General features: G+C 43.4%; 34 protein-coding genes (1 of these 34 running past the window's edge). 30 read left to right on the top strand and 4 right to left on the bottom strand.

The features are described from left to right. Window positions 1-14: 14 nt before the first annotated feature. The 19 genes from OKW21_RS08075 (at window position 15) to OKW21_RS08165 (ending at window position 32,419) form a co-directional block, all read left to right on the top strand. Complete coding sequence (locus OKW21_RS08075; protein ID WP_277478905.1) at window positions 15-3,380, top strand: tetratricopeptide repeat protein; 3,366 nt, start codon at window positions 15-17, stop codon at window positions 3,378-3,380. 38 nt (window positions 3,381-3,418) lie between these two features. Continuing rightward, on the top strand, window positions 3,419-6,241 hold the full coding sequence (locus OKW21_RS08080) for a sugar-binding domain-containing protein (protein ID WP_277478906.1): 2,823 nt from the start codon (window positions 3,419-3,421) through the stop codon (window positions 6,239-6,241). A gap of 90 nt (window positions 6,242-6,331) precedes the next feature. Further along, on the top strand, window positions 6,332-9,073 hold the full coding sequence (locus OKW21_RS08085; protein WP_277478907.1) for a DUF1553 domain-containing protein: 2,742 nt from the start codon (window positions 6,332-6,334) through the stop codon (window positions 9,071-9,073). 5 nt (window positions 9,074-9,078) lie between these two features. Further along, window positions 9,079-10,563, top strand: coding sequence for a DUF1501 domain-containing protein (locus OKW21_RS08090; RefSeq protein WP_277478908.1), 1,485 nt, complete (start codon window positions 9,079-9,081; stop codon window positions 10,561-10,563). A 28-nt stretch (window positions 10,564-10,591) separates the two neighbouring features. Next, complete coding sequence (locus tag OKW21_RS08095) at window positions 10,592-11,515, top strand: sugar phosphate isomerase/epimerase family protein (protein ID WP_277478909.1); 924 nt, start codon at window positions 10,592-10,594, stop codon at window positions 11,513-11,515. A gap of 559 nt (window positions 11,516-12,074) precedes the next feature. Further along, window positions 12,075-14,870, top strand: a complete 2,796-nt coding sequence (locus OKW21_RS08100; RefSeq protein WP_277478910.1) for a DUF1553 domain-containing protein — start codon at window positions 12,075-12,077, stop codon at window positions 14,868-14,870. Between the two features lie 5 nt (window positions 14,871-14,875). Next, entirely contained in the window at window positions 14,876-16,351 is a 1,476-nt protein-coding gene (locus OKW21_RS08105) for a DUF1501 domain-containing protein (RefSeq protein ID WP_277478911.1), read from the top strand. A gap of 5 nt (window positions 16,352-16,356) precedes the next feature. Continuing rightward, complete coding sequence (locus tag OKW21_RS08110; protein WP_277478912.1) at window positions 16,357-17,817, top strand: c-type cytochrome domain-containing protein; 1,461 nt, start codon at window positions 16,357-16,359, stop codon at window positions 17,815-17,817. Between the two features lie 2 nt (window positions 17,818-17,819). Further along, the gene (locus OKW21_RS08115; protein WP_277478913.1) at window positions 17,820-18,941 is read left to right on the top strand and encodes an NHL repeat-containing protein; all 1,122 of its coding nucleotides are present in this window, start codon (window positions 17,820-17,822) and stop codon (window positions 18,939-18,941) included. Between the two features lie 445 nt (window positions 18,942-19,386). Then, window positions 19,387-19,872: a cupin domain-containing protein gene (locus OKW21_RS08120; protein WP_277478914.1), complete on the top strand. Its 486-nt coding sequence runs from the start codon at window positions 19,387-19,389 to the stop codon at window positions 19,870-19,872. Between the two features lie 184 nt (window positions 19,873-20,056). Continuing rightward, complete coding sequence (locus tag OKW21_RS08125; RefSeq protein ID WP_277478915.1) at window positions 20,057-20,632, top strand: RNA polymerase sigma-70 factor; 576 nt, start codon at window positions 20,057-20,059, stop codon at window positions 20,630-20,632. A 202-nt stretch (window positions 20,633-20,834) separates the two neighbouring features. Next, window positions 20,835-21,851, top strand: coding sequence for a FecR family protein (locus tag OKW21_RS08130; RefSeq protein WP_277478916.1), 1,017 nt, complete (start codon window positions 20,835-20,837; stop codon window positions 21,849-21,851). A gap of 171 nt (window positions 21,852-22,022) precedes the next feature. Next, the gene (locus OKW21_RS08135) at window positions 22,023-25,412 is read left to right on the top strand and encodes a SusC/RagA family TonB-linked outer membrane protein (RefSeq protein WP_277478917.1); all 3,390 of its coding nucleotides are present in this window, start codon (window positions 22,023-22,025) and stop codon (window positions 25,410-25,412) included. Window positions 25,413-25,432: 20 nt separating this feature from the next. Next, window positions 25,433-26,965: a RagB/SusD family nutrient uptake outer membrane protein gene (locus OKW21_RS08140; RefSeq protein WP_277478918.1), complete on the top strand. Its 1,533-nt coding sequence runs from the start codon at window positions 25,433-25,435 to the stop codon at window positions 26,963-26,965. 79 nt (window positions 26,966-27,044) lie between these two features. Further along, window positions 27,045-29,387: a PSD1 and planctomycete cytochrome C domain-containing protein gene (locus tag OKW21_RS08145; RefSeq protein ID WP_277478919.1), complete on the top strand. Its 2,343-nt coding sequence runs from the start codon at window positions 27,045-27,047 to the stop codon at window positions 29,385-29,387. Window positions 29,388-29,389: 2 nt separating this feature from the next. Then, the gene (locus tag OKW21_RS08150; protein ID WP_277478920.1) at window positions 29,390-30,853 is read left to right on the top strand and encodes a DUF1501 domain-containing protein; all 1,464 of its coding nucleotides are present in this window, start codon (window positions 29,390-29,392) and stop codon (window positions 30,851-30,853) included. A gap of 107 nt (window positions 30,854-30,960) precedes the next feature. Next, a complete protein-coding gene (locus tag OKW21_RS08155; protein WP_277478921.1) occupies window positions 30,961-31,314 on the top strand; it encodes a hypothetical protein in 354 nt (117 codons plus the stop codon). Further along, a complete protein-coding gene (locus OKW21_RS08160; protein ID WP_277478922.1) occupies window positions 31,254-32,015 on the top strand; it encodes an IS5 family transposase in 762 nt (253 codons plus the stop codon). The genes OKW21_RS08155 and OKW21_RS08160 overlap by 61 nt, the downstream gene beginning before the upstream one ends. Window positions 32,016-32,077: 62 nt before the next feature. Beyond that, window positions 32,078-32,419 carry a hypothetical protein gene (locus OKW21_RS08165; protein WP_277478923.1) on the top strand — a complete coding sequence of 114 codons (342 nt, stop codon included), beginning with the start codon at window positions 32,078-32,080 and terminating at the stop codon, window positions 32,417-32,419. 331 nt (window positions 32,420-32,750) lie between these two features. Here the strand turns inward: OKW21_RS08165 and OKW21_RS08170 are convergent, their stop codons facing one another. Beyond that, a complete protein-coding gene (locus tag OKW21_RS08170) occupies window positions 32,751-33,665 on the bottom strand; it encodes a DUF3179 domain-containing protein (RefSeq protein WP_277478924.1) in 915 nt (304 codons plus the stop codon). A 158-nt stretch (window positions 33,666-33,823) separates the two neighbouring features. On the opposite strand from OKW21_RS08170, the gene OKW21_RS08175 reads away from it, so the two are divergent. The 9 genes from OKW21_RS08175 to OKW21_RS08215 all read left to right on the top strand — a co-directional run bounded on the left by OKW21_RS08175 (window position 33,824) and on the right by OKW21_RS08215 (window position 47,661). Continuing rightward, complete coding sequence (locus OKW21_RS08175) at window positions 33,824-34,042, top strand: hypothetical protein (RefSeq protein ID WP_277478925.1); 219 nt, start codon at window positions 33,824-33,826, stop codon at window positions 34,040-34,042. A gap of 83 nt (window positions 34,043-34,125) precedes the next feature. Further along, window positions 34,126-34,512: a DUF6503 family protein gene (locus OKW21_RS08180; protein ID WP_277478926.1), complete on the top strand. Its 387-nt coding sequence runs from the start codon at window positions 34,126-34,128 to the stop codon at window positions 34,510-34,512. A gap of 1,178 nt (window positions 34,513-35,690) precedes the next feature. Continuing rightward, on the top strand, window positions 35,691-36,356 hold the full coding sequence (locus tag OKW21_RS08185) for an RNA polymerase sigma factor (protein ID WP_277478927.1): 666 nt from the start codon (window positions 35,691-35,693) through the stop codon (window positions 36,354-36,356). A 159-nt stretch (window positions 36,357-36,515) separates the two neighbouring features. After that, window positions 36,516-37,565 (top strand): FecR family protein, encoded by a 1,050-nt coding sequence (locus tag OKW21_RS08190; protein WP_277478928.1) that lies wholly within the window; start codon window positions 36,516-36,518, stop codon window positions 37,563-37,565. A 74-nt stretch (window positions 37,566-37,639) separates the two neighbouring features. Further along, complete coding sequence (locus OKW21_RS08195) at window positions 37,640-41,026, top strand: SusC/RagA family TonB-linked outer membrane protein (RefSeq protein ID WP_277478929.1); 3,387 nt, start codon at window positions 37,640-37,642, stop codon at window positions 41,024-41,026. A 33-nt stretch (window positions 41,027-41,059) separates the two neighbouring features. Continuing rightward, entirely contained in the window at window positions 41,060-42,892 is a 1,833-nt protein-coding gene (locus OKW21_RS08200) for a RagB/SusD family nutrient uptake outer membrane protein (RefSeq protein ID WP_277478930.1), read from the top strand. Window positions 42,893-43,023: 131 nt separating this feature from the next. Further along, window positions 43,024-45,417 (top strand): GH92 family glycosyl hydrolase, encoded by a 2,394-nt coding sequence (locus OKW21_RS08205; protein ID WP_277478931.1) that lies wholly within the window; start codon window positions 43,024-43,026, stop codon window positions 45,415-45,417. A 168-nt stretch (window positions 45,418-45,585) separates the two neighbouring features. Beyond that, window positions 45,586-46,212 (top strand): 3-keto-disaccharide hydrolase, encoded by a 627-nt coding sequence (locus OKW21_RS08210; protein WP_277478932.1) that lies wholly within the window; start codon window positions 45,586-45,588, stop codon window positions 46,210-46,212. Window positions 46,213-46,329: 117 nt separating this feature from the next. Continuing rightward, a complete protein-coding gene (locus tag OKW21_RS08215) occupies window positions 46,330-47,661 on the top strand; it encodes a Gfo/Idh/MocA family oxidoreductase (protein ID WP_277478933.1) in 1,332 nt (443 codons plus the stop codon). Window positions 47,662-47,881: 220 nt separating this feature from the next. On the opposite strand, the gene OKW21_RS08220 is transcribed toward OKW21_RS08215, so the two are convergent. From OKW21_RS08220 to OKW21_RS08230, 3 genes are all read right to left on the bottom strand, one after another. Continuing rightward, complete coding sequence (locus tag OKW21_RS08220; protein ID WP_277478934.1) at window positions 47,882-49,633, bottom strand: RagB/SusD family nutrient uptake outer membrane protein; 1,752 nt, start codon at window positions 49,631-49,633, stop codon at window positions 47,882-47,884. Window positions 49,634-49,652: 19 nt separating this feature from the next. Then, window positions 49,653-52,874 carry a SusC/RagA family TonB-linked outer membrane protein gene (locus OKW21_RS08225; protein ID WP_277478935.1) on the bottom strand — a complete coding sequence of 1,074 codons (3,222 nt, stop codon included), beginning with the start codon at window positions 52,872-52,874 and terminating at the stop codon, window positions 49,653-49,655. A gap of 598 nt (window positions 52,875-53,472) precedes the next feature. Then, complete coding sequence (locus tag OKW21_RS08230) at window positions 53,473-55,299, bottom strand: tetratricopeptide repeat protein (RefSeq protein ID WP_277478936.1); 1,827 nt, start codon at window positions 55,297-55,299, stop codon at window positions 53,473-53,475. A 199-nt stretch (window positions 55,300-55,498) separates the two neighbouring features. On the opposite strand from OKW21_RS08230, the gene OKW21_RS08235 reads away from it, so the two are divergent. Beyond that, window positions 55,499-56,719 carry a glycoside hydrolase family 117 protein gene (locus OKW21_RS08235; RefSeq protein ID WP_277478937.1) on the top strand — a complete coding sequence of 407 codons (1,221 nt, stop codon included), beginning with the start codon at window positions 55,499-55,501 and terminating at the stop codon, window positions 56,717-56,719. A 54-nt stretch (window positions 56,720-56,773) separates the two neighbouring features. Then, window positions 56,774-57,671, top strand: partial view of a glycoside hydrolase family 117 protein gene (locus OKW21_RS08240; RefSeq protein ID WP_277478938.1) — the 5' portion only. Its footprint extends 278 nt past the window's final position; the window shows 898 of its 1,176 coding nt (coding positions 1-898); its start codon is at window positions 56,774-56,776; its stop codon lies off the right edge, out of view.

Here is a 57,671-nt window from a genome sequence, read left to right on the forward strand (position 1 = left end):
AATAAAGCATTTAAATGATGGACCCATTACAAAATATTAACCACTCAAAAGATTCTGTACAATCGCTAGAAGTAAAAGCCTGGAACGAATCAATCACCATTCCTACCTACCCTATTGGCGAAGCAGAAAAATATCCCATGTTTCTTGAAAAGAGGGTGTATCAGGGAAGTAGTGGTGTAGTCTATCCTTATCCGGTCGTTGAGAAAATCTATGACGAAAAAGTAGAAAAGAACTGGAATGCAGTTTTCTTGGAGAATGAGTATCTCAGGATCATGATTCTGCCTGAGCTAGGAGGAAGGGTACAGATGGCTTATGATAAAATGAAGGATCGTCATTTTGTTTATTACAATCAGGTTATCAAACCAGCTTTGGTAGGCCTGACTGGCCCCTGGATCTCAGGAGGTATTGAATTTAACTGGCCGCAGCATCATCGCCCTACTACTTACGATCCGGTAGACTATACTATAGTAGAAAATAAAGACGGGAGCAAAACCGTCTGGGTCAATGAAATAGAGCGTATGTTTGGTACCAAAGGAAAGGCAGGTTTTACGCTTCATCCAGACAAAGCTTATCTGGAAATCAAGGTTGATTTGTACAACCGTACTCCTTTTCCGCAAACCTTCCTCTGGTGGGCTAATCCGGCGGTCAAAGCCAATGATGACTATCAGTCGGTTTTCCCTCCCGATGTACATGCTGTTTATGACCACGGCAAGCGTGATGTTTCCAGCTTTCCTATCGCCAGAGGCACTTACTACAAAGTAGATTATTCCAAGGGTGTGGATATCTCTCGCTACAAAAATATTCCGGTGCCTACCTCTTATATGGCAGTCAACAGCCAGTATGATTTTGTAGGAGGCTACGAAAACGAAACCCAGGCGGGACTTTTACACGTGTCCAATCATCATGTGTCGCCCGGAAAGAAGCAGTGGACCTGGGGAAACGGAGATTTCGGTAAAGCCTGGGACCGTAACCTGACCGATGAAGACGGTCCTTATATAGAACTGATGTGTGGTGTGTTTACTGATAACCAACCAGATTTTTCCTGGCTCCAACCTTATGAGGAAAAGAGCTTCACCCAGTATTTTATGCCTTATCAGGAGTTGGGAATGGTCAAAAACGCCAACCAGCATGCCATGCTCAATCTGGAAACAGAAGGAGAGAAGGCTTGTCTCAAAGTATATACCACTGCTTTCTTCCCAAACACACGGCTGTTACTATACGCGGAGGAAAAATTGATCTGGGAAGATAAGTATGACTTTGCTCCGGGTACGGTATATCAGCAGGAAATTAGTATCCATGATTCCTCAACTGAAGAGCTGAAAGTAGTGATTCTGAAAGAAAACCAGCGAGAGTTAATTTCTTGGAAGCCTGAAAAATCAGATAAAACCGAAATTCCCGAAGCTGCCAAAGCAGCACTGGAACCTGAGCAAATTGATAGCAACGAACTGCTTTATCTGAATGGGCTGCATCTGGAGCAGTACCGCCATGCCACCTATCAGCCTACCGATTATTATACGGAAGCACTGCGCCGGGATCCTTCAGACGTTCGTAACAACATTGCTTTAGGCTTATGGCTGATGCGGAGGGCACAATTTAAAGAGGCAGAACAACACTTTCGTAAGGCTATTGAGACATTGACTTTAAGAAATCCTAATCCATATGATGGAGAAGCTTTTTATCAATTAGGGATATGCCTGAAGATGCAAAACAGGCTTCAGGAGGCCTATGATTGGCTGTATAAGGCCTGTTGGAATGCCGCCTGGCAAAATGCCGCTTATTTCCATCTGGCACAAATAGATGCACAGCGAGAAGATTGGGAAAAGGCTTTGGGACATGTAGAACAGTCGCTAATCAGGAATAGTCACCATCATCATGCGCGGCATCTGAAATTAATTTTGCTCAGAAAGCTAGGAAAATTAGAGGGGGCTATAAGTTTTGCGACTTCATCTCTAAAATTAGATGCTTTTAATCTGGGGGCATTATATGAAAAATATTTAGTGACTAAGAGTTCTCAACTCCTGGATCAATTTAGATCTCTCATTCGTAATCATTCATTTAATTTCGCCGAGTTTGCCCTGGATTATGCCCATGCTGGCTGCTACGAAGAAGCCACTGAGATATTGTCTTTGCACCAGCCAGCAAAGGACCGTCCTAATCCTTTGCTGGCCTATTATAAAGCCTGGTTTGCCATAAAAAATGAGGAAGTAGAAGCAAAATCCTATTATCAAGAGGCGGGGAAGCAATCACCGGACTTTGGTTTTCCCAATCGTCTGGAAGAAGTATTGGCATTACAGCAGGCGCTTGACATCAACCCCCAGGACTATAGAGCGTATTATTTTCTGGGCAACTTTTATTATGCTTACCGTCAGCATCAGCAAGCCATTTTGCATTGGGAAAAAGCAGCTGCATTAGGGGATGACAATCCGATCACCTACCGCAATCTTGCGCTGGCCTATTTTAATCAACTAAATCAGCTGGAAAAAGCATTACAATTCTTGGAAAAGGCTTTCGGCATGGACGAAGGTTCTGCCAGGCTGTTGATGGAACTGGATCAGTTGTACAAAAGATTGAATTATGATCCACAGAAAAGGCTCAGCTTTCTGGAAAAATACCCAAAACTGGTGGATTTCAGAGATGATCTTTATCTGGAAAGAATCACGCTTTACAACACTTTAGGGAAGTATAAAAAAGCCATGGAACTTCTCAACAGCCGTAAATTTCATCCCTGGGAAGGAGGAGAAGGTAAGGTGCCGGGCCAATATATCTACAGCCGTATCGGTTTGGCATATCAGCACTTTCAGCAAGAACAGTTTGAACAGGCCATAGTACATCTGTCGGAAGCTCAGACGTACCCTGAAAATCTTGGAGAAGGTAAGCTTTTTGGTGCCCAGGAAAACGATATATTCTACTGGCTGGGCTGCGCCTATGATGGGCTGAAAGAAAAAGAGAAAGCCAAAGATGCCTGGGGGAAAGCCTCAGTAGGTCTGTCAGAACCTGAGCCAGCCATCTTTTATAATGATCAGCAGCCCGACAAAATCTTTTATCAAGGACTGGCATTGTTAAAACTCAACCGACGGGAGGAAGCAAACTGTCGCTTTAACAAATTGATTTCCTTTGCCGAACAGCACTATTCGCAAAAGGTAAAAATTGACTATTTCGCTGTTTCGCTTCCTGACCTTTTGCTGTGGGAAGAAGATCTGCAGGCCAGAAACACACTATTTTGCTATTACCTGATGGGCCTGGGGCATCTTGGGCTGGGGCACACAGAACAAGCGATACAATATTTACAGAATGCCAGGGAAATAGATGTACACCATCAGGGAGTACATTGGCATCATCTGATAGCTTCAGATAATATTACAAAACCTCATTCGGTCTAAGCTTAAAATTTTCCTTTAATAAACATATACACCAATATATGAAACTCAGTTATATTATTTTTTACCTTTTAGCGATTTGTATATCCTGTAGTTCCCCTCAACCAGAGAGCACCATCAGTTTGCAAGGAAACTGGGGTTTCAGGATAGATTCATTGGATAGGGGAGAGCAGGAAAGCTGGTTTACCCAAAGCCTGGAAGAGACCGTAGAACTACCTGGTTCCATGGCTACCAATGGAAAAGGAAATGATATTACCTTAAATACAGAATGGGTGGGAGGAGTACGCGATCCCAATTGGTACAATGATCCAAATTACGCTCCCTATATTGATTTGGATAGTATTCGTTTTCCTTTCTGGCTGCAGCCCGTAAAAAAATATACAGGTGCTGCCTGGTATCAGAAAGCAGTAGATATTCCTGAGGACTGGGGAGATAAAGAAATCTTTTTACACTTGGAAAGATGTCATTGGGAGTCCAGTGTCTGGGTAGACGATCAGAAGGTAGGTACACAGAACAGCCTTTCTACAGCCCATATTTACCCCCTCACCCAGTATTTAAGTCCGGGCGCCCATATCATTACCATACGAATTGACAATCGTGTCAAAATTGATCTGGGAGAGAACTCTCATAGTATCTCTGATCACACACAATCCAACTGGAATGGAATTGTCGGAGATATCTATCTGGAAAGCAAGCCTAAGGTGTATTTCTCAGATATCCAGCTTTATCCGGATGCCAGTACACAATCAGTTACGATTCGTGGGAAAATATCTGGCAGTTCAGGCCAGGGTACACCAATGAATATTTCCGCACAGGCTAGCGGAAAAAACTTTCAAGCCAGTCTGCCCGAGCAGTCTTTTGAAGTGAATAGAGAAGGATCGGAAACGGACTTTGCGTTTACCTATGACTTGGGCCAGGAAGCAAAGTTATGGGATGAATTTGAGCCGAATGTGTATCAAATGAGTCTCAGCATAGAAAATGGTGATACACTTACTGAAGATTTTGGGTTTAGAGATATTTCTTTTGAAAACCGTCAGCTTGTAATCAATGGCAGACCATCCTACCTGAGAGGCACACTGGAATGCGCTATTTTTCCTGAAACCGGCTATCCGGCAATGGATGTTGAAGCCTGGAAAAAAATATTCAGCACCATACAGGCCTATGGTCTCAACCACATGCGTTTTCACTCCTGGTGTCCGCCCGAAGCTGCCTTTGAGGCGGCCGATGAGATGGGTGTATATTTACAGGCTGAGGCGGCAAGCTGGGCCAATCAGAGTACTACGCTGGGCGACGGCAAGCCGGTAGATCAGTTCATAAAAGAAAAAAGTGAGCACATCGTGCAAGAGTATGGCAACCATCCTTCTTTTATGATGATGGCTTACGGCAATGAGCCGGGCGGTGACAATTACCCTGAGTTCCTGGCGGAGTATGTCAATGACTGGAAAGCGAAAGACAACCGCAGGATTTACACTTCCGCCTCAGGCTGGCCAGCGATTACCGAAAATGAATTTCATGTGCTGCCCGAACCCCGCATACAGGCATGGGGAGCAGAACTGAACAGCATCATCAATGCGCAGCCTCCTACTACCGATTATGATTTTAGCGACAAAATGCCGGATGATACTATCGCAGTAGTCTCACATGAGATCGGACAGTGGTGTGTGTACCCTGATTTCAAGGAAATTGAGCGCTACACTGGTGTGCTCAAAGCCAGGAATTTTGAAATCTTCAGAGAAAGTCTGCAAGCTCACGGGATGGGTGATTTGGCAGAGGACTTTCTGATCGCTTCGGGGAAGCTACAGGCCCTATGCTATAAAGCCGATATAGAAGGCGCCTTGCGGACAAAAAATCAGGCAGGTTTCCAGTTGCTTGACCTTCACGATTTTCCCGGTCAGGGTACCGCATTGGTAGGGGTGCTGAATCCTTTCTGGGAAGAAAAAGGCTATATTACAGCGGAAGAATACAGCCGCTTTTCCAATACAACCGTTCCTTTGGCCAGGCTGGACAAGAGGATATTTGTAGAGGGAGAAAAGATGGAAGCAGCCATTGAGGTTGCCCACTTCGGTAAAGCGGCACTACTGAATGTTACACCCAACTGGACGCTGAAAGACACGGAAGGAAGTACCGTGGCCGAAGGTCAGCTGGGTCAGCAGAACATCGCATTGGGCAATGGCATCAGGCTGGGAGATATTTCGCATACCTTTGCGCAAAAAAATGAAGCCAGAAAAGTGATTCTGGAAGTAAGTGTGGATAACTTCAGCAATCACTGGGACCTTTGGGTGTATCCGCAAACTTCTGCCAATATCAGTACCAATGCAGTTAGACATGCATCCGTGCTAGACACCAATACCATAAATTATCTTCAGGGAGGTGGTAAAGTATTATGGAGCCTGGGCAAAGGCAAGGTGAAAGCGGCTATGGGGGGTGAAGTTGGCGTAGGTTTTTCCAGCATCTTCTGGAATACTGCCTGGACAGAAAACCAAAAGCCGCATACACTGGGCATCTTATGTAACCCTGAGCATGCTGCCTTGCAGCAATTTCCTACAGAATTCCATTCCAACTGGCAGTGGTGGGATGCTATGAGCCATAGTGATGTAGTCAACCTCAATGAACTTTCTAACGATATCCAACCCATTGTAAGAGTAATTGATGACTGGGTGACCAACCGCAGCCTGGGACTGATCTTTGAAGTCAGAGTAGGTGAAGGTAAACTACTTATCAGTGGGGTGGATCTTAAAAATCAGCTCAGCGAGCGCCCCGAAGCAAGACAACTGCTTACCAGCCTGATGAGTTATATGGAAAGTGAGGATTTTAAGCCTTCGGTAAGTTTGAGTGTGGAGCAGGTATCAGGCATTATGCAATAAGAAAAATAATCAGGAGGCTTTTGATAGATGGTTAAGCCATAATAAAGAGAAGTTCATTATCTTAAAGATGTTTTCCGTAAGTCAAAATATATGAAGCGTACTTACCTGAATATGAAGAAAATAGGAGTTTTACTTTCCATAGGCTTGCTGGCTTTGACTACCTACTTCTTGTGGGAGTCAGATGTTATTGGCAGTCATCCGGTGGATTTCAATGCTGAAATTCGCCCTATCCTCAACAAGAAGTGCATTACCTGTCACGGGGGCGTCAAACGGTCAGGAGAGTTCAGCTTGCTATTTCGCAGCGAAGCCCTGGGGGTAAATGAGTCAGGTAAGAGGGCCATCGTACCGGGCAGTGTAGACGAAAGTGAGATGATACACCGCATCACCCATGATGACCCTGAGGTGCGTATGCCTCCCGAGGGTGATCCACTTACTCAGGAGGAAATCAACCTGCTAACGCAATGGATTGAAGAAGGGGCGAAGTGGGAAGACCACTGGGCCTACATCAAGCCTGAACCGATAGAGCCTCCTGAAACGCAGGCGGAGTGGGGAGATAATCAGATTGACCAGTTTATCCTGAACCGCCTGGAAGAAGAAAATCTACAGCCTTCATCTCCAGCAGACAAGGCAACCCTTTTGCGCCGTCTTAGTCTGGATTTGACCGGACTGCCCCCTACCGAAGAAGAGCTGGATCACTTTTTAGCCAATACTTCAGCTGATGCCTACGAAGAAGAAGTAGATCGTCTGCTGGCTTCTCCCCGCTACGGTGAACGCTGGGCTTCTATGTGGATGGATCTGGCCCGCTATGCTGACTCCAAAGGTTATGAAGCAGACCGGGGGCGTAGTATCTGGCAATACCGCGACTGGCTGATCAAAGCTTTCAATGATGATAAACCTTTTGATGAATTTACCATAGAGCAACTGGCCGGAGATTTACTTCTTAAGCCCACTGATGAGCAACTGATCGCTACCGCTTTTCATCGCAACACCATGAACAATGACGAAGGCGGTACCGATGATGAAGAATTCAGGGTAGCTGCTGTAATTGACCGGGTCAACACCAGCTGGGATGTGTGGCAGGCAACTACCATGGCCTGTGTACAATGCCACAGCCACCCCTACGATCCCATCCGCCACGAGGATTACTACAAGTCATATGCTTTCTTCAACAATACTGCCGATGAAGATGTGGCCAGTGAATCACCTAATCTGAAAACATTCAAACAGGAAGCGGACCGGCAAAGCCTGGAGCAGGTAAAGAACTGGGTGATTGAACATACCGCATCTGCTGATGTCAAACTGGAAAAAGCACAGCAGTTTGTGAATCTGGTAAAAGTGAGCGAACCTAAAATTCACGGGCACTCTTTTGATAAAATTCAGAAAGGGACGCTGGATGGCTACAAGAGATTGACGATTGAGGATGGTGGTCATAACCGCGTTCCAGATGTTCCCCTGAGTGGAGCTGACCAAATACTGTTTCACTACAGTGCTGGGAGTAGTAAGCCACAGGTAGAAATCCGACTGGACAGCCTGGAGGGTAGGCTGCTCACCCGCTGGAACATGCAAAATACAGAAGGCTTTCAAACGGTGGCCGTGCCTATTCCTGCAACTGAGGGTAGGCATGATTTATACCTGAAATTTAAAAGTCCGGGACAAAAAGGTTATCTGTGTACCATTGAGTGGATATTGCTCAACGAGGCTTTGCCAGGTGAAAATCAGGCCGGTTATGAGCAGGTAAACCAACAGCTTTTCCACCTGATCAATAGCCCGGAAGTCATTGAGACGCCGGTCATGATCGAGAAAGCCGATGGCTACCGTCGGAAGACGTATGTCTTTGAGCGAGGTAACTGGATGGTGCATGGTGAAGAAGTGCAGCCCGGCCTGCCCCAGGCCTGGAATGCTATGCCGGACGGCGCTCCTCAAAATCGTCTGGGCTTTGCCCGGTGGCTGGTGAGTAAAGACAATCCCCTAACCGCCCGGGTGACGGTCAACCGCTTCTGGGCGCAGCTTTTCGGTACCGGTATTGTAGAAACCATAGAAGATTTTGGCACCCAGGGATTCGCAACTTCGCATCCCGAACTTCTGGACTGGCTGGCACAGCAGTTTATGTACGAGCATGCGTGGAGCATCAAAAAACTACTGAAGCAAATGGTGATGTCGGCTGCCTACCGCCAATCTTCCAAAGCATCGCAAAAGCTTCTGGCAGTTGATCCTGACAACCGTCTGCTGGCACGCGGTCCCAGAGTGCGTCTCAATGCTGAGCAGGTACGGGATCAGGCACTGGCAGTAAGTGGATTGCTCAGCGATAAGATGTATGGCCCCAGCGTGATGCCGCCCCAGCCGGAAGGGATCTGGCAGGTGGTGTACAATGGCATGTCGTGGGAGACCAGCGAAGGCGAAGATAAGTACAGAAGAGCGCTCTATACCTACTGGCGCAGAACCAGCCCCTATCCTTCCATGATCGCTTTTGATGGTCCCAGCCGTGAATTTTGTGTGACCCGGCGGATAGATACTAATACCCCTTTACAGGCATTGGTAACGCTCAATGACCCCGTGTATATGGAAGCGGCACATGGGTTAGCCCAGCGCATGCAGGAGGCGGAACACCTTGAGGGACAACTCAAAAGAGGCTATAAGCTGGCTATGCTCAAAGAGATTGAAGCCGAAAAGCTTCAGGATTTACAGAAGCTATATCATGAAACCCGCCTGCAGTTGGAAGCACAGCCTGAAGCTGTAAAACAGGTAGCCGGAGAGGACAATGTAGAACTAGCCGTACTTACTGTAGTCGCCAATGTCATCCTTAATCTGGACGAATTCATCACAAAATCTTAAGCCCAATGGACTTATTTCAAGAGCTACAATACAAAAGATTACAATATCAGACCCGCAGACATTTTCTCAGGCAGTGCACTTCCGGCCTGGGAGCCATTGCCTTTGGGGCGATGACGGGCTGCAATCCTTTCTCTTCTTCTTCCCCCAGGCAAGCCATGGAAATTGACGCAAACCCTATGGCCAGCAGGTTTCCTCATTTTGCTGGCAAGGCCAAGGGTGTGATTTATCTGCATATGGCGGGCTCTCCCTCTCAACTGGAACTCTTTGACTACAAACCTGAGCTGGCCAAACTGCATAATCTGGATTGTCCGCCTTCGCTTCTTGAAGGTAAGAAGTTTGCTTTCATCCAGGGGGTACCTAAAATGCTGGGGCCTCAGGCAAAATTCAAAAATCATGGTGAGTCAGGAACGATGGTCTCCAATCACCTTCCTCACTTTTCAACTATCGTAGATGAGGCCGCCATCATCAAAACCATGCATACCGATGAGTTTAATCATGCGCCGGCACAGTTGCTTTTACAAACCGGAGGCGCACGCTTAGGCAGACCCAGCATGGGTTCATGGGTTACCTACGGGCTGGGCACTGAGAACGAAAATCTGCCTGGCTTTATGGTGCTGGTGTCGGGAGGTAAAACGCCTAGTGCGGGAAAAAGTGTGTGGGGTAGCGGCTTTCTGCCTTCCGTATATCAGGGGGTACAATGCCGTTCCGAAGGTGATCCGGTCTTGTATGTTTCCAACCCTGAGGGTATAGATGGTAAACTGCGAAGAACTACGCTGGACGCCATCAACAGTATCAATGAGAAAGAATATCAGGATGTGCAGGATCCGGAAATCCTGACCCGTATCTCTCAGTATGAAATGGCCTTTCGCATGCAGACATCCGTACCGGAGGTGATGGATATCAACAAAGAGCCGGAGCATATCCATAAAATGTATGGTACTGAACCCGGCAAATCTTCCTTTGCCAACAATTGCCTGCTGGCCAGAAGGCTGGTAGAAAAAGGCGTCCGCTTTGTTCAGCTCTTTGACTGGGGCTGGGATTCTCACGGTACCGACAAGAGCACGGCGCTGGAAGCTGGCTTTCAGGACAAATGCCGACAGGTAGACCAGCCCATGACCGCTTTAATTAAAGACCTGAAGCAGCGAGGCTTACTGGAAGAAACCCTGGTGATCTGGGGAGGTGAGTTTGGTCGTACACCTATGCAGGAAAACCGTAATGGCAAAGAGATGCCTTTTATGGGAAGAGACCATCATACTGAAGCCTTCACGGTATGGATGGCTGGCGGAGGAATCAAAGGAGGCATAACCTATGGAGAAACCGATGAGATAGGCTACTATGGGGTTAGAGACCGGGTGCATGTCCATGACCTTCAGGCCACTATCCTCCATCAGCTGGGAATGAACCATGAAAAACTTACTTACCCTTTCCAGGGCAGGGATTTTCGCCTCACCGATGTGGCAGGTAAAGTTGTCAAAGACCTTATCGCATGATATTTTCGAAAAAAAACACTTGTAACCAATGGCCATCAACCGCAGAACTTTCCTTGCTCAATCAGGCACCCTGGGTAGCGGGTTATTCCTCAATACCACACTCACCAAAGAAAAGCCTCCGTTGGATTTCTCTGTGCCTGCCGATTTTTCCATCAAAATTATGGCGACAAATTGGGGCTTTCAGGGAAGTTGGGAGGCGTTCTGTGCCAAAGCTAAAATCAGTGGTTATGATGGGATAGAAGTGTGGGTGCCGCAGCAGCGAGAGGATATAGATCAGCTGATGCTGGCAGCGGATAAGCACCGACTCTCCTATGGTTTTTTGGTGGCAGGTTCCGATGCCAAATTTGAAAAGCATTTTGAGCAGTTTCAAAGCGCTTTGGATAAAGCCATTGCCCTAAAACCGCTTTTTATCAACTGTCATTCGGGGCGAGATTATTTCACTTTTGAGCAGAACAAACAAATTATTGTGTACACTACTCAGAAACATCGCACATCAGGTATCAATATCTATCATGAGACACACCGGTCCAGGATGCTGTTTGCCGCCCATATCGCCCGGCAGTTTATTGAAGCTATTCCTGAACTCCAACTGGCGCTGGATATTTCCCACTGGTGCAATGTACATGAATCTTTACTACAGGATCAGGAAGAAACTGTGAAGCTGGCTTTGAGCCGTACAGGACATATACATTCAAGAATTGGCCATGCGGAAAGCCCGCAGATCACTGATCCCAGGGCGCCGGAGTGGAAACAGGAAGTAGAAACGCATTTTGCCTGGTGGGACCAGGTAGTGAAGTACAGTATAGCACAGGGGCGAAACCTGACCATGACCGCTGAATTTGGCCCTCCCAACTATATGGCGATGGTGCCCTTCACTCGCCAGCCCCTGGCTGACCTCTGGGAGGTGAATGCTTATATGATGCAAGCCTGGAGGGCAAGGTATAGCAGTTGAATATTTTGTGAGTAGTTTTTAGAAGCTGACTTGCTTTTTCTCAGACCGTGCAATTCCCTTATCTACACCACCTATTTATCCATGAAGCTGGTAAGCCCTTTGGCAAAGTCTTCCCTGTCATTATTTGTTCTCGTTTTCACGCAGGCTCAGGTTTTTGCTCAATAGCTAACCTACCCATTGAATCACTAAGTCAACCTTAACTTCATACTTATCACAAAATAGATTCCGTATATTGATAATAGATTGGTAACTTGTTGATGCTTTTTTTACGATATATGAAATAATTACCTTAATATTCTTTTACAATTACGGGTTTTTTACTTTCTATTAGTTATAGAGGTAAATGATTTACAAATGAGCAACTTTTATTCCCAAATATTTTTTCTGTATAGCTTGATTCAGCATCACTATTCAGTTGAAAGTAGCAAACAGTGGATAAGGAAAGTATTGTGCCAGCACACCAATAATGGCCAAATATTGGAAGTGTGTTTAACCTGCTCTGAAATGAGCTCATTCTATGCGTCTCCTAATGATCAAAAGCCAGTAAAACTTCGTTTTAATGAGATTCAATAGCGTAAATATTTTCTATACCCTGGTAGCTGTTGCATTCTTATCAGTTTCCACCTATTTGGTAATTAAGAATAATCTTGACAAAAAAGTCAGTTATAATCAGGACATCCGCCCAATCATCAACAGCAAGTGCATCACCTGTCATGGAGGTGTGAAAAAATCTAGTGGTTTGAGTTTTTTGTTTCGTGAAGAAGCTTTGGATACTACTGAATCAGGCTTGCCAGCGATCATACCCGGTGATGCTGAAAATAGTGAGGTGTACAAAAGACTTGTTCATCATGATCCTGAAATGCGGATGCCTCTTGAAGCCGAACCGCTTAGCAAGAAAGAAATTGAACTGATAAAGGACTGGATCAATCAGGGAGCAGAGTGGGAGACACACTGGGCCTATACTCCACCAAGCCGAGCCCTCACTCCTCCTGAAACAAAACATCAGCAACTGGTGAGCAATAATATTGATAACTTCATTTTTTCAAAATTAGATGAGAAGGGTTTAAGTCCTGCCCCAGTAGCCAGCCAGGAGGTCTTGCTCCGCCGTCTTTATCTGGACCTGATAGGTTTACCACCTACTCCTGCTGAGGCTCAGGAGTTTCTGGATGACCAGCGTCCTGATGCCTATGAGAAACTGGTAAATAAGTTGTTAGACTCACCTCATTTTGGTGAGCGCTGGGCAGCAATGTGGCTTGACCTGGCTCGTTATGCAGACACCAAAGGTTATGAAAAAGATCTGAACAGAAGTATCTGGAAATATCGTGATTGGGTAATTCAGGCTTTCAATCAGGATATGCCTTATGATCAGTTTACCGTTGAACAACTAGCCGGAGATCTGCTGCCACAGCCCTCGCAGGATCAGCTAATTGCTACTGCTTTTCATCGCAATACCATGGCCAACGATGAGGGAGGTACAGATAATGAAGAATTCAGAGTAGCAGCAGTGGTAGAAAGGGTAGGGACGACCTTTGAAGTGTGGCAGGGTACCACCATGGCTTGTGTACAATGTCATAGCCATCCCTACGATCCCATACGACATGAAGAGTTCTATCAATTTATGGCCTTCTTCAACAATACGGAAGACAAAGACATTTACAATGAGCAACCTAAACTATTTACCTATGAAGGAGAAGATGCTCAGAAAGTAGACAATATTTTGACATGGCTAAAGAATCACCTGCGTGATGAAGACAAGGCTAGATTATCAGGTGAAAGATTTTTGCATCAAGAAAAGGAAGATATTCTCTATCAGCTAGGCTACCGTCATGTAGAAGCGGAAGAATACCAGGGTTCCAGTAAACTGATAGAACTGATGGCTCCCGATCAGGATGTAGTGTGGCAGGTGCAGGATAGCTCCTGGATTATGTTTGAGGAGATAGATCTGACTGACGTTGAGCAAATTTCTTTCCGTTGCGCTACCGCTATATCTGGTGGATACATAGATGTACGGCTGGACTCTGTCGATGGAAAGAAGATAGGGCAAACAGAGATTACGACTACTGGCCAATGGAGGGGATGGTCAGGTTCTAAACCGGAAGATGAGCTGTGGAAAATTTTTACTACACCCATCATAAAAACCAATGGAAAACATGATGTCTATTATCAGTTCAGAAAAAATAAAGATTTAACCCAGCACCTGTTTCACCTGGACTGGATGTACTACCATGAAAAAAAACCTGCCAAAGCAGCTTATGATCAAAATTTCAATCAAAAGCTTAAGCAACTGGCAGCGATCAAACCCATGTTTACACCCATCATGCAAGACCTTCCTCCCCGCAAGAGTAGGAAAACCTATGTCTTTGAAAGAGGTAACTGGATGGTAGAAGGAGAGGAGGTAATAGCTGATGTTCCTGACATCCTGGGCGAAATACCTACCGATGAGCCTACCAACCGCTTGGGTATGGCCCAATGGCTGGTTAGTACAGAAAATCCGCTTACTGCCCGTGTCATGGTCAATCGTGTCTGGGCACAAATCTTTGGTACTGGCATTATTGAAACCATGGAAGAATTTGGTTCACAGGGCGAACCCCCTTCACATGCCAGTTTACTGGACTGGCTGGCAGTGCGGTTCATGGATGAGTACCAGTGGAGTATGAAGTTGCTGATAAAGCAAATCGTTATGTCTGCTGCATATCAGCAAAGTTCAGTGGCTACACCAGAAAAGATAGAAAAAGACCCTAAAAATCGGCTGGTTTCCCGCGGTCCACGGGTAAGATTGAGTGCAGAACAAGTACGTGACCAGGTACTGGCTGTCAGTGGACTGATCAATAAAGAGATGTACGGACCAAGCATCAAACCTCCTCGCCCTGATGTATCTACCAATGGGTGGGGAAGCTGGAAGGCTGATACCGGAAAAGCGCAATATAGACGTTCGCTCTATGTCTTTACCAAACGAACCAGTCCACATCCTATGCTTATCACTTTTGATGGTACTTCACGCAATGTATGCACATCAAGGCGCATACGAACGAATACCCCTTTACAGGCTTTAACACTTCTAAATGATTCAACGTTTTTTGCTGCAGCTGAGCATTTGGCAGATTATATGGCTTCCGTTGACACAGAGGTAGAAGTCTGCTTAAAAAGGGGATACGAGCGAGTGATGTTTCAGCCCCCTTCCAAGAAAAAACTTAAAGCGCTCCGGCAATTGTACGAAGAGGCATATGAGCGTTACAACAAAAAAGAATTAGTCCATTCGGTAGCTTTTTCAGAGAATGAAGCAGCGAAGCATAAGGCATTGTCTCTGGTAGCCAATGCTTTGCTCAACCTGGATGAATTTGTTACTAAAAATTAATTATAATGCACAACATCATAGAAGAAGCACAGTTCAAAGTCGCTACATATAACACTCGGCGCCACTTTTTAAGGAAGTGCATGTCCGGCTTGGGCGCCCTGGCCCTAGGCTCCTTGTCAGGATGCGACCCCTGGTCTTCTGCAAAGCAAGGGGCTTCTTCCCATACAGCGGAGACTGCCAGGTCTCTGCTTACTCATTTTCCCGGAAAAGCCAAAAATGTCATTTTTTTGCATATGGCCGGAGCACCCTCTCAATTGGAGTTATTTGACTACAAACCTACCCTCAATCAATTAGATGGTAAGGACTGTCCGACATCACTTTTAGAAGGAAAGAAGTTTGCTTTTATCAAAGGTGTACCCCAAATGTTGGGCACGCAAGCAAAATTTCAGCAACATGGACAATCCGGAGCTTATGTCTCGGATTACCTCCCTCATTTCTCAAAAATGGTAGATGAAGTTACTTTTCTGAAAGCGGTACACACTGATGAATTTAACCATGCTCCTGCACAACTTTTTATGCATACCGGCGGCCCCCGATTGGGTAGACCCAGTATGGGTTCATGGGTATCCTACGGCCTCGGCTCGGAAAATCAAAACCTTCCCGGCTTTGTGGTTCTGGTATCTGGAAGTGAACCCAGCGCGGGTAAAAGCATATGGGGCAGTGGGTTTTTGCCTACCATACATCAGGGAGTCCAATGCCGCTCCGAAGGGGATCCGGTACTCTATCTCTCTAATCCAGGTGATGTTGACCCTTTCCTGAGGAAGCGGTCCATAGACATTATTAACGAAATCAACGAACAAGAGTACATAGAATCTAAGGACCCTGAAATCCTGACGAGGATTTCCCAGTATGAGCTAGCCTTTCGTATGCAGACATCTGTGCCTGAGGTGATGAACATCAATGAAGAACCCCAGTGGATACATGATATGTATGGGACACAACCCGGTAAGAACGCTTTTGCAAATAATTGCTTACTGGCTAGAAGATTGGTTGAGAATGGCGTTCGTTTCGTGCAGCTTTTTGATAGAAGATGGGATACGCATGGTGCTGGTCCCAACAATGGTGTGGATGGAGCCTTGAAAAATGCCTGTCAGGAAATAGACAAACCTATGAGTGCCCTACTGAAGGATTTAAAACAAAGAGGCTTGCTGGACGAGACCCTGGTGGTCTGGGGTGGAGAATTTGGGCGAACACCTATGATGGAAGCGCGCTCCGGTGCTAACTTCAAAGGGCGTGATCATCATGGTGATGCTTTTACTATGTGGATGGCCGGAGGAGGAGTAAAAAAAGGCTTTACGCATGGAGAGACCGATGAGATTGGGTTCTCAGGGATAAGTGGCAGGGTTCATATCCATGATCTTCAAGCCACCATTTTACACCAGCTAGGTGTTGACCACGAAAGACTCACCTATCATTTTCAGGGTAGAGATTTTAGACTTACTGATGTGGCGGGTAAAGTAGTAAAAGAGATTATCGCATAAACTTTATGGAGCAAACAACCTCAGACCTGGTATTATTTTTCGGGCGATTTCACCCACTCATTCTGCACTTACCTATTGGCTTTTTATTGATCGCCTTTGTGCTGGAAATCCTCTCTCGCTTCAAAAAATTTGAAGCATACAAACCCGCCGTAGGCTTTGTGCTTTTGCTGGGTGCTTTCTCAGCAGTTGTCGCTGCTGCCCTGGGGCTCATGCTGGCACAGGGTGGAGGCTATGGAGAAGAACTGCTGAGCCTGCATCAATGGCTGGGAATTGCTGCTGCTGTTACTGCTATCGTGGCCTGGCTACTCAACTGGCAGGCAGCTAAACAAGCCTCTCCCGGCCTGGACAAAGCCTATGTCTCGGTACTCTCAGTCATGGTAGTCGTGCTGATGGCTGCCGGCCACTATGGAGGCTCACTGACCCACGGTTCTGATTACCTGACCCAGTACATGCCTAACCCACTGCGTGCAGTAGCCGGACTGGAACCCAAAATAGAAAAGAAAGCCGTGGTCATCACCGACCTGCCGGAAGCTCAGGTCTATCATGATATCATTTATCCCATCCTTGATGCTCGCTGCGTATCCTGCCACAATCCCGATAAAAAGAAAGGCGAACTGATGATGCATACGGTTGAGGCTTTGCAGGAGGGGGGAGAGAACGGGGCTATCTTCGTGGCAGGAAACACCGAAGAAAGCGACATGATCAAGCGTGTTCTCCTTCCTGAAGATCATGACGACCACATGCCTCCCGAAGGAAAAAGCCAGCTTACCGATGAGCAGGTAGAACTGCTAAGCTGGTGGGTAGCCGAAGGCGCTCCTTTTGATAAAAAAGTAGCCCAGGTCAATGTCAATGATGACATACAAAAAGTGTTGAATACCCTGGTAGACCCCAATGCCAACAAAACAGAGGTAGAGATACTGCTGGCTTCTGAGGTAAAAGCTGCCGAAGAACAGACTTTAAGTCAGCTGCAGCAGGAGGGTGTGCAGGTGATGCCACTGGCGGCTGAGGTCAACTGGTTGCAGGTACGCATCCCACTGAGCAAGTCAGGAGATTCTTTAGTACAGACCTTACAACCCGTGGCTGAGCAGTTGACCTGGCTGGACATGGGCGACACCAAAACTACCGATCAGGCATTGACAGCGATTCCCAAGTTTACCAAGCTCACCCGCCTTCATCTGGAAAACACCCAGGTAACCGATGCCGGATTGCAACATCTGAAGGATATGCCTTATCTGGAATACCTTAACCTCTACGGCACCCAGGTAAGTGATGAAGGCATACAGCAGCTCAAAGGGTTAAAAAATCTACGCAAGCTCTATCTCTGGCAAACTCAGGCTACCAAAGAAGGCGTAGCCCAGCTTCAGCAGGCTTTACCTCAACTGGAAGTGAATATGGGCGTTGAATTTGAGGAAGAAGTATTGAATACTGTCCAGGCAAACCTTAAAGAAAAACAGGAACAAAAATAAGCATGGAAAGCAAGTCCAGAAGAGAGTTTATCAAAAATACTACGGCACTGGTAAGTAGCAGCTTTTTACTACCGGAGCATGTTTTTAATATCGTGAGCAGTCCTAAGCTTAGCAAAAATATAATCGGCCATGGTGATTTTCAGTATAGAGCTGATCTGTCCTGGGGTAACCTTAATCCTTCCAAAACGCCGGTGAATGACTGCCATGAGATGGTGCAGGACAAAAATGGACGTATTTTTCTGTTGACCAATGAGACAAAAAATAATGTGATCATTTATGATTTATCGGGAAAGTTGATGAAAACCTGGGGGCATGATTTTGCTGGGGCACATGGGCTTACACTCAATGATGAAGGTGGAGAAGAGTTTCTGTACATTACTGATATCGCTTCGCATGCAGTGTATAAAACTACTCTGGAGGGAAAGGTTCTGCTTAAATTAGCGTTCCCCAAAGCATTGGAAGGACAGTATAATTCGGAGAAATATTATCCTACCGAAACGGCCATTGCTGCCAATGGAGATATTTATGTAGCGGATGGTTATGGTACACAACTCATTTTGCAGTATGATGCGCAGGGTATGTTTTTACGAAAATTCGGAGGCATGGGCTGGTTATGGAAAGAGCTTTTGGAAAACCGCTATCCTGATAAAATTCAATGGGAAAATGAGCCTGAACAAGTAGATCCTTCCTTATTGAATAATGCACATGGAATTACGTTAGACAGGCGGAAAAAAAAACCGGAACTGCTGGTTACTTCCCGAATGGATAATATGATCAAGAGATTCACTTTAGATGGAAAGTTTATAGCTAATATTGAGATTCCCGGTGCATTTGTTTGCCGGGCAGTGGTGGATGAACAATATATGTATGCAGCGGTCCTCCGTTCCGACCGACCATCACGTGATGAAACCGGTTTTGTTACGATATTAAATAATGATGATCATGTCATTTCCAATCCTGGTGGTAGCCCACCTGTATATAGGGGAAGTAAGCTGGTGCAGATAGAACAGCAGGAAAAACTTTTTAAACATCCTCACGATGTATGTATAGATAATGATAAAAATTTATACATACCCCAATGGAATGCCAATAAGGTATATCCTATCAAGCTGGTGAGGGTGTAATATACGTACACACAGTAAATTTCAGACAAAAGCTAGCACCACGGATAAATTAGTTGAAGCCATCAGAATGAACCTTTGAATTGCCTTTCTGAGTACTGACAGGGAACTTCAGGCATTATTTTCTCGACCTTTTTACTTACTTTGTATTGGCAGTAAACGAAGGATGGAATACGTCTGTGTTTTAGGGAAAAAGTGGTTTTGTAATTTTAAAAAGCACATTTTCTTTCTCTTCTTTTCTTCATATATTAAAGTGATCTGGAACGCATATAATGACTTAGAGGTATATGATTTTAAAATATTAAATTTTTAATATAAGACTATAGAATCGGGAATTAGGAGGCAAACAGGCTTTGCTCAATTGAAAGTCAGGGATATGCTTGCAGCAAGCATTTGATCTCAACCCCTACTCTCTAAAAGCCAAAGGGTAGATTAAAGATACTTTACTGTGAAAGAGAAGAACAAAAATTGGAAAACGGTGATACTGCAGGAAGGAGAAGGTGAAAAAATTCTCTTTCGCATCGGCTTAATGACATTTAAAGTGGCATCATCACAGTCAGGTGATAATTTTATGATGTGCGAAACAGCATTACCTCCCGGAACCAACGTGGAGCCTCATTCACATGAAGAAGCTGAAACATTCTACATTCTTGAAGGAGAATTTACGTTTTACGTGGAAGATATGAATAAGCCAATACGCTGCACCAAAGGGGCATTTGTAAGTGTGCCGCCTCATGTAAAACATAGCTTTAAAAATACCGGTGGAAGCAAAGGGAAGGTATTAGGAACAATAGTACCAGGAGGAGCAGAGGGGTTAGAAAGTTTGTTCAGAACCTTTGGCGTTACGCTTACTGACAAGGATGTTATTCCTGATTTAAATCAGCCAGTTGAGCATTTTACGGAAACAATCAATAAACTGAGAGAATATAGATAAGCAAGAATAATGGCATGCCGCGAACATCAGCAATCTGACGCCCCGGCTGTGGAATAATGGACTGTAAGTCAAAAGCTCCAAGCGCCACATCTGGCGTGAAAAGGAAGCCAGTCCAACCGGCACGTTGCCCGTCAGTTAGCCGAGTCGTTAGTTATAATTCATATAAAGGTTTTCAAATGGGAGAATGAATATCATAGACAATAAACGTTTACTCTTCGACAATATAGCAGAAGGAGATAAGAAAGCCTTTGATACATTTTTTGCATTTTATTATCAAAAACTTATTCAGTTTGCCCTTATTTTTTTGAACACTGAGCAGGAAGCAGAAGATGTAGTCGCTGAAGTTCTTACCAACATGCTTGCTCAACGCGAGCGGGTATTTAAATTGAATCATTTTGAAGCCTACTTATACGCTTCTGTAAAAAATAAATGCCTTTCATTTATTAGAAAACAAGGGAAAGTCAATCAGTATAATCAGGGATTTGAACAGTCTATACCCTTTACTACAAATACCTCTGATCCATATGAAAAATTGGTAGAAGAGGAACTCTCGACTTTAATACAACAAGTGATCATTAACCTTCCACCCCGACGAAAAATGGTGTTTCAGTTGATTCGGGAAGAAAACTTTAGCTATCGCAAAGTAGCTGAACTCATGGATATCTCAGAACGAACAGTAGAAGTTCACCTCAAGCTTGCCATAGAGACGCTGAGAACTCATATCGAGAAATACGGTGCTACAGAAAAATCAAAAAAGTAATAAAAAGTGTAAACAAGAGTGGGAATGTATTGGAAGTCTAAGTTATGAAGCTTCACAATATCAACAATAGACTCCTATTTTTTTCAAATAAACTAACTCAATAGCGTAAAATATTAGTTTAAATGTAAAAATAATCTTTTTTTTAGATACAAATTACGGGTTTTTCATTGGTTGTGAGTTATATGAGTATAGGAAAAAATCAATGAACAACTCTCATCCCGACATAGACCGACTGATCGCATTGTACCTCAGTCAGAAAGCATCAGCAGACGAAAAAGAGGCGTTGGAAAAATGGATCAATACCTCTGCTGAAAACAAAGCGGTATTTACACATTTGCATGATGCCTGGTTATCCACTTCGGAAACGCCATTAGCCCCAGAGAAAATTAAACTTAGAGATCAGATCTGGCATAATGGAATAACAGAAAACTCTAAGACAAAATATGCAATTCATCGGGAGATAGATTTGGGGTACTGGAGTAAAATCGCTGCCATTTTTATTTTTTTATTGATGGGAGTGGGAGTGTTTTCATTTCTGGTTTATAACAATACTACCTCTCAGATAACAGAATCGCTAGCCTGGGTAAAGGTAGAAAATCCAAATGGTAGAAGGACGGTACATATGTTGCCGGATGGCACCAAAGTGTGGCTAAATTCAGCGAGTAGCTTGTCTTATCCTGAAAAATTTTCAGACTCAGTGAGAAGCACCAAACTTATGGGTGAAGCATTTTTTGAAGTTGCTAAAAATAAGGAAAAACCTTTCATAGTAGAAACCGCAGATACCAGAACCCAGGTACTTGGTACCTCTTTTAACATTTTTAGTTATCCTCAAAATGATACTGTCAGAATAGCCCTTTTGGAGGGTAAGGTGAAGGTGCAGAGTAGTGATCATATTCAAACTGCAATTTTGTCTCCGGGGGAAGAACTGATTACTTCCAGAGATAATACCCTCTTCTATAGAAGAGCCTTTGACTATGTCGCCACTTTTGGATGGAAGGAAGGAATACTCAATTTTGATGGAACGGGTTTTTATGACTTTTGCCAGGCCATAGAAAGATGGTACGGTGTACAGGTCAAATTTGAGGGAAAGCCTCCGGTAGACTGGCAGATTAGAGCCAGATACCAGAACGAAGATCTCAGGCATGTGCTGAGAGATATTACTTTCAATAAGAACATCAATTTTACACTGACAAAGGATACAGTACTATTAACCTTTTAAATCAAGTGCCAATGAATAACATGCGTTAACCTATTAAATTTTGCAAAAGCCAAAGATAATTAGGCTTATCTCTGGCTCTTAAATTCAGAAATCCTATACGACCACCAAGGCGGCAACCTGAGAAAGTATAGGAATGCAGAGGAGCTATGTCCAAACTACAACTACAAAACTATGAAAAAAACAACCTACAAACTACTCTACAAAGTGGCGAGCTATTCATTTCTTGGCTTATTCAGCCAGTTCATTTTAGTAAATCTTTGTCTTGCGCATGACGTGGAAGCACAAGATTCAAAAAGTGTGCACGAAGTAATCATTGACGTTGCATATGACAATGCACCCTTAATGAATGTATTTTCTGACATTGAAGCCAAAACTGATTTTGTCTTCACCTATGACAATAAAGACTCTTTTTTAGGTGAAAAGTACAGTAAATCATCGGGTAAATCTTCAGTTGCAGAAGTACTGAAAGACATCTCACGGTCTTCAAAACTGATTTTTCAGCAAATCAACAATAATATCAGTATAAGAAGGCAGGATAAAAAGAAGGGAGAAAAGCCTGCGATTATTATTGGTCAGGCAGTATCTGTTTCTGGTACGGTCACCTCCAAAGCTGATGGTACTGCTGTACCCGGAGTGAACGTGATCGTAAAGGGAAGTAATACCGGTACAGTCACTGACATTGATGGGAAATACAACATCAATGTTCCCAGTGAAAATGACATTCTGATATTTTCATCTATCGGGTATACCATTCAGGAAATTCCGGTCAATGGGAGGACGGTCATTGATATACAGTTATTAGAAGATATTCAAAGCCTGGAGGAAATTGTGGTGATTGGTTATGGTACCCAGAAACAGAGAGAGGTGACCGGTTCTATTTCCACCCTGGAAGCAAATCAACTGGAAGATCAACCGGTAGGACAGGTAGCACAAAAGCTTCAGGGTAGAATCCCGGGTGTTCAGATCAATCAGGCATCCGGTACCCCTGGAGGAGGGATGGCAATACGAATTCGTGGAGCTGCTTCAATCAATGCAGGAAATAGTCCACTGTATGTCATAGACGGTTTTCCGATTGTAGGTGATATTAATAATATAAACCCTAATGAGATTGAAAGCTTTTCGGTGTTAAAAGGCGCCTCAGCAGCAGCTCTCTACGGATCAAGAGCGGCCAATGGGGTAGTGCTCATCACTACTAAAAGAGCCAGGAACGGACAAACACAAATTCAATTTAATGCAACCTATGGCAGGGCTAACGTACCCCAGAAAGGAAGAGCCGACATGATGAATGCCAAAGAATTTCTTCAGTATAAAAAGGAATTTTTTGAAGACAAAATCAGGTATGAAGGGTATACCGGAGGTATTCCTGAGATTTACCAGAATCCTGATGCGTATACCGGAGAAAATACAGACTGGTATGATGAATTATTACAGACAGGAATACAAAACAGTTATAATCTGTCATTTCTCTCTGGTAAAGACAAATTTAATTCAGCTACCACCATCGGATATTATAAAGAGGAAGGTACAGTAATAAATAGTGGGTATAAAAGATATTCTTTACGTTCTAATAATGAATACCAGGTAAATGATTTTATTCATGTCGGGGTAAATGTGGCACCCACATACCAAAGCAGTGAGAATCAACAAACCGGTGGAACGCATGGCTCAAATTATTTATATGGTGCATTGATAACCCCTGCTATTTTTTCACCGGATGATAGAAATGAGGACGGTTCCGAAAAGTTGAATTTCACTGCGCCTAGTTTATTTACTTTTCCCAATTGGAAGAAGTCCATGTCAGAAAGAACGAATCTAACCAGTTCCATCAGGCTGCTTTCCAATGCCTACGCAGAAATTGAATTTTTGGAAAATTTTCATTTTAAAAGTTCTCTTTCTTTAGATCTGGGAAATTTTAAACACAGGTTTTTTAATCCCTCTACTGCAGGCGATATTTTCGCACCACCACCTAAAATGGCTACGGCCTCGTATACCACCAATTCGTATAACTCCTGGTTGACGGAAAATACATTGAATTTCAATAAAACGATTGCTGAAGATCATCATTTAGATGCCTTAATAGGCTACTCAGCACAAAAGTTTAGCCAGGAAAATAACTCACTAACAGGTACTGACTTTCCAGATGATGATATCACTTGGATAGATGCTGCAGCCATCAGAAATGGAAGCAGCAATATAACAGAATGGTCTTTACTCTCAATGTTTAGCCGTGTCAACTATAATTTCAGAGGAAAGTATCTCTTGTCTGCCTCTATTCGTAGAGATGGTTCATCCCGCTTTGGGTCAGACAAACGCTGGGGGACATTTCCCTCAATTTCTGCGGGCTGGATTATCACTGATGAAGGTTTTGCAGAAAACTGGAGTACTTTAAGTTATCTTAAACTTAGGGCTGAATATGGTGAGTCAGGAAATTTCAACATTGGTAACTATAGCCAATTTGGAAACATTGCATCTACCAATTATGTGTTCGGAGATCAACTTGTACAAGGCAGAAGCCCAGTATCTATCGGTAACTCGCAACTGACATGGGAGACCACCAGAGGTATGGATGTTGGCCTGGACCTTGGCTTTTTTGATGACAGAGTATCTTTGACTTTTGATTATTATGATAAAACTACAAGTGATATGCTGTACCAGATAGATATTCCCAACGGAGCCGGATTTTCCAATATACAGGATAACATAGGGGAGTTTCATTTTTGGGGATATGAATTCGGGGCAAGTACAATCAACTTCGTAGGAGATTTTCGCTGGAATACAGATTTCAATGTCTCCATTAACCGAAATGAGGTAATCCAACTAGGTACTAACAATACCCCAATCGGAGGTATAGGGAATTATTCAAATACCATCTGGAGAACAGAAGTAGGGCGACCAATTGGACAGTTTTATGGGTATGTATTTGATGGCATTTATATGACTCAGGAAGAATTCGACGCCCAGCCCAAGCATCTCACATCAGCAGTAGGCACTATGAGAATGAAAGATGTAAATCAAGACGGTGTAATAAATACGGACGATAAGACTTATATTGGAAATCCCAATCCTAAATTCATTTTCGGTATCAATAATTCTCTGTATTTCAAAAACTTTGATTTAAATATCGTCATGGCAGGGGCTTATGGAGGTAAAATGTATTATGCGCTTGCAGAATGGTCAGAGACCTTGGAAGGTGCATTCAATGTAGAAAGGCACGTGAAAGACCGGTGGAGGTCACTTGAAAATCCAGGGGCAGGCATTGTGGGTAGAACCCTTTCTGGAACAACCGAATTTCCCAGGAATGTTCAATCCAGATTGGTACTTGATGCTTCTTACCTTACTGTAAAAAATATCACCTTAGGATATACATTTCCTAAGTTCAGTAAGTTTGTAAGTAAAACGCGCATTTTTGCCAGCGTACAGCAGGCATTAGTGCTTACCAATTACAAAGGATCTAGCCCTGAGGCTAGCCTAAATGGGTTGAATGGATTGCAGGAAGGTGTAGATTTTAACCCTTATCCAGTTCCGAGAACAGTAGCACTGGGTCTAAACCTTAATTTTTAGTCTTTTAAATGCAAATCAATATGAAAAAGTTACTGTATATACTAACGATCATTTTCATGGCTTCCTGCACAGAGGATTTTTTAGAAGTATTACCAGAAAGTTCTGTCACTTCTGGTAACTTTTATAAGACCGAAGCACAATTCGATCAGGCATTAAATGGAGCGTATGCTACCCTTAGAGATGTGAAAGGATCCGTTTCTTCATGGACTATGGGAGAGATGCGATCTGATAATACACATCTTGAATTTAATGTGACTAATCGTGGACCTGGTTATATGGAGAGAGAGTATGCTGACTTCTTTCTTGATAATAACTCCAGCGGAATGGTAGCGAGTAAATATAATGCTAATTATGTAGGCATTGCCCGCGTCAATGAAATTCTAGGGTACATTGATGAGGCAGGCCTTAGCCAAGAAAAAGTGGATGATATCACTGGACAGGCTAAGTTCTTACGTGCACTCTATTATTTTGATCTGGTAAGGTATTTTGGAGGTGTACCTTTGTATCTTGAGGCTGTCAAAGGGGCGGAGGAGGCATATCTACCCCGTTCATCGGTGGAAGAGGTATACAACATAATTGAAGCTGATATACAGGAAGCTATTCAAAAATTACCTGCGCCTGCTTTTCCACAAAGTGGCAGAGCTACCGAAGGAGCCGCCCGTATGCTATTGGCAGATGTATATCTTACACAAAAAAATTACCAGTCAGCTGAAGCTGAATTATCTCGTGTAATTCAGATGGGATATGCATTATTACCTGATTATGCTTCTGTATTCAATACTTCCAACAAAAATAGTGTGGAATCTATTTTTGAAGTACAGTATCAGCAAGGAAATCAGGGACAGCAGAGTAATTTCCTTTACCATTTTCTTCCCTTATCGTCAGATGTAAGCATGATCACTGGGATCACTTCCCAAAATAGACAGGGTGGGGGTTGGAATGTTCCTACTTTTGAGATGATTGAAACCTATGAACCGGATGATGCACGGCTTGAGGCTTCCATTGGTATCGCAGAGGGAAGCGGAGTCATTGGAGATATGCTAATAGAAGCTGTAAAAAGCCCCGTGAATTATACTACGCCTAGCGGAAAGAGATCATATCCATTTATTAAAAAATTTCTGAATGGGCATAGCCTGGAGCGGAATACTGATGATAACTTTCCCATTTATCGTTATTCTGAGGCACTCTTATCCCTGGCGGAAGTGCTTAATGAGCAAGGTAGGCCCACTGAGGCTTTACCATATCTGAATCAGGTGAGAGAAAGAGCAGGGCTTTCTGAAATCACAGTAACTGATCAGGTTCAACTTCGTGATATCATTGCTCATGAAACCAGGGTAGAATTAGCATTTGAAAACAAACGCTGGCTGGATCTGGTGAGGACAGATATTGCCATTGAAGTTATGACCCAAAATGGTGAGTATCTGAAAAGAGTTCATGCAGGAGAATCATACCTGCCCCAAAATAGTTATAATGTGACCCAGGAACGTTTGCTCTTTCCAATCCCACAACGTGAAGTGCAGATTGGTGACCTTGAACAGAATCCCGGGTATTGACCAAAGAATGATTTTGTTAATAGGATTAGCCTTTTTATTAAAGAAAGGGCTAATCTGTTTTATTCTTTTATTTGTGCTGATGATACCTCAAAAACTTTCTTATTGGTTAAGCTTACCTCTACTGTTGTTGATCATACTACAGGGCTGCCATTCACTGACAGATAACCAAAATGAGCAAGTACATGTAACAGGTAAAATAAGTTATAACTTTCATATCCGGCCTATCCTGTCTGATAAGTGTTTTGCCTGTCACGGTCCGGATGCCAATAAGAGAGAGGCAGGCTTGAGGCTGGATATGGCAGAATCCGCGTACAAAGCATTGGAAGAGAACCCAAATAAACATGCTATTGTACCCGGTGAGCCGAGCTCATCGTCTGTTTTTCTAAGAATAAGCAGTACGGATGAGGCGCAAATCATGCCCCCTCCTGAATCAGAGCTGAAGCTATCTGAGCATGAAATCAAACTGATAGAGCGGTGGATACGCCAGGGTGCTGAATATGAGCCGCATTGGGCATTTGTAGCTCCTAAAGATCAGGCACTTCCGAAAGTAAAAAATAAAGCGTGGCCAGTAAATGAAATTGATTTTTTTGTATTGCATAAACAAGAACAAAATGGGTTAACTCCTAATGAAGAAGCGGATAAAGAAAGGTTACTGAAACGGCTTAGTTTTGATATTACTGGCTTGCCGCCAAGCTTGGAGATGATGAACCGCTTTTTAGCTGACAGCAGTGCTCAGGGGTATGAAAAAATAGTAGATGAATTATTGCAGTCCTCTGCCTATGGAGAGAGAATGGCTGTGCATTGGATGGATGTATCACGATATGCTGATTCCTATGGCTACCAAATGGATAATTTTCGGAGTCAGTGGCCGTGGCGTGATTGGGTAATTCATGCATTTAATAAAAATATGCCCTACGATCAATTTATTACCTGGCAATTGGCCGGTGATTTAATGCCCAATGCCACCAAAGAACAAATTTTAGCAACAGGATTTAACCGGAATCATAAGATTACAGAAGAAGGGGCAATTGATGAAGAAGAATATCGGGTAACCTATGTAACTGACCGTACTAATACTGTAGGTAAATCCATACTTGGTGTCACATTAGAATGTGCAAACTGCCACGATCATAAGTATGATCCTTTATCTCAGAAAGAATATTTTCAAATGTTTGCCTTCTTCAATAATGTTGACGAACTCCGAGATCATTATACTGCAATTGATCCCACTGTAGGAACACCTGAGGGTTATGCCAAAAAACCACTGATTGAAATCACGGATGAAGATGTAGAAGAGATACTTTCCTTTGTTAATAAACAAAAACAGGATACTAACAGGCTGATTGTATCTGTAATGGGGGAAATGGATACGTTGAGGCCTACTTACTTGCTTGAGCGAGGTGTTTTTGATGCTTATGGAGAAGAAGTACAACCGGCTACGCCTGAATCTATATTGTCATTTGATAACAAATACCCTAAGAACCGGCTGGGATTAGCAAGATGGATATTTGATGAGCAAAACCCACTCACCTCAAGAGTCTTCGTCAATAGAGTCTGGCAGTTATTTTTTGGTAAAGGGATCGTAAAAACTGCTGGAGATTTTGGTATGCAGGGTGACCTGCCTACTCACCCCGAACTGTTGGACTGGCTGGCAGTAGACTTTATGAAAAATGGCTGGGACATTAAGCGTTTAATTAAGCAAATAGTGACCTCTGCGACTTATAGACAGTCAGCGAAAATAAAACCGGATATTCAAGATGTTGATCCTGAGAATGTACTTTTAACGCACTCACCTCGCTATCATCTACAGGCTGAATTTATCAGAAACCTGCTGCTTTCAAGTAGTGGATTGTTGGATAAGACCATCGGAGGCCCCAGCGTAAAACCTTATCAGCCAGATGGTTTGTGGGAGGCAGCAACAGCCGGTGGTTCAAATTTGTCTGATTATGTGCAGGATCACAGTAGTAATCTTTACAGACGAGGGCTATATACATTTATCAAAAGAACTGTGCCTCCTCCATCCATGCTAATTTTTGACGCTAGCAATAGAGATCAATGTGAAATCGGCAGGGCTAATACCAACACTCCCCTACAGGCGCTGGTGATGATGAATGATCCTACTGTACTGGAAGCATCCAGAGTATTAGCTGCCCGCTTACTTGAGGAAGAGGCGAACACCGAACAAATTTTGATAAAAGCATTTCGCTTGATTGTATGTCGTATGCCTAAGAAAGAAGAAGTCAATCTACTTAGTGAGTATTATAAGCATCAATTGGTCACCATAAAGAAGCAGAATGCCCAAAAAATGCTGGCTGTAGGTGAACATCCTCATCCGGAAAACATAGAGCCTACCAAGCTTGCAGCACTTATGCAAGTGATTTCTATGATATACAACTTAGAAGAAACCATTACAAAAACCTGATTATGGATAAGGAGTATTTAGAATACGGATTGACAAAGAATCGCCGCCGTTTTTTATCAAGGCTCAGCCTTGGCGTAGGGAGTGTAGCATTAGGCTCTTTGCTAATTCCGGATCTCTTCAGGAACACAAGCTCTGCTGCTGGGGGGACAAACGGTTTATCGGTAGGAACTCCTCACTTTGCCCCCAAAGCTAAAAGAGTTATTTACTTGTTTCAAAATGGGGCTCCTTCCCAGCTGGAATCATTTGATTATAAACCAAAGCTACGCGAGATGGAAGGAATGGACCTTCCTGCATCCGTCAGAGGTGGGCAGCGGTTAACCGGTTTTACTGCCAACCAGTCTTCATTGCCATTGGTAGGATCTTTTACAGATTTCCATCAGTACGGAGAGGCAAGGGCTTGGGTCAGCGATCTGTTTCCTCATACCGCTAAAATTGTGGATGACATATGCATCGTAAAATCCATGCATACCGAAGCCATCAACCATGATCCGGCTTTAACTTTTTTTCAAACCGGAAACCAACAGGGGAACAGACCTAGTATGGGTTCATGGTTAAGTTATGGATTAGGAAGTGAAAATCAGAACCTGCCTGCATTTACCGTACTAATTTCCAGAGGTAAAGGAAACAGTCAAGGTGTATATTCTAAGTTATGGTCCAATGGTTTTTTGGATTCTATACATCAGGGCGTTCAGTTCAGTAATGGAGAAGACCCGGTACTCTACCTGAATGACCCTGAGGGTATGAGCAGACAGGCCCGCCGGAAAATGCTGGATAATTTGTCTGAGCTCAACCAGATGAACTATGAAGAATTTGGTGATCCTGAGATTAACACCAAAATCCGGCAATATGAAATGGCTTATCGTATGCAGGCTGCTGTGCCGGAAGTTATGGATATCTCCAAAGAACCCGATAGTATCATCAAGATGTATGGTGATGATTGTAAGGTACCAGGCACTTTTGCCGCCAACTGCCTGTTAGCTCGTAAGCTCTCTGAAAATGGAGTGCGCTTTGTACAACTGTATCATCAGGGTTGGGACCAACATGTCAATCTTCCCAAAGAGATATCCGGGCAGGCAAAAGATGTAGATCAGGCTTCCGCTGCCCTTGTCACTGATTTAAAACAACGCGGACTGCTGGATGAGACCTTAGTAATTTGGGGCGGAGAATTTGGTCGGACAAATTTTAGCCAGGGTAAAATAACACAAGATAATTATGGACGCGATCATCATCCCAGATGCTTTAGCATTTGGATGGCAGGAGGAGGCATTAGGCCAGGAATTGTGTACGGCGAAACCGATGAGTTTGGTTATAATATAGTTAAAAACCCAGTGCACGTGCATGATTTTCAGGCAACCATGCTTCATCAGTTAGGGCTTGACCATGAAAAGTTGACCTATAAACACCTGGGGCGCAGGTTCAGGCTTACCGATGTAGCAGGAAAAGTAGTGAAAGATATATTAGTTTAAGAGTATGTTATCACAACGCTATTCACGCTTCACCTAAGATTATTCTGCGTTTTCTAATATTTTAGCCTAACGTTTTTTAAAATTTCCTCCTTCAGTTTATCAACAACTTGGCTGACAGAAAAATACAGGGGGGCGAATATTCTGGTATTCGGTACGCCAATTTGGTTTGGAGAAAAACCCCACCAGCCAATATGGTCATTGAAAGATTATACGGTTTTTCAGGAAACCTGAATGATAAGGGACAATATGCCTACTACGGTAAAGCGGAGGTCTGCCTGGTAACTGGCAATGAAGATGGCATTAAGCATTGTGCAATGAGTTTAGAGCTTGTTGGGAGTTTGTTTGATTTGAATAGAATTGGTCGTCAGTATATATTAAGAGTGAACAAAACTCATATGATATGCAGTCACATTATACGCGACTTACTGACGACCAATGGAAAGTTATTAAACAGTTTATAAACTGGCAAAGGAATAGGGAACTAGATTTACGCAATGTTTTTGATGCAATTCTTTATATTACACGAACTGGCGTTCAGTGGCGGAACTTACCTTTCCCCAATTTTCCAGATTGGCAGGCCGTTTACTATTATTTTGATAAGTGGAAAAAGAATGGAGTTATTGAAAAAATAAACTTGTCACTAAATTTTCTAGAGAGACTACAAAATGACCGGCAGGCAACTCCAAGCCTTGGTTTAGCAGATTCTCAGAGTATCAAACTTGCCCCGATGATCTGTTCACATCGTGGCATTGATGGAAATAAAAAGGTAAATGGTAGAAAAAGACATGTGCTGGTTGATGTCCGTGGTAGAATTTACCAAGTACATGTTCATGCTGCAAACTTCCACGATAGCCCTCAAGGAGTGAATTTATTAGATGAGAAGGCTCCGTATTCCGAACGTTTAGAAACGATAATAGCAGATAAAACTTATCGTGGAACTTTTGCTAAAGCAGTAAAGCAAATAGGGATAGAGTTTGAAGTGCCTAATAGAGAAAAAAGCACAAAGGGATTTGTAATAGAAGCTAAAAGGTGGGTAGTAGAAAGGACTTTTGCTTGGCTTAATTTCTATCGCCGAACAGTGATAGATTATGAACATACATCCGAAAGTTCAAAAACATTCTTACTTCTAGCAAATTTGTCTATGTGTATTAAGGCAATCTAACTTTTAACAAAAAGAAATTTCCCAACAAGCTCTTACTTTGTTCGGTGCAAAATCTGGGCTTTATGATTTCTTCGCAGGCGTATGCCGGCTGGAGAGGGGATGCTGGTCACGGACCTTCTTCCCTGGATAAAGATTCCGGTGGGCTGCAAAATGATTTTACCAACCGCAATACCACCTTTATGAGCTGGAACCTGATGCACACTGCCAAAATGCTGTTTGATCATGAGGGAATTCTTGCTCAAACCAGCGGACCCAATAGAATGCCCGTACCATCAAACTTCACCCGCATCCGAAATACCGTTCCTGAAACCTTGAAACATGACAAGATAGCGACCAGACCGGAACTTATGCGTCAGGCTCGGGACTTCTCTTACCTTGTCAGCGGGCGTCTGAATGATGATTGAATTGTTCCATTCCATAATGTAAGTAAGCATTGTTTAATGATAACTTAAATGCTATGCGCAGGCTGATTGCTGATCTGTCTTTTAGCGGAGACAGATATAAAAAGACTTAATTATAGGTAACTGAAAATACGCTTGAAGCTGATGAAAGGTGAACAAAAAAGCCTATTGTAAAAATAATGTCTTCCAGTATGCTGATCAGTACAATAGTAGGCATACATACTCCTTCCTGACAAGAAGCCTATAATTTCAGTCTCTGTACAACCACTTCAGCAGCCTTTTGATTGGCGGATCTATTTTCAAAAACCAGTTAGGGGGCTAAGGTGCAGGCGTCTTATTTTGTTTGAAAAACTTCCGTATCAGGATGAAAAGCATACCAGGCAAACCAGAAAGTGCTCAAGGTTGGCAAAACATTTCCATCCGCATCACTAATTTCAGCACTCTGACTGTCAGGGTTGTAGGTAATGGTCAAGTCTTTTTTCTGGAATTGAACTTTAATTTTGGTTTGCTGCATCTTCTTTAATTCTGATAAGGGATAAGCTTTGAATTGACCGTCAATCTCCAGGCCGATCACCATCTCTTTAGGGTGAAATCTGTCATCTCTTTCTTCCACATCAAAATACAACTGTGTAGAGCTATCATATCCCGGATAAGGATTGAGTGTATAATCCCGCTGATAGCCGGTTTCCTCGCTCAGTAGCAAGGTGTTCGGATATTTATTCATCCATTCTCCCAGGCTGGTATTTATTGTGGGCACCATTGTAAGCTTTTTACCTGCCATCGGACCGCCTATGGCTTCCATCATAAGCTGTGACCATAGCGAGTTAGTTTGCCGATCGTAAAGCAACACATCACTGTTGTAGAGCAGACCAGATACGCCGAAGGTTCTTTTCTCACCATCCACTTCAGCATCAAAGGCGATACCGCTGCCACAGAGAGGGCAATAGGTGACTACCACCGGCTGTTCGCCAAATCTGTCATTGACGATCTCGTGATAATTCATGATGGCTATGGGATAAGCTTTGGCGATGCCGTTCACAACCACCCCCAACACCCTGCTATCCAAATCCTGTGCGGCTGCTTTTGTGAACTGAGGCTGATCTATGCTGGGAATACCGTCTTTGGGGGGACCTCCGTCCTTGATCTCATCCACAGGAATACTGGCATTTCTCAGGTCAAATCCTTTTTTGCTTTGGGCTAGAGTGCTGTGCAGACTTAAGATAAAGAAAATAAGTAGCAGGAATTTCATGATAAGAGAACTCAAAATTAAGCGAAAACAGTTCAAAAGTAGTTTTCGGTATACCCAGGACTCTATTGTCCCTTTCCTGTAGTACTGAGAAATCAGAATCAAATTCAAACCATAGTTCAACGGAGGTTGAGCTGGATAGCCGTGAACTGCTCGAGGCAATGATTCAAAAAGTCGGTAGTTACAGTGATTTACTGGAAAAAATAGTTGTTGTCTATACGCATACCTACACCATGCCAGATGGTCGTAGGGATATCTCCACAGAGAAATATCTTTTCAAGGGAGAACGGTCTTATGGACTGTATCATGTGCACCAGAGGACCCTTCCCGATCTGGAAGGCAGATTGAGCAGGGCTTTGATGGAGAGGAATTTTGGTTAAAGCATGATGGAAATATAATTGATGATGATGAGCTTCTAAAAGCAGTAAGATTCAACAGACCAACCAATTTTTATTGGTTTGCCATGATGCAGAAATTATTAGACCCAGGGTTAAATTATGAGTATTTAGGGGAAGCTTCCTTCAATGAGAGAGAGTATCACACTATTAAAATAACTTTCAACCAAATCGGTGACAAACCAACTGATATTTATCAAATTTATCTGAACAAAGAGACATTACTTGTAGACCGCTTTTTATTCACGGTAGCTGATAAAGGTGTGATGGATACCCCCCTTTTGATGGAAATAAAATACGAGGAAATTGAAGGCAAGTTGATCCCCTCTCATCGTAGATACAAGAAATCCAGCTGGGATGCAAATGTAATAGATGCCCCCTGGATTGAAGTCAAATGGTCTGATATCCGCTTTAACAACGATCTCACAATAGAGGATTTAGAAAAGAGTCAATGAAATTGTAATAATCAGCTTTTGCCAACAAATACTATCACCCATAAGCTAAATGAGCCTTTTACAATGGTCGGCAACATCTGGTACTTTTATAGAAATCTGAAAGTTCCAGCTTACGGTTGACAGTTGGCCATTATCCATTTCACATGTTAACTGCAGTTGAATACTTTAGGAATAAAAGAAATGGTAAATTTATGGTTTGGCTAAATAAAGATGGCCACCACGGACTAGTAATCTAAACAATCATTATAAATAGAGAGTTAAACGAGCAAGAAAAAAAGCCTGGCAGAATGCCAGGCCTTAATTTATTTCCATCAAGTAAACAGCCCAATTGCTTTTCCAGTGGCCGCCGAAGCGGTATTATAGTTTAAAAAATTAATATACTTTAGTTCAAAAAATCTGGAATCACAATTCTATCTAATCAGTTTCCAATACCATGCCTATTGGTAAAAGGGCTCAAAATTGAGCTTTTCTCTGAATTCTTAAAGAGATAATTCCCCATCGCTGTAGAAAATCCTCATCAATTCCACAGTAAAACATTGAAATAAAGAAGAGAAAGCAAAATGGACAGTCAGTCTTTGTGCAGCTCGTCAATACAAAATAAGAGATGTTTACATTATTAATTTCTTCTTTTAAATTGTTTTGGCGATGATTAGGCAGTCAGATACTTCTACCCGGGCTCTCCCATATTGAAAATAGTAGTTTTTAAAGTAAGTTCTCTTCGCCTAGAAAAAGCGCAGTGAACAAATTTAGCAACAATGAACTCATTGTAGTTACAACATTTTGCGCTGGCCCCTGCACTGCAAAAGCCCTGGCTCACCATTATGGCCATTCGTCAGAGGCTTTAGGTTCCAGCCGAGGGGTAATTTATTATGTCACCGGTATATGGTATTATCTAGCAGCGTATCAATAGATGGGAAAAAGAAAGAGGGGAAGGATGCACCAATTATAGTGAGCGTTAGAGACAGCAGGTAAGTCAGACAAAAAACTTGGTTTTAGTCTATTTAAGCCCTCTGCAATTATGCTAGCTCCTTATCTCTGTAAGATTACAAGTAGGGGAAGGGTTTATTTAAAAAAACTCAAATACAATGGTAATTCTATGTCAATTATTAGCAAATTAATTGAAGCGGTTTTACCACATAAAAAAATACTGTATAATTGTAGCTGAGATATAGCAGTATATGACGTTTGAAGTTGCATATCGTAATGAGCATGATACAGTGGGAAGGCCAACCGGCGGTATTACTGACAGACTGGCTACGCTTCCTGACTCACTACTTTGGAAAGAATTAAAAGCTGGAAGCGAAGAAGCTTATGCTTTTATATACCATCACTATTTTTTTGTGCTGTATAATTATGGAAGGCAGTTTTGCGATAGCAAGGAAAGAGTGAAAGACTGTATTCAGGATCTTTTTGTGAGCATTTGGGACAAAAAAGAAAGGCTTTCTGATACTGATAGTATTAAGTTTTATTTATTTAAATCGCTAAAAAGAGAGATTCTTCGGAAAAAGCCCGGTCTTCCTTCTATCAACTTAGAAAATAAGATACTTGAGAAGAGCGACTTTGAAATGGTATTATCCCTGGAGCACCATCTAATTGCTCGTGAGGAAGAAAAAGAAAGGCTATACCAAATACGGGGGGCGGTAAATGCACTGTCTGATCAGCAGCGAGAGGTAATCTTCTTATTGTTTTATGAAAATTTATCCCAACAGCAAACGGCTGAGCTATTATCTATAAAAGTAAAAACAGTGCGTAACTTACTTTGGAAAGCTACCTGTGCTTTACGTAAGATCGTTAAACCATTCCAGCTCATCGCCCTTTATTTTTCATCCTGCATTTATTTCTGATAAAGGTTGCTATCTCTAAAAAACTGCCTATTATTTTAGTAAATTGATACTATTTACTTTATTTTATTGTTTGTATTGTAATTTTTACACCAAAATTACTTCAAGCCAGGGATATTTTGCGCATTTGCTCCTTTACTAGGAAAAGGCATACTACAGCAAATGATAAATTATAAGAACTTTGGTGTGGAAGACTTTCTGGCAGATGAATATTTCAGAAAGTGGGTATACCAGGAAAATGAATCTATCCAGAATTTCTGGATAAACTGGCTGGAGGAAAATCCGGAAAAGAGATTTGTAGTAGAAGAGGCTCGGCAAATCCTCAGAAAAGTAAGGTTTCAATATTATCCTGCTTCTAAAGCGGATTTGGAGGAGGTATGGTCAAAGATTGAAAGCAGGAGAAGCAAACAGGGCAGTGTTGGGCCTGAAATCACACACCCTTTCGCCCAAGCAAAGAAGGACAACTTTAGAAAAAGGAGGATGCTTATCGGGCTTGCAGCCTCATTGCTGATAGGCGCACTCCTGCTGGTCTATCAGGTCAGAGATAAGGACCATTATGAAACTTATTCAACTGCCTACGGACAGACCCGCGATATCATGCTGCCGGACAGAACAAGAATAAGCCTGAATGCTAATTCAAGCTTGAAGTTCAACAAAGGCTGGCGTTCCATTCAAAAAAGAGAGGTGTGGCTGGACGGTGAAGCTTTCTTTGAAGTAGAAAAAATACAAAATTCTGAGGGTGAGAACATCTCCTTTCTAGTACATACCGGGGAAATGGAAGTAGAAGTTCTGGGTACTCGCTTCAATGTTAACGCAAGACGCGGCAAGACTGAAGTAGTCTTAAATAGCGGAGAAGTGAAGTTAAACCTGGCACATGAAAAAGAACCCGAGGTATGGATGACCCCCGGGGATATGGTGGTCTTTGCAAAGAATGAAAAGGTAGTGCACAAGAAACAGGTAAACCCCTCCGATTATTCCTCATGGAGAAATAATATGCTGGTTTTCAATGGATCTAGCCTCTCCGAAGTAAAAAGCCTGCTTGAAGATTTTTACGGCTATGAGGTGCTTATTCAAGACGAGGTCTTGCTGGAGCGAAGGTTTACCGGCCGTTTTCCATCAGACAAAGTAGCACTCATGCTGGATGCCCTTGAAGCTTCATTAGGAATACAAATAAACGAAAATGACCATCAGATTATCATGGATACTAGATAAAATACCCCTGCAAAATTTATTGCTTTTGAGCTGAGGGGCAGCTTAAATAATTATTCAAACAAACATACAATAACATGAAGAAATGTAGACTATTACTCAATCTAATCTTCGTCGCTTTGCTGCTTTATAATCCGGCAGTGGCCATAGCTCAAAACCTGGCTTTAAATGAAGGCGAACTAACCAGGCATGCGGATCAGCAGGAACAGTCTTTGGCTTCCTTGATCTCAGTATTAGAGACTCGCTACCAGGTAAACATCTCCTACGACCATGAAGCCATCAGTGATAAGCTTGTCAAAACTCCTGCTATTTTTAAAGAGGAGCTTGAAGAAAACCTGGAAATGATACTTGAACCATTTCAGCTCAGGTTTAAAAAACTGGAAAAAGGCTACTATGTAATACAGGAAGAGAGCTTACAGAATGGGATTAAGAAAATAGAATCAAATCCTTCCTCTCCCGAATCCAAGGGGGCTGATGATAGCGCCGATGGAGTAGCCTCACCCAGCTTATTCTCATCCCTAGGATCTGTAGTGCAAAAACAGCTGGAGAAATCTATTTCCGGCACAGTCACTGACATAGAAAATGACGAGCCACTACCAGGCACGAATGTGGTGGTTAAAGGCACTACCATTGGTACTGTCACTGATATTGATGGAAACTACCGCTTAAGTGTGCCTGATGACGCAAGCATACTGGTATTTTCTTCGGTGGGTTATACCTCTGAGGAAATAGAAATTGGTAACCAAACGGTAATTAATGTATCCATGAGTTCAGACATACAATCACTCTCTGAGGTGGTAGTCATAGGGTATGGAGCTGTTGAGAAAAAAGATGTTACAGGGGCTATTGCTTCTGTAGAGTCAAAAGACATCGTCAGAGCAAACCCCGTACAAGCAGCCAAAGCCATTCAGGGCCAGGTAGCCGGGGTAAATGTAACCAGAGCGAATGGAAGGCCGGGTGCCGGGTATAACATCAACATTCGGGGACTTAATTCCATCAACTTCTCTAACGAGCCCTTAGTCGTAATTGATGGCGTGATGGGGGGAGACCTGAATGCGCTCAATCCTACCGACATAGAATCGATGGATGTATTGAAAGATGCTTCGGCTACAGCAATCTATGGATCCAGGGGCGCTAATGGGGTTATTATTATCTCAACAAAAAGAGGCGCTACAGGGAAACCGCAGGTTACTTACGATGGATATGTAGGCGTTAAAACACCCGCTCACTTACCCGATATGCAAAATGCCCAGGAGTTTTACAAAGCCAGCGTTACTGATAATGAAATGGATGGCGGATCCCCCCCTACATTAACTACTACCGAACAAGATATGGTAGACAATGGAAAGTCTACCGATTGGGTAGACGAAGTTACTGATCCTACTTCACAAACCAGCCATACCGTTTCGGTAGGCGGAGGTAGTGATAATACCAACTATTATTTCTCAGGTGGGTATTTGAAAGAGGGAGGTAACCTCTTAAACACCAAGTTTGAGAGGTACAATATTAACGGTAGTATGGACAGTAAACTCAACAATATTGTAAAGGTAGGATTTACGTCCAACTATAGTTTTAGCAATCAGGTTTTAGGCTCTAACGAAGCACTCAGGAGTGCATACCGCGCAAGACCTACAGGCGTAATTTATTATGATGATATCTTGAATCCAGATGAAAACAAAGACTTAGACTGGAACGGATATGCGGTCTGGATGGGTATTGACGATAAGCAGGTACTCAACCCCTTGGTAGAAGCGCATCCCGACAATTTTCAGGATGAAACCAGAAAAAACAACTTTTTCGGGAACGCATATGTAGAAATAACACCCGTAGAAGGCTTGTCTATCAAATCATCCCTTTCAGCCAGTTTCTTAAATGAGCGTTGGGGTCAGTTTAGAGGGACATTCACAAAATCTCAAAAAACAACCCGGAACCCAATGGCATATCGTAATACGACTATGCTCTCAAATTTCACATTGGATAACATCATCAGTTATAACAAATCAATTGGAGAGCACGATGTTACGATAACCGGCGTTCAAAGTGCTTTTCAGGAAAGAACAGAGGTAATGAACAGCCGCGTAAATAACCTGCCCTATAATTCGTTGTGGTACGCCATGGGGACCTCGTCAACGATAGATGGGTTTAACACCAATCTTGTTGAACGGGCATTGTTATCTTATATGGGCAGGGTGATGTATGACTTTCAGGATAAATACCTGCTGACACTTACCGGACGATGGGATGGAGCCTCACAACTCAGTGAAGGTAACCAGTGGGCATTCTTCCCTTCTGCGGCTATTGCCTGGCGCCTGGGCGACGAAGGGTTTATCCAAAATATCAATACCATTTCTGACGCAAAAATCAGAGTGAGCTATGGTTTTGTAGGCAACAGTTCTGTAGCACCTTATAGTACCCTGGCTAATCTGATCAATACCGGCTATGATTTTGGCGGAACACCCGCCTTTGGATTTGCGCCCGGAAACCTGGGAAACAAAGACCTGGTATGGGAAAAGAGTCAGGAATTAAATATTGGCATGGACCTGGGCTTAATACAAAACAGGATTTATACTTCCCTGGAAATTTACAACCGAAAAACGGTGGACTTGATACTGAGTCAGAAGATACCTACTTCCACCGGATATGGAGAAGTGATTAGCAATATAGGAGAGGTAAATAATAAGGGGGTGGAATTAGCATTAACTACGATAAACGTGGCTAACACTAATTTCAAATGGAGTACCAACATAAACTTCTCTACCAACAAAAACGAGATTCTTGAGCTGTACGGAGGTGGCATTGATGAAGATATAGGCAACAAACTTTTTGTAGGCGAGCCCCTGGGCGCCAATTATGACTATGAATTTGATGGAATATGGCAACTGGATGAAGCCGATGAAGCTGAGGTTTATGAACAGGTGCCTGGCTCAGTGAAAGTCGTAGATCAGAATGACGACGGCTTGATTACCAGTGACGAAGACAGAGTGGTATTGGGCTCTACACAACCCAAATGGTTGATGGGTATTACGAATAGGTTCACGTTCAACCAGTTTGATCTGTCTTTTTTGATATATACCAGCCAGGGAGCACAGTACAGGAATAGTATGTTAAGCGGAACCATGGGAGAAGTGCAGAGAGGCCGCTACAATGCCCTTGACCTGAATTACTGGACTTCAGAAAACCCTACCAATGATTACTACAGTGGGGCAGTGTCCAACCCCTATCGGGGGGCTATCCAGTATCAGGATGCCAGCTTCCTTAGGATTTCTGACATTACTTTGGGCTATACCTTATCTGATACTATGCTGAATAGGTTGGGGTTATCTAACTTCAGGGCATACACCCAGGTAATCAACCCCTTTGTTTTTCACAATTTTGATGGCATGGACCCTGAGTATAATACAGGTACCTACAATGATGATGTGCCTTCAGCTACTTATTTGATAGGTATCAATCTGTCATTCTAAACATATTGAGTCAAACACTAAAATGCATTCAAGATGAAAATAACGATAATAAGACAATATGTGATCATATTTCTACTGATGTTTTTCGGCACGGGCTGTGAAGATTTTTTAGAAGAAGATTCTATATCCAATCAGACATCCGATGGTTATTATGTAGATGCCAAAGGGTATGAAGATTTGGTGCGTTCCTCCTATACCTTGTTACGGGACATCCACCGTGCCCGCGACCTGGTACTGCAGGGAACTGATCTGTTTACTACCCTGGGGTGGTCTGAAGCCGTAAGTGGAGGATCTCAGGGAAGCGCCCTTAATGCTTACGATATCAGGCTTAACTCCTCCGTAGGCGGGTTAGCCACCTTGTGGGATTTACTGTATCGGGAAATAGGCAGAACCAATACGATCATCGGCAGGGAAGATGATATTACAGATATGGACGAAGACCTAAAGGCAATACGGGTAGGAGAGGCTAAATTCCTGCGTGCATTTTCCTACTTTTACCTGGTACAGCAGTGGGGCGACGTGCCCATGCCCTTGGAAGAGGCTACCAGTGCAAACAGGGAAGTAAATAAGGTGGCTGCTTCTGAAATTTATTCCCAAATTCTTAGTGACTTAACCGAGGCAGAGGCTGTACTTCCTGAAAAAGACGCAACAGAATATGGGAGGGCTACCAAAGGGGCAGCACAGTTTTTACTGGCCCGGGTTTACCTTACCCGTGGATGGAACTACAATAATTCGCTGGGAGGAACGGCTGAAGATTTTGACAAAGCAGTAGAATATGCTGATAAGGTAATCAGTGCATACCCGCTGGAACCGGAGTATAAGAATTTATTCCCTCTACACTCAGAAAATCCCCTGGAAGAAACCTTCCCCACCCAAAATGCAGAAAATGATGAAATCGTTTTTGCAGTCCAGTATAGCGATGACGTGCTCACCAACAATGGAGACCCCAGTGTTGAATCTTATCCAGGCAATGATGCACATTCTATTTTTGGAGGAAATGCGGAAGATATTCCCGGCGAATTGGGTAGAACCAGCGATTACAACAGACATTTGCCTCATTTTATTACCACACCAGCTACCTACCGGCTTTTTGATCCGGAACTGGATACCCGCTATCATCATAATTTTGTAGAAGCCATGTATGCTCTTTCTGATGTAAATGGTTTTTCTCCAAGCGGAAATGGAAATACGATTGACATCGCCCAGGGAGATACAGTACTCTATTTCAGGCCCTGGGATGATCCTGCGGAACCCTCAGAAAAAGGGTTGGACGTAGGGGGGGACAAACCCTATGCGGTGATCAATACCGATGAAATAGGTATTCTTGAAGAAAGCCCTTATCACGATAGGTTCAAAACTCCTCTGATGTGGAAATTCTGGGAGCCAGGCATTCCCTATTCAGATTCAGAAGGAACTTTTGACCTGGCATTGTTCCGCTCTGCCGAAGCTTATCTGATTGCCGCCGAAGCAATCGTAAAAGGGGCTGCCGCTGGCAATCTGGGTGGTGCCGATGTGTATTACAATGCCGTGGTTGACCGGGCACTGGGAGCCAATGCGGGAAGCGAGCCAATGATGGCTGCAAATCCTGCCGAACTGGGAACGCTGGAAGCTGTTTCCTACAGAGCTACTCCTGGCAATATTGATATCGATATGATCCTGGATGAGCGTGCCAGAGAGTTGATGGGTGAATACGTGCGCTGGTATGATCTGAAACGAACCGGAAAACTCATTGAGCGTACTAGCCTGATGAATCCCTGGACGGCTCAGGTAGGGCAAATGGAAGAGAAACACTATCTGCGCCCCATACCTCAACATGAGATAGACCGTTCGTTACCTTCTATTGCACAAAATTCTGGGTATAATTAATCTATTAAGTATATATGAAGGACTTGTTCCACAAAACAATATTAAATTGGCGGGACAAGTCCTTTTTTTCTACTTAGCTTTAAGAAGAATAAATGTAAGACGATCATACAATCTGATAAAACTCTTTACGAATGCATTTTCAAAAACTGCTTACCATTCTACTGCTGACGGGTATATGTACCCTACTGCCCGAATTCACCAGTGCACAAAGCAAAAACGAATTTATCAATACAGAAAAGTTAGCTCCGGTTGATCTGGTATATCCCCATCTGGATGCTGCCAATTCGCGTTGGTTTTTCTTCTCTTCGGCCTGCCGTCCCTTTGGCATGGTGAACCTGAGTCCGGACATGGCCATAGATGGTGCCTGGAACTCAGGATACCGATATGTGGAAGACAGTATCTATTTTTTCAGCCATATCCATGCCTGGCAAATGTCGGGGATTCCTATGCTGCCTACTACGGGAGAGTTCAAAGGGCACCTGGGACCGGACAGCTATAAATCAGCCTACCAGCATAACAAAGAAGAAGCGACCCCCGGATATCATCGGGTTTTTCTGGAAGATTATGATATCCTGGCAGAGCTGACTTCCACCACCCGGGTGGGCTTTCACCGCTATACCTTTCCCGAATCTGACGAAAGCCAAATTCTGCTGGATCTGGGAACGGTTTTAGGCCCTTCCGGCACGCAATCCGGATCTGCGAAAAAAGTGTCAGCTACCGAGATAGCGGGGCATGCTACGATGGAGCCCACCGGTAGGCGCCCCCAGCCGCTTGATGTGTATTATGTGATTCAGTTGGATAAACCTTTCCGCGCCATGAAAGGCTGGCAGGACAAAGAACTGTTAGGCGAAGTAGCAGAATTTGAAGGAGAAGGAGGCGGTATTTATATGGAATTTGACACTGAAGCAGAGGAAGAAATTCTGATGAAAGTGGGCATATCCTATGTGAGTATAGAGCAGGCCAGACTTAACCTGGAAACTGAATTACCACACTGGGTTTTTGATGAAATAGTTGAAGCATCCAAAGAAGAGTGGAACCAGACATTAAGTAAAATTGAAATAGAAGGCGGCAGTTTTCTGGAAAAAAGAAGATTTTATACTGACCTCTGGCATGCCTTGCAAGGGCGGAGGATCATCAGTGATGTAAATGGAAAATATTGTGACAGGACCGGAGGGAAAAAGCGTATAGGGCAGATTCCGCTGGATGACAACGATAAACCTGCTTTTAACCACTACAATTCTGATTCTTTCTGGGGAGCACAATGGACCATCTCCACGCTCTGGCAACTGGCCTACCCTGAAATAGCGGAAGATTTTGTGAATTCTATGTTGCTGATGTACGATGATGGCGGACTGATACCCCGCGGCCCATCCGGCGGAAACTATACCTATGTGATGACAGGCGCGTCTTCCACTCCTTTTATCGTAGGAGCTTATATGAAAGGTATCCGGGGCTATGAGGTTGACAAAGCCTACGAAGGGTTGAAGAAAAATCATATGCCGGGTGGCATCATGGCAAGAGCAGGCTATGAACATAATACTGAAAAAGGTGGCGGATTGGAGTATTATTTGGATAGAGGTTATATTCCCTATCCGATGGATGATAAAAGGTGGGGTGGGCATCAGGATGGCGCCGGACAAACGCTGGAATATGCTTACCAGGACTGGTGTCTGGCGCAAATGGCAAAATCATTAGGCAGGGAGGAAGACTATGCGTATTTCATGGAAAGATCAGATAACTGGAAAAACCTGCTTGATCCGGAAACTGGGTGGATCAGACCGCGGGAAAGAGATGGTAGCTGGCGTTCTCCTTTTGACCCTTATGCGCATCAGAAAGGCTTTGTAGAGTCTAACAGTGCCCAGTCTACCTGGTATGTACCGCATGACCTGGCCGGGCTGGCTGAGGAAATGGGAGGCAGGGAGATTATGGCCCAAAAACTAGAAAAAAGTTTTGAAGAAGCTGCCAAACAGGACTTCACTGCCGGTAAATCGCATGACCAGGAGTTACAGGCAGAACTTCGAAGAGTGCCAATCAACTACGGAAATCAACCTTCTATCCAGACGGCTTTTGTATTCAACCATATCGGCTATCCATGGCTTACCCAATACTGGTCAAGAGAGGTTATTGAGAAAGCTTTTTCTGATCTTTCTCCTCAGAGAGGTTATAATGGAGATGAAGACCAGGGGTTGATGGGTGCGCTTTCGGTACTCATGAAAATGGGAATCTTTGAGATGAAAAGCGGGAATGAAACAGAGCCGCAATACGAACTGGGTAGCCCTCTTTTTGATAAAGTTACAGTGCATTTGAATCCGGACTTTTATCCAGGAGAGAAATTAGTGATAGAAGCAAAAAATACCAGCTCCAACAACCGCTACATACAGTCGGCTACGCTGAATGGGGAGTCACTGAACACACCATTTGTTCCTCATAAAAGTCTGGTTAAGGGTAGTGTATTACGATTGGAAATGGGAGATATGCCTCAAAAAGAATGGGGTAAAGGAGAAAAAACATTAAGGGGGAAATAATCTCCGGTATGTAAAATATTGATGAGATCGTTTCCAGCTGGCGTGTAGACTATTTTAATGACCTATTGAATTTCGTAATTGAACGTCATCTTCATAAGCTTTTCGGCTTTTTTTAAGAAAAATAGGTTATTTTGCTGGTTAATTAATTAGTAATAAAAAATTATTTAGATGAAAATGTATATTTTAATATTTGCCTCTTTGATCTTTAGTAGCTTTATAAGTCAGCCTCTGAAATGGGTTGATTTATTTGATGGAAAATCATTGGAAGGCTGGACAAATCCTTATGATCATGGTGAGGCCAGGGTAGTGGATGGAGAGATTCATCTGGTCGCTGATGAAAAGTTTTTCCTCACCACTGAAGAAACTTACTCAGATTTTATCTTTGAGGCTGAAGTTAAGCTGCCTGAAGGAAAATCTAACTCAGGGTTTATGTTTCGCTGCCATGTAGAGCCCAATAAAGTTTATGGATATCAGGCAGAAGTAGATCCTACTGAGCGAGCCTGGTCGGGTGGGCTTTATGATGAAGGGCGCCGCAAGTGGCTTCATCCGCAAAAGCCAGATGATTCTCCTTCCGGAGATGAATTCCGGGCTAAGACGAAAGGAGCGCTCAAACGCCATGACTGGAACAAATATCGCATCCATGCCGAAGGTGATCGTTTGCGTATTTATGTGAACGATGTCCTTTGCACAGATTACAGGGACGATATGGATGCAGAAGGGCACATTGCTTTGCAACACCATGGTGAAGATGGACAGGTTTATAAATTCCGTAATATCCGGATTCAGGAACTATAAAAGCCTGAAGGAGCAGAGGTAGTTAGCACATCAGCTGAAAATTTTCTGCTTTATTGTCAGGCTTATTCAGGGAGTTTTTTTTAAATAACACATCTTTAAAATTATAATATATTCAGTATGTCAAGTAGAAGGGATTTCATTAAAAAAGCTGCTGCCACAACAGCAGGAGTATCAATGGCTTTAAAAGCCTCAAGTTACAACAGAATCATCGGTGCCAATGACCGTGTCAATTTATGCTTCATGGGATTAGGAAGAAGGGTTGGTGCTTATTATGATGGACTCGATAAAAAGAACAATACACAATTAATGTATTTGTGTGATGTGAAGCAGAGCCAGATTGACCGTACGATGGAAAGGCTTAAAGGGCGTATTGACTATAAGCCCAAGCAAACCGATGACATACGGAAGGTTCTGGAGGACAAAGAGGTGGATGCTATTTTTATAGCAGCACCTGATCACTGGCATGCACCGGGAACCATCATGGCCCTGGATGCCGGTAAGCATGTTTATGTAGAAAAACCCTGTGCACACAATCCTCATGAGGAAGAGGTGATGGTCGCTAAACAAAAATCTACTGGCAAGATGGTACAAATGGGTAATCAGCAGCGTTCCTCCAACCATACTATAGAAATAATAAATGAGATACATAATGGGGTAATCGGAAAGCCCTATCGTGCGGTAGCGTTTTATAACAGCAGTAGGGGGGAAGTGCCTCTTCAGAAGAAGCAGGCGCCACCCTCCGACCTCAACTGGGATCTTTTTCAGGGACCCGCACCACGTCAGGCATATCATCATGATACCTGGGACTACAACTGGCACTGGTACGGCTGGAACTGGGGTACTGCAGAAGCAGGTAATAATGGTATTCACGAATTGGACATAGGACGTTGGGCGCTGGGTGTAGACTTTCCTGAGTTTGTTCACGTGGAAGCCTCCAAGCAACATTTCAAGGATGATGGTTGGGAAATGTACGATCAAATGTATGCGACTTTCCGCTTTGATGAAGGTAAAGTGATTAACTGGGATGGCAAAAGCCGCAACGGCTACTCTACCTATGGAGATGGTAAGGGGAGAGGAACAGTCATTTACGGTTCGGAAGGTACCGTATTTGTAGATCGTAGCCAGTACATGCTCTACGATAGAGAAGGAAAGCTGGTCAAAGAAAGCTCAAAAACCGACGAGAGTGGTATGGCATTAGGAGGTGGAGGTTCTACGTCCAGCCAGCATATTGTTAACTTCTTTGATGCTATCAGGGGGCAGGCCAAGCTAACTGCGCCTATTGAAGATGGAGCAAAGAGTAACCATATGGCTATGTTGGCCAATATTGCGTATCGTACGAACAAATCTTTTGATGTGGACTCAACTACTGGAAGAGCCTACGATAAAGATGCTATGCAACTCTGGTCCAGAGAATATGAATCAGGCTGGGAAATCGGACAGATGAGATGATAACATCAGGAAGAGGTATGTAAAAAACTTCTGAAAAAATATTGCTCTTTAATTAGGAGTATATATTTTTTCCCGATATCACCATTTGCCAATGTCATTGACCTGTCCAAAGGGGGCAGGTTTTTATGACAACTCACTAAAAGCATTCTGATAGAAAGGTGTACTAAAAGTAAAACCGATAGCAGTCATCTAAACATGGCTACTATCGGTTTTATTATCATTAGTTTGCTGAATTTTGGCTCAATACTTCGGGCTGTAAGTCAATTTGTACCTGGGGAATCGGCCAGTAATTATTTTTACCTTCGGTAAATGTAGCTCCCTGCAACCACGGCAATACTCCTCCTGCAAGTTCATTTTCCAGGTAAGTATTCAAAGTATTGGCAGCAATGTTCCAGCGTACCAGATCATAAAAACGCATGCCTTCTAGCGCAAACTCAAGGCGCATCTCATGGCGTACAGCCTTTCTTGCGTATTCCTGACTGGGGAATGAGGTATATAAACCGAGCTTGTAATTAGCAGCAGGCTGGCTTTCATCTATCTCAATTGCGACATCAGTCCCAAAAGTTTCATTCAGTACTTTGCCCATCACTATGTCATCAGCCGCCCGCTGACGAATCTGGTTGACCAGGTTCATCGCAGTCGTAAGGTCGTTTTCTTCCACAGCGACTTCGGCTCTCCACAATAGTACGTGGCCTAATCGTAATACCCTGAAATTATTACCGTTAACCCCTGATGCCCAGTAACTAGACTGCGTGGAAATCTCACCTTTGTTCCTTTTGTACCACATTATTTTTTTATTGAGAAATGGACCCATATTAGGCTGGTCCAACATCCAGTCGCTACCGCTCATAGGCCCCCAGTCTAAAAAGGGAATCCCTCTTCTTCCTATCGTCCAGTCTACTCTGGGATCAAGAAGATGGTCAGTAGGCGTAAAGGCTTCGGTAGTAAGAATGCCGTAATCCTCTCGTAGCAACTCATCCTGAAAGTCATCCAGCATGGGTAGACCGTTTTCACCTACTTTAAAGGCATTGAACAAATCAAAAGTAGGGGCACTGTAGGCGCAGCAGAGCCCAACATCAGCACCTCTGGGATATAAAGTTTGATGATCTATACCGGAATTATGAACGCCTGCACCATCATTGACCGAATACTGTATCTCAAAGATACTTTCTCCATTGTTCTGATGTTCCTCATCAAAGTTATTATAAAAATGACTTTCCAATTGAAAAGGACCATTGTTTATGATGTCATCCAGGAGCGGTTTGGCTTCTGAAAATTCACTTTGAAACAAATGTACTCTAGCCTTAAAGGCCTTGGCAGCCCACTGAGATGCTCTCCCTACTTCTGAAGGAGAAGGGTTTAAATGATCCACGCCAAGCTGAAGGTCTGCTTCTATATCATCCCATACCTCACGGTCGTTAGGTACATTGACAGGGTCAACATCTTCAGTGATGTAGGGGATTTTTTCAAACTTAATTCTCAGCTGAAAATGAAACCAAGCTCTGAGAAATTTTGCTTCCGCCTCAAACTGCCTGGCTACGGCTGGAGGAATATCAGTAGCCTCTTTCAAAGCTTTAAGCACATCATTGGCACGTGACACTCCTTCATAATTCACTCCCCAGGCCCCGCTAAGCCATTCATTATCAGGCCTTACTTCGTATCTTTCTATGTCATTGATCTGGCTCCAGCCTCCTGTCTGATCACCACGGTGCATATCATCAGAAGGTACATCGCCCCATACCCAGTTCGTGCCGGAAGCCTCGCCCAGGTTACCACTGGGTGATTCTCCTTCTGCATATCCATCTACCATAGCATAAGCGGCGATAAGCAGGGCGTTTACACCATCCTCATTCTTCAACAATTCTTCATTTACAGATCCTATAGGCTTTTCAAAAAGAAAGTCTTCGCTACAGGCGCTTATCATTAAGATGATGCTCAGGGATAAGCTTATTTTGATAAGTATGTTTTTCATCACTAAATCAGTTTGATGTTTATAGAGATATGTTTAAGCCGAACATGATCTGGCGAGAAATGGGCCAGGTACCCACATCTACCCCCCGGTCTATTTCCTGAGCCACACCATTGTTCTGCTTTGCAGTGATTTCGGGATCAAGCCCGGAATAATTAGTAATGGTGAAAAGGTTTGCCCCCATTACATATAAGCGAAGATTGGAGATATTCAGCTTTTCAAGAACGCTTTGTGAAAAATTATAACCTAGCTGAAGGTTTTGCATACGCAGATAAGATCCATCTTCTATATAATCTGTAGAGGCGTTTTGCTCAAAAGATGTAGAGCTGGAAGCTTTAGGAAGAATTGCGTCCGCATTATTTTCCAGATAGGGGCTGCCCCAGGACCGATAAAGTCTATCAGGACTGTTGGGTCCCTGAAACAGACCGTAACGAATAAAGCGGCTGGTATAATTGGCGATGTCATTTCCTACACTGCTGTAAAGTGTAGCCGCTAAATCAAAGCCTTTAAACTCTAACCCTAACCTCAATCCTGCGGTAAAGTCCGGATGAGGACTGCCTATATAGGTACGGTCGTCCGGAGTGATGACTCCGTCACCATCCACATCTCTTATCTTCAGGTTTCCAGGCTGATTGTATGTGCCATTGGTGGCATGACTATCCGCTTCCTCTTCTGTCTGGAATATACCATCCACTACATAGCCGTAAAACTCTGGAAAAGCATGGCCGGCTTCTGTCCTGGTGTATATCTGCTGACGGGTAGGAAAGCCCTGAATAAATTCATCTTCCGCATTGGACAACTGAGTAACTTCATTTTTATAATGTGAGAAGTTGGTAGCGATATTGAACTGTAAGGCATTGTTGAATGCCGTACCACGATAATCCAAAGTGATGTCAATCCCTTTGTTCTCCATAGAGCCAATATTCACAGAAGGGGCAGAAGCACTACCCGCTACCTGCGGGATGGCAACAGGAAACAGCATGTCCGAAGTATTCTTTTGCCATAAGTCAACACTGACATCCAGTGATGAAAACAAAGTTGCGTCTACGGCAAAATTAGCAGAGGTGGTTGTCTCCCATTTGGCGTTGGGATTACCGATGGCAGTAGACTGATAGCCTAGCGTAATGGCATTGTCCCCCCCGTTGATGGCGTAGAAAGAGTTGCCCGGACCAGAGCCAAATGTTGAGAAGCTATTATAGTTTCCGATCTGGTCATTTCCTGACTGTCCCCAACTGGCACGTAGTTTTAAATAATCCAGCCAGTTGCTACTCCCGTCCATAAAACGCTCTTCGGTAAGCAACCAGCCTAATGAAACTGCCGGGAAAACACCGTATCGGTTATTTGCTCCAAAACGGGAAGAGCCATCGCGACGGACGGTCAAATCCACCAGGTATTTATTTTTGAGGCCGTAGTGCAGCCGTGAAAAATAAGAGAAAAGTGACCAAGCATAACCGTTGCCATTATTCAACTGATTGGTAGCGCCCGCGTCCAGTACAAGAAAGTTGATATCAGTAGAAAAATACTCCTGTCTTGAAGCGGAAATGTATTTATACGTACTTTTGGTAGCTTCAACACCGACTAAAAAGTCCAGTGTATGAATATCGCCAAAGGTTTTGGTATAACTGGCGGTATTTGTCCAGTTCCACAAAAAATTGGTAGCGCTGTTTTCGGACAAGGTAGTATTGCGAGCACCATTTACACTTTCATAGGCAGGTAAATTTGGATAAAAGCCATTGTTAAGACGAATGTCATACCCTAAGAGTGACTTGAGCGATAAACCATCTACGGGTGTGATCTGAGTGTAAAAATTTCCGCTAATGTTATACGACCTGGTTTTGTTAATACTGGTACGGTCAAGAAAAGCTACTGGATTAGGGCCATCGTAAAGATTGCCGCCTACTACGCCTCCCGCGTAATTACCTGCAATGTCGCGGAGGGGTATTAGAGGACTTGCCAGATAAATCTGGTTAAATAAGTTTTCATGGCTATTGTTTCCATTCCAACCATTGGTCTGGCCTACAGTTACACCTAACCTTTGCCCTACATTAAGCCAGTTGTTGAGCTTAGTGTCTATGTTTGATCTTAAGCCCACACGTTGGTAGGACGTATGCTTTAATATGCCGTTTTCATCCAGAAAGTTGCCATGAAAGGAGTAGGTCGTTTTTTCTGAGCCACCGCTTACCGATAAGTTGTAATCCTGAATAAGCCCATTCTGATATATTTCGTCCAGCCAGTCAGTACCATTTCGGTTAGTTAGCGTGATAGGGTATGTTTGCTGATCATAGAGCGCAGGATCTACTCCCGGATCACCTGAGTTGGCACCATTCGGAAAAAGGTAATTACTGATTACCGGAGTTGAGCCACTTCCAAAATGAGGATGGACTGTCGGTAAACCGTCATTCTGATACTCCAGCCAATACATCTCACCGATGGATTGCGGATCTGTCATCAGGTCATACTTGGATGTAGGTGTGCTAAATCCGGATCTTGCACTCACTACTATTTGGGCAGGCTGATTTTGTTTCCCTGCTTTAGTAGTCACTAAGATTACACCATTTGCGCCCCTGGCTCCATATATGGCAGTGGAGGATGCGTCTTTCAGTATCTGAATAGATTCTATCTGGCTGGGTGGTGGTGGCTGTGCACCAAATACCCCGTCTACGACCCACAAAGGGCCATTATTGTTGATGGTTCCCATACCACGAATGCGAATTTCCGCATTACCGCCCGGAGTGGCCGGGCTCACAACCGTTACGCCGGATGCGCTACCCTGCAGTGCTTTGCTTACATCAGCGGTAGGCTGTTGGTCCAGATAATTATTATCAACGGTAGTAATCGCACCGGTCAGGTCTCCTTTGGTTCTCGTGCCGTAGCCAATCACTACGACTTCATCAAGCGTCTCCTCATCCAGTTCCATAGAGACATCTATCTGAGTTCTGTTGTTGACTTCAACTTCAATATTTTTGTATCCGATAAAACTAAAGGTGAGCACTCCGTCTTCGGGAGCATTAACGGTATAACTCCCTTCTATATCACTGATTGTACCTGTAGTGGTTCCCTTTACTAAAATGTTGACTCCTGGTAAAGGTTCTCCTACTTCATCAGTGACTGTACCGGACACAACAATGTTTGCGCGCGTTCCCGCTGAAGCCAGCAGCACGGAAAAGGTCAGGCTTAGGGTAAAGGCAGTAAGCATTACATACCGTCCAAGCCGCTTGAGTAGTGGTAAAATTTTAGGTTTCATGTACTTACATGTTTGAGTAGTAATTAATATTTTCTGAGAGACCTCCGCAGATTTCCGGCTGATGATATTGAATATCACGCCTTCATTGGAGGTGATGAAATAGTGCTAGGCTGATGTTACGTTTTCATAGTTTCAGATCAGTTAATGTTTGAAGTTTTGACAAAGGACTTTCAGGCCTGTTCAAGACTTGTAAAGCATAGTCTTAGCTAAAATCCTGTCGGGTTAAGTGAGAGTTGATCTAGATCTTTTTTACAATCTCAAACAATCATTTTTTTGTGTAATAAATCAATTTTTTACACTGGACATAAACTAGACAGACACGTTTAATATGATTTTACGAATTCAATAAATGTGCTTTATATTTTTGTAAAATCGTCAACAGGTTCATGTGAGCAGATTTTAAACTGGCTGGTATTACACTAGACATCTGGCATGCTATGGCTATTGAAATGTCAGGGAATGTGTCTAGATGAAAGTCAGGCTTGAGAAATATATCTCAAAAGAAAATAGAAGAAAGAGATGGATTTGTTAAACGAAATTGTGGAGGCAGCAGATAGTGCAATTTTGCGTTACAGATGGTAAGAAAGCTATCCTGACCTTAAACTTTGGCGATAAAGTCTTCCAGGTTCGTGCTTCTTTCTAAGTTAAGTTTTTTTCTCAATCGGTAGCGATTGGTATGCACTGACTCAATGGAAATGCCAAGGAGCTTAGCCATATCTTTAGAGGAAAAGTTGAGTTTGATGAGTGCGCAGATCTTTTGATCGTTTTGACTAAGGGATGGAAATTTTTCACTCAATCGCTGGTAGAAGCCTTCATTGACCGCCATAAATCTAACTTCAAATTCTTCCCAGTTTCTAGAACTGTTCAAATCAATGCTCTTCACAAGTTTGCCGATTTCAAAAGCGTTAGGGGTATCTTTTTGCTTCCTTAATTCTTCCTTTAGATTTGACAACAACTCATCCTTTTCAATGGCCTGTAAAGCAGAAGCGGTAAGCTCTTTATTTTTTATTTCAAGTACCTCCTTTGCTTTTTGAATCTCCAGCTCTTGCTTTTTCTTCAACAGCCTCTTTTCTGACAAATGCTTTGAGCGCTCATGTTTAAAATATATTCCTCCTACGATGACAATAAAGGCAATAGCCACGATCAGAATGGTTCTTTGTAAAAACCAGATTTTATCTTCCTGTTCCAGTTGTTCAAGCCTTTGTCTACGAATAAGCTCTTCCTGTCTTTCTTTTTCTACCCTGAAAGCATCCTGTATTTCCAGCAAGGGAAGGTTGTTTTTGCTTCGGCTATCAAAAAATGTAGCATCCAGTTCTTTAGCTGTTTTGATACTGGCAAAAGCCTTCTGGTAATTATCTTTGAGCAGGTAAATTTCTGAGAGCTTCTGGTGTACGATGGGTGTAAAGTCTATGTGGCTCTGGTATTGTTCAGAAGTTTCTAATGCCATTAAGTAATAGTTTTCACTGGCGGTATAGTCCTCAAAATGCCGGTAAATGTCCCCTACGGTCGTATACACCAGCACAAGATAAGCGGGGTTGTCTTCCTTGTACCGAGCGACTACCCACTTCAAGATTTCCAGTGCCTCTTTGTACTCCCCTTCCTGGGCAAGTATGGAGGCCCTTTCAAATTCCATTTGTTTTACAGCCTGAGCCATAGTTTTTTCATTGTAAAATAATGATGCACTATCCAGATACACTTGAGCAAGCTTCGGCTTTTCAAGTTGGCGATAAGTTGCTGTGATTGCCATATAATTAGTTAGCAGGGCGGACTGATCCAGTTTTCCTTCTTCTGCTAGTGCTTTTTTCAGGTTCAGTGATATGCGGATATATTTCAGAGCTTCGCCTTCTCTTTTGTAATAACTATACAGTCTTCCAATGCTCAAATACACATTGGCTTTGGCTATCTGGTTTTGTGACTCATCAGCGAGCCTGAGGGCAGTCCAGTAATGATCATAAGCGTCTTTGTAGCGGGCATGGTGTCCGCTGAGTTCTGCCATGTATTGTAGCGTATTGATCGCTTTTAAAGTGTCATTTTTTTCCAGAGCTTCTTTGTAGCAGGCATTGTATAAAAGGGCGGCGCTATCAGGCTGGGTATATCGCAATGCGTAAGCTTCGTTGCAGGTAGAGCTTGCCTCACTGTCTATGATATAGGGAGACTGGCTGGGCTTTGCGGGCAGGCGGTCTAGCGAGAGTAGCAAGAGCAATAAGTAGATTACTTTTTTGTAAAAGTGAGTTGAAAAAGTAACCAACAACTTCTGGACAAAAGTATTATTAGCGTTATTTTTTAATGTACTCATCAGTATAAAATTATAAGCCATAGCCTGGGTTTCTCCTTTTCTATTGTCTAGTCTTAGTACAGCTTCTTGTAAGCTTAGAACATAACAGTCTGAATAGCCAGCACTTTTAAATATTGCAAATAACTTCAAATAATACAGGCTAATTTTAGCAAATGAGCAGCCTATTCAGTTTTTGTCTAGTTGGTTTTTATGGTTTTCAGCATAATTCAGCTAATCTTTACTGCCATGAAAGTGAGGAATAGCTGAGTTAACAATCCAGTTCGCTTATATTTTCTTTCTTAAACTTTCAAACACAGCCTAAAATCTACAAGGTTAAAATTTAGCAAATATGAAGATGCACAGACCGAGTATTTTTCTACTGCTTTCGCTTTGTCTTTTTTCTATATATGCCTGTCAGGAAAAATCAGGCGCCGGAATAGTAAATCAGAACTTGGCTGAAGTTGATGATACTTCCCGAGCTTACCCGGATAGTGCCTACGAGTATCTGGCTATTCCTGCCGGAGGAAAATTAAGTACAGCTTCACGCCGCGCATTAGAGAGAGAATACAACCAGAATGCCGATTGGTATACCGAGTTTAGATATCATGACCTGAAAGGCAGCTTACAGCATGAGCCTGGGGTCACCAGAAGAGACCCAAGCGCAGTTATTTTTCATGAGGGTACTTATTACGTCTATTATACCAAGTCAGAAGGAGAGTCATTTGGCTTTAGAACGGGTGATCCGGAAAAGAAAGTTTTTCCCTGGGACAAATCCGAAATCTGGTACGCTACTTCTCCTGACGGCTGGGAGTGGACCGAGCAGGGGCTGGCAGTGGGTCGTGGAGACGCTGGTGCTTATGATGACCGCTCGGTGTTTACCCCGGAAGTACTGGCGCATGATGGAAAGTTTTATTTAGTCTATCAGACAGTGAAGGCACCTTACGTGAACCGAATCAAAAACCAGGTGGGTATGGCTATTTCGGATTCACCAGAGGGGCCATTTAAGAAGTTAGATGAGCCTATACTTTCTCCTACGGATGACGGAGAATGGCTGGGCGAAGAGGACACACGCTTCAAAGTAAAAAAACAGGGCTCCTTTGATAGTCAAAAAGTACATGACCCCTGTCTGATGTATTTCAACAATCAATTTTACCTCTACTACAAGGGTGAAAGAATGGGGGAAAAGCTCACAATGGGAGGCCGGGAAATTAAGTGGGGTGTAGCTGTGGCAGACCAGCCAGAAGGCTCCTATATCAAATCGGAGTATAACCCGATCACCAATAGCGGCCACGAAATATGTGTATGGCCTTACCAGGGAGGTATTGCTGCCTTACTGACTTCTGACGGCCCTGAGAAAAACACTATACAATATGCCGAAGATGGAGTAAACTTTGAAATCAAATCAATGATCGGAGGGAGATCTAAACCTCCGCATGCGGCTGGCTTGGTACGTTCTCTGAATCATGATGAGGAACCCCTGGCGGCGCTCAGTTGGGGGCTGTGTTTTGACAGAAAAGAGGGTTGGGACTATCTACAAAGGTTTGAGACCTACGACCCTTATGCTCCATAATAATATAATACATGTAATCCAGCTAAATTTTGTAATCATATTCAACCTGATACTATGAAAAATACTTGTCTTTTTTTTCTCACAACCTTCATACTACTCACGGCAGTGGGGCGCGTAAGTGCCCAGCAGGAAGAGATGGGCAGGGCCTATCCGGATAGCGTATACGACTTTCTGGCTATACCGAAAGACCAGCCTTTGAGTGCCGCCTCTAAAAGAGCATTGGAAAGAAATTATGCCAAAGGACCAGCGTGGTACCTGGAGTTTAAAACCTATGATCTCAAAGGTGACCTTGCCTATGAAGAGGGCGTTGTACGTAGAGACCCCTCTGATATTATTACTGTAGACGGCACTTATTATGTCTACTACTCCAAATCCGTAGGCAAGACGCACGGCTTTGGCACCGGTGATCCGGAAAAGAAAGTTTTTCCCTGGGACAAAACAGAAGTCTGGTACGCAAGCTCTAAAGATGGGTGGACCTGGAAAGAAGAAGGATTGGCAGTAGGCAGGGGGGAACCTGGCGCTTATGATGATCGCTCGGTCTTTACTCCTCAGATCATGACCCATGAAGGTAAATATGTACTGATATACCAAACGGTGAAAGCTCCCTATGTCAACCGGGTAAAAAACCAGGTAGGTATGGCAATCGCAGACTCTCCGCATGGGCCATTCAAAAAGCTAAAGGAGCCTATCCTTTCTCCTACCAATGATGGAGAATGGTTAGGGGATGAGGATACGCGCTTTAAAGTGAAAAAGCAGGGCTCTTTTGATTCACATAAGGTGCATGATCCAACGCTAATGTATTATAACAATAAATTCTACCTCTATTATAAAGGTGAGCGTATGGGTGAGCGAAAAACTTTTGGTGGTAGAGAAATTAAATGGGGCGTAGCTATCGCAGATAAACTGGAAGGTCCTTATATTAAATCGGAGTATAACCCGATAACCAACAGTG

The organism is Catalinimonas alkaloidigena (assembly GCF_029504655.1).
GTDB lineage: Bacteria > Bacteroidota > Bacteroidia > Cytophagales > Cyclobacteriaceae > Catalinimonas > Catalinimonas alkaloidigena.

Excerpts from the sequence above, each read along its gene's own strand:
- OKW21_RS08075 (WP_277478905.1), top strand. The coding sequence starts at position 15 with ATGATGGACCCATTACAAAATATTAACCACTCAAAAGATTCTGTACAA.
- OKW21_RS08080 (WP_277478906.1), top strand. The coding sequence starts at position 3,419 with ATGAAACTCAGTTATATTATTTTTTACCTTTTAGCGATTTGTATATCC.
- OKW21_RS08085 (WP_277478907.1), top strand. The coding sequence starts at position 6,332 with ATGAAGCGTACTTACCTGAATATGAAGAAAATAGGAGTTTTACTTTCC.
- OKW21_RS08090 (WP_277478908.1), top strand. The coding sequence starts at position 9,079 with ATGGACTTATTTCAAGAGCTACAATACAAAAGATTACAATATCAGACC.
- OKW21_RS08095 (WP_277478909.1), top strand. The coding sequence starts at position 10,592 with ATGGCCATCAACCGCAGAACTTTCCTTGCTCAATCAGGCACCCTGGGT.
- OKW21_RS08100 (WP_277478910.1), top strand. The coding sequence starts at position 12,075 with ATGAGATTCAATAGCGTAAATATTTTCTATACCCTGGTAGCTGTTGCA.
- OKW21_RS08105 (WP_277478911.1), top strand. The coding sequence starts at position 14,876 with ATGCACAACATCATAGAAGAAGCACAGTTCAAAGTCGCTACATATAAC.
- OKW21_RS08110 (WP_277478912.1), top strand. The coding sequence starts at position 16,357 with ATGGAGCAAACAACCTCAGACCTGGTATTATTTTTCGGGCGATTTCAC.
- OKW21_RS08115 (WP_277478913.1), top strand. The coding sequence starts at position 17,820 with ATGGAAAGCAAGTCCAGAAGAGAGTTTATCAAAAATACTACGGCACTG.
- OKW21_RS08125 (WP_277478915.1), top strand. The coding sequence starts at position 20,057 with ATGAATATCATAGACAATAAACGTTTACTCTTCGACAATATAGCAGAA.
- OKW21_RS08130 (WP_277478916.1), top strand. The coding sequence starts at position 20,835 with ATGAACAACTCTCATCCCGACATAGACCGACTGATCGCATTGTACCTC.
- OKW21_RS08135 (WP_277478917.1), top strand. The coding sequence starts at position 22,023 with ATGAAAAAAACAACCTACAAACTACTCTACAAAGTGGCGAGCTATTCA.
- OKW21_RS08140 (WP_277478918.1), top strand. The coding sequence starts at position 25,433 with ATGAAAAAGTTACTGTATATACTAACGATCATTTTCATGGCTTCCTGC.
- OKW21_RS08145 (WP_277478919.1), top strand. The coding sequence starts at position 27,045 with ATGATACCTCAAAAACTTTCTTATTGGTTAAGCTTACCTCTACTGTTG.
- OKW21_RS08150 (WP_277478920.1), top strand. The coding sequence starts at position 29,390 with ATGGATAAGGAGTATTTAGAATACGGATTGACAAAGAATCGCCGCCGT.
- OKW21_RS08160 (WP_277478922.1), top strand. The coding sequence starts at position 31,254 with ATGCAGTCACATTATACGCGACTTACTGACGACCAATGGAAAGTTATT.
- OKW21_RS08165 (WP_277478923.1), top strand. The coding sequence starts at position 32,078 with ATGATTTCTTCGCAGGCGTATGCCGGCTGGAGAGGGGATGCTGGTCAC.
- OKW21_RS08170 (WP_277478924.1), bottom strand. The coding sequence starts at position 33,665 with ATGAAATTCCTGCTACTTATTTTCTTTATCTTAAGTCTGCACAGCACT.
- OKW21_RS08175 (WP_277478925.1), top strand. The coding sequence starts at position 33,824 with ATGATTCAAAAAGTCGGTAGTTACAGTGATTTACTGGAAAAAATAGTT.
- OKW21_RS08180 (WP_277478926.1), top strand. The coding sequence starts at position 34,126 with ATGATGCAGAAATTATTAGACCCAGGGTTAAATTATGAGTATTTAGGG.
- OKW21_RS08185 (WP_277478927.1), top strand. The coding sequence starts at position 35,691 with ATGACGTTTGAAGTTGCATATCGTAATGAGCATGATACAGTGGGAAGG.
- OKW21_RS08190 (WP_277478928.1), top strand. The coding sequence starts at position 36,516 with ATGATAAATTATAAGAACTTTGGTGTGGAAGACTTTCTGGCAGATGAA.
- OKW21_RS08195 (WP_277478929.1), top strand. The coding sequence starts at position 37,640 with ATGAAGAAATGTAGACTATTACTCAATCTAATCTTCGTCGCTTTGCTG.
- OKW21_RS08200 (WP_277478930.1), top strand. The coding sequence starts at position 41,060 with ATGAAAATAACGATAATAAGACAATATGTGATCATATTTCTACTGATG.
- OKW21_RS08205 (WP_277478931.1), top strand. The coding sequence starts at position 43,024 with ATGCATTTTCAAAAACTGCTTACCATTCTACTGCTGACGGGTATATGT.
- OKW21_RS08210 (WP_277478932.1), top strand. The coding sequence starts at position 45,586 with ATGAAAATGTATATTTTAATATTTGCCTCTTTGATCTTTAGTAGCTTT.
- OKW21_RS08215 (WP_277478933.1), top strand. The coding sequence starts at position 46,330 with ATGTCAAGTAGAAGGGATTTCATTAAAAAAGCTGCTGCCACAACAGCA.
- OKW21_RS08220 (WP_277478934.1), bottom strand. The coding sequence starts at position 49,633 with ATGAAAAACATACTTATCAAAATAAGCTTATCCCTGAGCATCATCTTA.
- OKW21_RS08225 (WP_277478935.1), bottom strand. The coding sequence starts at position 52,874 with ATGAAACCTAAAATTTTACCACTACTCAAGCGGCTTGGACGGTATGTA.
- OKW21_RS08235 (WP_277478937.1), top strand. The coding sequence starts at position 55,499 with ATGAAGATGCACAGACCGAGTATTTTTCTACTGCTTTCGCTTTGTCTT.